The sequence below is a fragment of the Pseudolactococcus laudensis genome, assembly GCF_013449735.1.
In the GTDB taxonomy this organism is placed as follows: Bacteria; Bacillota; Bacilli; order Lactobacillales; family Streptococcaceae; genus Pseudolactococcus; species Pseudolactococcus laudensis.
Genome location: NZ_JACBNY010000004.1, coordinates 115344 through 161316, shown reverse-complemented (window position 1 = coordinate 161316; position 45973 = coordinate 115344). Strand labels below are relative to the sequence as shown.

General features: G+C 39.5%; 41 protein-coding genes and 1 tRNA gene (1 of these 42 running past the window's edge). 36 read left to right on the top strand and 6 right to left on the bottom strand.

The features are described from left to right. The 17 genes from HZR21_RS04255 to greA all read left to right on the top strand — a co-directional run. On the top strand, nt 1–1459 hold a 1459-nt coding region (locus HZR21_RS04255; protein ID WP_180746583.1), incomplete at its 5' end, for an ABC-2 family transporter permease. A gap of 112 nt (nt 1460–1571) precedes the next feature. Then, on the top strand, nt 1572–2630 hold the full coding sequence (locus tag HZR21_RS04250; protein WP_180746582.1) for a phage tail tip lysozyme: 1059 nt from the start codon (nt 1572–1574) through the stop codon (nt 2628–2630). A gap of 3 nt (nt 2631–2633) precedes the next feature. Beyond that, a complete protein-coding gene (locus HZR21_RS04245) occupies nt 2634–3149 on the top strand; it encodes a hypothetical protein (protein WP_167839571.1) in 516 nt (171 codons plus the stop codon). A 105-nt stretch (nt 3150–3254) separates the two neighbouring features. Next, on the top strand, nt 3255–3479 hold the full coding sequence (locus HZR21_RS04240; protein WP_061774851.1) for a hypothetical protein: 225 nt from the start codon (nt 3255–3257) through the stop codon (nt 3477–3479). A 68-nt stretch (nt 3480–3547) separates the two neighbouring features. Then, nucleotides 3548–4696 (top strand): tyrosine-type recombinase/integrase, encoded by a 1149-nt coding sequence (locus HZR21_RS04235; protein WP_180746581.1) that lies wholly within the window; start codon nt 3548–3550, stop codon nt 4694–4696. A 188-nt stretch (nt 4697–4884) separates the two neighbouring features. Continuing rightward, a complete protein-coding gene (gene miaA, locus HZR21_RS04230) occupies nt 4885–5778 on the top strand; it encodes a tRNA (adenosine(37)-N6)-dimethylallyltransferase MiaA (protein WP_180746580.1) in 894 nt (297 codons plus the stop codon). After that, nucleotides 5765–7018 (top strand): GTPase HflX, encoded by a 1254-nt coding sequence (hflX, locus tag HZR21_RS04225; protein ID WP_180746579.1) that lies wholly within the window; start codon nt 5765–5767, stop codon nt 7016–7018. The genes miaA and hflX overlap by 14 nt, the downstream gene beginning before the upstream one ends. After that, a complete protein-coding gene (locus tag HZR21_RS04220) occupies nt 7005–7679 on the top strand; it encodes an HIT family protein (RefSeq protein WP_180746578.1) in 675 nt (224 codons plus the stop codon). The genes hflX and HZR21_RS04220 overlap by 14 nt, the downstream gene beginning before the upstream one ends. Beyond that, nucleotides 7676–8572, top strand: coding sequence for an SPFH domain-containing protein (locus HZR21_RS04215; RefSeq protein ID WP_003140230.1), 897 nt, complete (start codon nt 7676–7678; stop codon nt 8570–8572). Before HZR21_RS04220 ends, HZR21_RS04215 begins: the two co-directional genes overlap by 4 nt. Nucleotides 8573–8704: 132 nt before the next feature. Next, a tRNA-Arg gene (locus HZR21_RS04210) sits at nt 8705–8776 on the top strand. Between the two features lie 95 nt (nt 8777–8871). Beyond that, nucleotides 8872–9813, top strand: coding sequence for a ribonuclease Z (gene rnz, locus HZR21_RS04205; RefSeq protein ID WP_180746577.1), 942 nt, complete (start codon nt 8872–8874; stop codon nt 9811–9813). Continuing rightward, nucleotides 9810–10541 (top strand): SDR family NAD(P)-dependent oxidoreductase, encoded by a 732-nt coding sequence (locus HZR21_RS04200; RefSeq protein WP_180746576.1) that lies wholly within the window; start codon nt 9810–9812, stop codon nt 10539–10541. The genes rnz and HZR21_RS04200 overlap by 4 nt, the downstream gene beginning before the upstream one ends. After that, on the top strand, nt 10538–12763 hold the full coding sequence (gene recJ, locus HZR21_RS04195) for a single-stranded-DNA-specific exonuclease RecJ (RefSeq protein WP_180746575.1): 2226 nt from the start codon (nt 10538–10540) through the stop codon (nt 12761–12763). The genes HZR21_RS04200 and recJ overlap by 4 nt, the downstream gene beginning before the upstream one ends. Before the next feature lies 1 nt (nt 12764). Further along, nucleotides 12765–13277, top strand: coding sequence for an adenine phosphoribosyltransferase (locus HZR21_RS04190; RefSeq protein WP_003140225.1), 513 nt, complete (start codon nt 12765–12767; stop codon nt 13275–13277). 221 nt (nt 13278–13498) lie between these two features. Continuing rightward, nucleotides 13499–14083 (top strand): DNA-directed RNA polymerase subunit delta, encoded by a 585-nt coding sequence (gene rpoE / locus HZR21_RS04185; RefSeq protein WP_180746574.1) that lies wholly within the window; start codon nt 13499–13501, stop codon nt 14081–14083. A gap of 133 nt (nt 14084–14216) precedes the next feature. Continuing rightward, a complete protein-coding gene (mltG, locus tag HZR21_RS04180; RefSeq protein ID WP_003140220.1) occupies nt 14217–15854 on the top strand; it encodes an endolytic transglycosylase MltG in 1638 nt (545 codons plus the stop codon). 110 nt (nt 15855–15964) lie between these two features. Next, on the top strand, nt 15965–16447 hold the full coding sequence (gene greA / locus HZR21_RS04175) for a transcription elongation factor GreA (RefSeq protein ID WP_003140218.1): 483 nt from the start codon (nt 15965–15967) through the stop codon (nt 16445–16447). A 94-nt stretch (nt 16448–16541) separates the two neighbouring features. Here the strand turns inward: greA and HZR21_RS04170 are convergent, their stop codons facing one another. From HZR21_RS04170 to HZR21_RS04150, 5 genes are read right to left on the bottom strand one after another with little or no spacing between them, the layout of a single operon-like run. Continuing rightward, nucleotides 16542–16904, bottom strand: coding sequence for a TIGR02328 family protein (locus tag HZR21_RS04170; protein ID WP_180746573.1), 363 nt, complete (start codon nt 16902–16904; stop codon nt 16542–16544). Beyond that, nucleotides 16901–17290, bottom strand: coding sequence for a YbgA family protein (locus tag HZR21_RS04165; RefSeq protein ID WP_180746572.1), 390 nt, complete (start codon nt 17288–17290; stop codon nt 16901–16903). The genes HZR21_RS04170 and HZR21_RS04165 overlap by 4 nt, the downstream gene beginning before the upstream one ends. A gap of 46 nt (nt 17291–17336) precedes the next feature. Next, the gene (locus tag HZR21_RS04160; RefSeq protein ID WP_180746571.1) at nt 17337–17507 is read right to left on the bottom strand and encodes a hypothetical protein; all 171 of its coding nucleotides are present in this window, start codon (nt 17505–17507) and stop codon (nt 17337–17339) included. Beyond that, nucleotides 17504–18949 (bottom strand): Y-family DNA polymerase, encoded by a 1446-nt coding sequence (locus HZR21_RS04155; RefSeq protein ID WP_180746570.1) that lies wholly within the window; start codon nt 18947–18949, stop codon nt 17504–17506. Before HZR21_RS04155 ends, HZR21_RS04160 begins: the two co-directional genes overlap by 4 nt. A gap of 46 nt (nt 18950–18995) precedes the next feature. Continuing rightward, nucleotides 18996–19697 carry an XRE family transcriptional regulator gene (locus HZR21_RS04150; RefSeq protein ID WP_180746569.1) on the bottom strand — a complete coding sequence of 234 codons (702 nt, stop codon included), beginning with the start codon at nt 19695–19697 and terminating at the stop codon, nt 18996–18998. Nucleotides 19698–20275: 578 nt separating this feature from the next. On the opposite strand from HZR21_RS04150, the gene HZR21_RS04145 reads away from it, so the two are divergent. The 14 genes from HZR21_RS04145 (at nt 20276) to gad (ending at nt 40318) form a co-directional block, all read left to right on the top strand. Next, nucleotides 20276–20698, top strand: a complete 423-nt coding sequence (locus tag HZR21_RS04145) for a CtsR family transcriptional regulator (protein ID WP_180746592.1) — start codon at nt 20276–20278, stop codon at nt 20696–20698. 54 nt (nt 20699–20752) lie between these two features. Then, a complete protein-coding gene (locus tag HZR21_RS04140; RefSeq protein WP_180746568.1) occupies nt 20753–23197 on the top strand; it encodes an ATP-dependent Clp protease ATP-binding subunit in 2445 nt (814 codons plus the stop codon). Nucleotides 23198–23278: 81 nt separating this feature from the next. Next, nucleotides 23279–23830, top strand: coding sequence for a ribosome hibernation-promoting factor, HPF/YfiA family (gene hpf / locus HZR21_RS04135; protein ID WP_180746567.1), 552 nt, complete (start codon nt 23279–23281; stop codon nt 23828–23830). A gap of 903 nt (nt 23831–24733) precedes the next feature. Continuing rightward, the gene (locus tag HZR21_RS04130) at nt 24734–26782 is read left to right on the top strand and encodes an InlB B-repeat-containing protein (protein WP_180746566.1); all 2049 of its coding nucleotides are present in this window, start codon (nt 24734–24736) and stop codon (nt 26780–26782) included. A gap of 386 nt (nt 26783–27168) precedes the next feature. Then, nucleotides 27169–28494: a phosphopyruvate hydratase gene (gene eno, locus HZR21_RS04125; protein ID WP_003140204.1), complete on the top strand. Its 1326-nt coding sequence runs from the start codon at nt 27169–27171 to the stop codon at nt 28492–28494. A gap of 97 nt (nt 28495–28591) precedes the next feature. Further along, nucleotides 28592–29716 carry a VanZ family protein gene (locus HZR21_RS04120; RefSeq protein ID WP_180746565.1) on the top strand — a complete coding sequence of 375 codons (1125 nt, stop codon included), beginning with the start codon at nt 28592–28594 and terminating at the stop codon, nt 29714–29716. 47 nt (nt 29717–29763) lie between these two features. After that, nucleotides 29764–30594 carry an alpha/beta hydrolase gene (locus tag HZR21_RS04115; protein ID WP_180746564.1) on the top strand — a complete coding sequence of 277 codons (831 nt, stop codon included), beginning with the start codon at nt 29764–29766 and terminating at the stop codon, nt 30592–30594. A 240-nt stretch (nt 30595–30834) separates the two neighbouring features. Next, complete coding sequence (locus tag HZR21_RS04110) at nt 30835–32805, top strand: MucBP domain-containing protein (protein WP_180746563.1); 1971 nt, start codon at nt 30835–30837, stop codon at nt 32803–32805. Nucleotides 32806–33148: 343 nt separating this feature from the next. Next, complete coding sequence (locus HZR21_RS04105; protein WP_180746562.1) at nt 33149–34063, top strand: magnesium transporter CorA family protein; 915 nt, start codon at nt 33149–33151, stop codon at nt 34061–34063. A gap of 202 nt (nt 34064–34265) precedes the next feature. After that, nucleotides 34266–36566 carry a formate C-acetyltransferase gene (gene pflB, locus HZR21_RS04100; protein WP_180746561.1) on the top strand — a complete coding sequence of 767 codons (2301 nt, stop codon included), beginning with the start codon at nt 34266–34268 and terminating at the stop codon, nt 36564–36566. Nucleotides 36567–36928: 362 nt separating this feature from the next. After that, nucleotides 36929–37603, top strand: coding sequence for a cell division ATP-binding protein FtsE (locus tag HZR21_RS04095; RefSeq protein WP_310592550.1), 675 nt, complete (start codon nt 36929–36931; stop codon nt 37601–37603). After that, nucleotides 37600–38061: a hypothetical protein gene (locus tag HZR21_RS04090; protein ID WP_180746559.1), complete on the top strand. Its 462-nt coding sequence runs from the start codon at nt 37600–37602 to the stop codon at nt 38059–38061. Before HZR21_RS04095 ends, HZR21_RS04090 begins: the two co-directional genes overlap by 4 nt. Nucleotides 38062–38363: 302 nt before the next feature. Then, entirely contained in the window at nt 38364–38906 is a 543-nt protein-coding gene (locus HZR21_RS04085; RefSeq protein WP_180746558.1) for an RpiB/LacA/LacB family sugar-phosphate isomerase, read from the top strand. 8 nt (nt 38907–38914) lie between these two features. Next, on the top strand, nt 38915–40318 hold the full coding sequence (gad, locus tag HZR21_RS04080) for a glutamate decarboxylase (protein WP_180746557.1): 1404 nt from the start codon (nt 38915–38917) through the stop codon (nt 40316–40318). A 58-nt stretch (nt 40319–40376) separates the two neighbouring features. Here gad and HZR21_RS04075 read toward each other — a convergent pair whose 3' ends face one another. Next, on the bottom strand, nt 40377–40682 hold the full coding sequence (locus tag HZR21_RS04075; protein WP_180746556.1) for a DUF1827 family protein: 306 nt from the start codon (nt 40680–40682) through the stop codon (nt 40377–40379). Between the two features lie 90 nt (nt 40683–40772). On the opposite strand from HZR21_RS04075, the gene coaE reads away from it, so the two are divergent. The 5 genes from coaE to HZR21_RS04050 all read left to right on the top strand — a co-directional run. Then, nucleotides 40773–41351 (top strand): dephospho-CoA kinase, encoded by a 579-nt coding sequence (gene coaE, locus HZR21_RS04070; protein WP_180746555.1) that lies wholly within the window; start codon nt 40773–40775, stop codon nt 41349–41351. Between the two features lie 143 nt (nt 41352–41494). After that, nucleotides 41495–42700 carry a multidrug efflux MFS transporter gene (locus HZR21_RS04065; RefSeq protein WP_040525543.1) on the top strand — a complete coding sequence of 402 codons (1206 nt, stop codon included), beginning with the start codon at nt 41495–41497 and terminating at the stop codon, nt 42698–42700. Beyond that, nucleotides 42690–42836 carry a 50S ribosomal protein L33 gene (gene rpmG / locus HZR21_RS04060; RefSeq protein WP_072353592.1) on the top strand — a complete coding sequence of 49 codons (147 nt, stop codon included), beginning with the start codon at nt 42690–42692 and terminating at the stop codon, nt 42834–42836. The genes HZR21_RS04065 and rpmG overlap by 11 nt, the downstream gene beginning before the upstream one ends. Before the next feature lie 340 nt (nt 42837–43176). Then, the gene (locus tag HZR21_RS04055; RefSeq protein ID WP_040525550.1) at nt 43177–44436 is read left to right on the top strand and encodes an FtsW/RodA/SpoVE family cell cycle protein; all 1260 of its coding nucleotides are present in this window, start codon (nt 43177–43179) and stop codon (nt 44434–44436) included. Between the two features lie 118 nt (nt 44437–44554). Further along, nucleotides 44555–45973, top strand: the 5' portion of a protein-coding gene (locus HZR21_RS04050) for a pyruvate carboxylase (RefSeq protein WP_180746554.1). The gene runs 1995 nt beyond the window's last position; the window shows 1419 of its 3414 coding nt (coding positions 1–1419); its start codon is at nt 44555–44557; its stop codon lies beyond the right edge, outside the window.

The window sequence follows — 45973 nt, the reverse complement described above, 5'->3', positions numbered from 1 at the left end:
AACAATCGCAAATGATACGACTGAAAAAACTTCTACAACCAATTTCACGGCTAATGTTTCAACGACAAATGATAAGGTGTCTGATAGTACAATTAATGCTTTGAAAACACAATTATTTAATGTCATTGTCAAAGAACCCTTTAAGGAAATGAACTTTGATACCAATAAGTTACCTGAAAATTCGGTACAAAGTGAACAAACGGCATTACTTGCAACAAAAGGCGATACTGATTCGGTTAGTAAATATGCTAAGAAAAATAAAGAAGCTGGCTTCACAAAATTAGGGTTTTCAAGTATAGCCGATAAATTTATGGTTGCATTAGCTTCTCTGTTTAAAGGTTTTGTTTTAACTGTGATTACAGTTGGTACATTAATGTACACGTGGGTGTTACAGTTAATTGTTGTTTTTGCGATATTTGTAGCACCTATTATATTAGTCTTGTCTATCTTACCTCAGTTTGAGCATATGGCTGGTAATTTAGCAAAAAGAATCGTCGTGTTTACGGCTTTATCAGTATCTGGTCTATTAGGTGTGCAAATGGGGCTTATCTTTAATAGCTTTGTGGAAATGGCATTTAGAAATGTGTCACATTCATATTATATTTCAATTTTCATACAGTTCGCTTTGTATTTCCTTTTGTGGAAACAAAGAAATAAATTGACTTCTCTATTTGATACAGCTAAGAAAAGTGTTTCTGAATTGGCAAAAGGTAGTCTTGATTCTGTCAAGTCATTACCAAGTCTGTCTAATGCCAAAAATCCATTTAACTTTAACAAAACACCTGCTCTCTCAACTTCTAGTGGTAGTCTATCAAGTAATGGTCTATCTACTCATAATCAAATGTCGAAAAGCAAAGTTGACGGTCTGAAAAAGGCAGGTACTGTTGGCAAAACGCTCACTAAAAAAGGTGTCAAAGGTGCTGTTAAAACAAGTGACAACCTGCGTTTCGGTCAAGATGAAAAAGCTAAACAACTTGCCATAGCTAAACGAAAAGAGACAATGAGCAACTTAAAAGGTAAGTGGGAAAATACAAAAGGTGCTTTTTCAGATACTAAACAAGCTCTGACTGATTCTAAAGATAAATTGAAAACTAAATTTTCAAGTTCTGTTGGTTTAATGCCTAAAAATGAAGCTGAAAAGAAAATTGCAAAATTTGATAGCAATAAAATACAGCGTTCTGAAAATAAGACTTTGAGAAATAAAACTTCACAAGCTATCAATTATCAGAAACGAAAAGATGAACTCAAAGGTAAATTTTCAGACGGCATTAAAAATGACCTTTCAACTAGAAAAGCTAGAAAGAAAGGTCAAGTCGATCGTTTGAGTAAAGAACTATTTACTGAAAAGCCTAAATTTCCGACTTCTGACAATAGTCAAAAACGTGATATTAAAATCAAAACCGCCAACGCAAAACGTGGTATTTTCGATAGCGGTATTATTGAAAGGAAAGGAAAATAATTATGAAAATCATCAAAACTATTTTTGTAGGGATAATCGCTATCCCTGTTTGGTTTGTGGCTAGTTTATTTAAGAAAAAGTGAGGTATCAACATACCTAGAAAGAAAATCAAATGAAAAAGAAAAAACATTTATTTCTGATAGGTATGTTTATACCTATTTTTTTTATATTTTTACTTGTCATTGTGGCAGGTGGCACTTCATCAAGTGCGGATAGTTTTTCGAGTTCTGCGGGTAGTCTAAACATCACATCAAAAGACCTAGCAAGTAAGGCTAATATCTCAGAAGAAAAGGCTCAAAATGTTATTGATATAGCTAACTATCTTATGAGTAAAGAACGCTTTAGCATTCAAGGTGCAAGTGGTGCTTTAGCAGTAGCTGAAAGGGAGTCAGGCTTTGACCCTAAAGCCGAAAATATCGGCGGTGGTGTGGCAGGTATCTTTCAATGGTCTGGTTGGTCTAATACGGTCAATGGCAATCGTTGGTCTAAGGCTGAAAGTAGAACACTGTCAATGGACGTTGAGTTAAAACTTATGTCTGCTGAACTAAACGGTGCATACAAGAGAACAAAAGACCTTGTAAGTGTCTCTACTGACCCTAGACAAGCGAGTTTAGACTGGTCACAATATTATGAGGGTGTCGCTTTAAGTGACGGTCAAACAAAGGCTGACAAGCTCCAAGATGATGCCCAAAAGTGGTATGACTTACTCAAAGATCATGTAGGCTTTAGTAGCGAAAATGGGCAGTCTGTCAATGGTGTGATGTACGCAAGTATTCCGAATGGATGGGAAGTAGAGACACCATTTAGCGGTCAAGCCTATAATGGCTCTGGTTCATATCCACAAGGACAATGTACGTGGTACGTCTATAACAGGGCTTATCAGTTAGGCATTAAGTTTGATAGTTTCATGGGCAATGGTGGCGATTGGGCAAGCAAGGCTGGCTATTCTGTGTCTCATGAGCCTAAACTCCATACTGCCCTAAGTTTTGTACAAGGTCAAGCAGGTTCTGACCCAACATATGGTCATGTGGCATTTGTAGAACAAGTCAAAGATGATGGCTCTATTTTAATTTCAGAAATGAATGTGACAGGTCTACCACCATTGACTGTTTCTTATCGTACATTTTCAGCTGATGAAGCTAAGCAATTTTGGTATGTGGAGGGGAAATAATCAATGAATTTAACAGAATTTAGAATGCGAGCGATGAATGATGAAGTCCAGATGATAGAGGACTTCAATTTTTTTGAGCAAAAAGTCGCAAGTTTTAAAAAAGACTTGTATCTATCGCCTTATGCCAAAATCAATGAAATTTTAGCATGGTGTGAGTTGCTCATCAAGTATGAAAAACAAATTGATTTATTGTGTCTTGAAGCAAAACAAGCGATACAAGATAAGTTGAATAAACTCAATCCTGATACAATTGAAAGCCACTCAAGTGTGGACGACAAGACAATCAGTGTCTGGTCTGACTATGTTTTAGAATTACTAGAATTAGATAGGCGCTATCAAGATGTTGTCTATAGTTTCTGTGTCTCTATTGATAATTGTGTCAGATATTTAGTGTCTTATACTGATGAATTGGCTGAGTTTGGCTTTAGCTTACCGCAAATTATGGTTAAAGTTCGAGACCTTGGCACATTTCATTGGTTAAACAAACAATCTAAAGCTCAATTATTGGGCTGTATTTAAATATTAGCGTACCTTTAGTTTAATTGTAGAACACTCACAATGTGGGCGGTGCATGTTCGTTATATGCAAGGTATATAAAATACAAAAGAAAGGAGCGAAAGAAATATGGATATAAACAATTTTCCAGATAAACTTTTTACAAAAAAACAGTTGTTAGAAAAGTTTTTTCCTGCTATTCATAAGAGTACTCTTGAAAGATATATGCGAGATATTAATAAAAATGATGATTTCAAAGAAATAATTTCAAGACCAACATCACAAATGACTTTAATTAACGCTAAAGGCTTTTTTTTATATTTGAAATACAAAGAAAGTCAGTTGCATAAATGAAATGGTATAATTAGTGTATTCAACTAATGATATACCAAGAAAGGTGGGGTATATTGTTTCTTAAAAGATTGGATAATGGTAAATATCGTTATTATGAAAAATTCTATGATGAGAGTGAGGGTAAGTGGAAGCAAGTAAGTGTTACTTTGGGTTCTAAAACTAGACAGGCACAAGGAGAAGCGAGACGAAGGCTTGGGGTTAAGATTGACAAAAAAATACTTGAACATGATGAAAGATATAAGCAAAAACAGAAATTTCAAAAATTGAAAGTCAGAGAAGTGTATGATGAGTACAAAATATTTAGGAAGCAGGAGTTAAAGGATAGTACATATGCTGTTCAATCTGTGATGTTAAATAGTGTTTTAAAAAACATTCTTGATGATTTGATAAATAATGTTTCTGCAAAATATTTTCAAAGATATTTTATGTCAAGTAATAATTCGTTGCGTTACAAAAAATCTCAAAAATCTTTGATTAATTTGTTTTTTAAATATGCTTTAAAGTTAGGTTATATTGAATATAATCCGCTTGAACGTGTAGAATTGCCAAAACAAAGAAAAACTATTGAAGATATTCAAAAAAAACGAGAAAAGTTTTTGTCAATTGATGAGATGAAAAAATTCAAACAGTCATTTGAAGTAACTCCTCGTGAAGTTAGAATGAATTGCTTGATAGAGTTTATGTATTTGACAGGCTTGAGAATTGGGGAAGCATTGGCTTTGATGTGGGAAAATATAAATTTAATTGATAGAAAGTTGTATATAAAATACACTTTAGATAAGAACTCAACAAGTATTATGGAATTTAAGCTAAATTCACCTAAAACGATTGATTCATATAGAGTTGTTTCAATTAATGATAGGTGTGTTGAAATTTTGATTACTATGAAGCAATTGAATACTGAGGTAAAAAGGAAAAATGAATTGTTTGTATTTTTGAGCTTAACAGGTACTTTGATTAATCCTGATACATTAAATATATATCTAAAAAGAATAGCTAAAAAAGCAAACATAAAAAATAAAAAACCTGAAATGTTTTCAAGTCATATGTTAAGACATTCTCATGTTAGTTTGTTGACTGAGTTAGGAGTTCCTATTAAGACAATTATGGAACGTGTAGGTCATAAAGATGAAAAAACGACATTACAAATTTACACTCATGTTACTAAAAAAATGAAAGAAGATGTAGATGAAAAACTGAATAATTTGGAGTTGTGATTACTAACCAAAAACTAACCAAAAAGCTTGGTTAGCGTTACGTATCTGTGAATATCTATGTACTACATCTCAATTTAAATAGTGGATAAACCCTTTTATATCAATGATTATGAGTATATATGGGTATCTATGAATACTTGTATATGATATAATTTAATCATAACAAAAAAATGAAAAAAGTGAAAAATTTGACAAAAAATAAAATTTTAATCATTGCAGGACCGACAGCAGTAGGTAAAACTGCTTTGTCAATCGATATTGCCCAAAAGTATAACGGCGAAATTATTAATGGCGATAGTCAACAAGTTTATCAAGAAGTTCATATTGGAACTGCAAAGGCGACAGAAAGTGAGCAAGCTGCTGTACGACATCATTTAATTGATGTGCGTGAGCTTACAGAAACATTTAGTGCGCATGATTTTGTAAGCCAAGCTAATACAGCAATTGCTGATATACTATCACGTGGCAAATTGCCGATTATTGTGGGTGGGACAGGTCTATACTTGCAAAGCCTGATAGAAGGTTATCATTTGGGTGGTGTGGGGCATCATGAGGAGATGCGAGCCTTGCGTGAAGAACTGGAGTTATTAACAGATGATCAACTGTTTGAAAGACTTGATGCACATCAGATTGAGATACCAGAATTGAATCGTCGTCGTGCGATTAGAGCTCTAGAAATTGCTCAATTTGGTGAGCAGCTAGAAAATAAAAAATCAGATTATGATTATCTAATTATCGGGTTAAACACGGAACGCCAAGTCTTATATGAGCGGATCAACCACCGTGTTGAACTGATGATGGCAGCAGGTCTGCTTGATGAGGCTAAAATGCTTTATGAGCACTTTAGAGAAGCACAGGTGGCGCGTGCTATCGGCTATAAGGAATTCTTTCCTTATTTTGATGGACAAATCACGTTACAGGCTGCGGTTGATGCTGTTAAGCAAAATTCGAGACGATACAGCAAGCGACAAATCACCTGGTTCAAAAATAGGATGGCTGTTGATTTTCAGGATATTTTGGCACCAGATTTTAAAGAACAGGTTGAGCGAAAAATAGAAAGGTTTTTAGATGATAAAAACTGAGAAAATGCAAGAAAAAGTTGTCCTAGTGGGTGTTGAAACGTTTGATAATAATCAAACCTTTGAAGCATCTATGACAGAATTAGCTAGTTTAGCAGCGACAGCTGGTGCGGTGGTGACGACAGTTTTCACGCAAAAGAAAGAACGACTAGACGGGAAATACTTAGTCGGGATTGGTAAACTCCAAGAAATCAAAGATAACTTAGAAGCTGATGAAGCTGACATGGTCATTTTTAACGAAAAATTGACACCGCGACAAAATGTTAATCTAGAAGGCTTTCTAGGTGTTAAAGTTATCGATAGGATGCAGTTGATTTTAGATATTTTTGCCCTTAGAGCGAGATCGCACGTCGGCATGTTGCAGGTCGAATTGGCACAGTTGAAATATTTACTGCCACGTTTGTCAGGGAGTAAGGGATTAGAACTCAGTCGTCAAGCGGGTGGTATTGGCTCGCGTGGTGCAGGTGAAAGTCAATTGGAAACAGACCGCAGACATATTCGTCACCGCCTTGAAATCATTGAGGCACAACTTAAAAAGGCTGAGAAAGTCCAAGAAAATAGCCGCCAAAAACGCAATCAATCAAGTGTCTTTAAATTGGGATTAATCGGTTATACCAATGCAGGAAAGTCCTCAGTCTTTAATGCCTTAACGCAAAAAATTCAGTATGAACAAGATGAATTATTTGCGACTTTGGATGCAACGACCAAGGACTTTTCACTACAAGATGAATTTACAGTCACATTGACCGATACGGTTGGGTTTATTCAGGATTTACCGACGGAGCTAGTGCAGGCCTTTAAATCGACCCTTGAGGAGTCGAAAAACGTGGATTTATTGCTACACGTGATTGATGCGTCAGATTCCAATCATAAGATTCATGAGGATGTTGTTGAAAGCATCATGAAAGATTTGGAAATGTCGGATATTCCGGTTTTGACTGTTTATAATAAATTGGATTTGGCAGATGATTTTGCGCCAACTATTTTGCCGAATGTTCAGATTTCAATTAAATCAGAGGTGGGAGTTCAGCAACTGCGTCAGGCTATTATTGCTAAAATTAAGGAACTGTTTGTACCTTTTGAATTGACGTTACCTTATGAGGCTGCGTATCGATTGCCAATGCTTAGAAAAATTGCTTTAATTGATACGGTTGTCGCAGAAGATGAGACTGAGACTTACCATGTGTCAGGTGGTATTACTGAGCGAGAAAAATGGAGGTTAGTAGAAGATGGATTATGTTGAGTTAGCGATTAAATCAGGCGGTTTTATGGCTATGGACCGTGTTTTGTTAACCAATCGGTTGGCAGCTTTAGAAACAGAGCAGGAGAAGTTAACTTATATTTGTCCGCCGGCAAGTGTGATTAATGCTTATTTTGCAGAATTGTATCAAAAACAAGGACCAGAAGTTGCGACAGACTACTTTTTAGAGCTGTCAACGACCTTTAAGAGTTTTTCGGCGACACCTAGTTTTGACTTAGAAGGTGCGAGCCATGCTCCGACTTTTCGCTTTATTCGTTTGAATTTATCGGGTAAATCTTTTGGTTTTGCCTATGAAAATGCTGATGGGCAAGCGATTGTCTTTAGTGAAAATCCTGACGAAGCAATGACAGATGAGCTGTTATTTGAAATTGCTCAGCTTTTCCCACAGTATGTCATTTGTTTAGAGCAAGACCGACTAACGATGGCGGCGCATGACTTTGGTAAGTTCGATGAGGCGATTGCTCTGGATGAACTGACAACTAAGTCTGAAAATGAATCGTATATTAAAATAACTACCTTGAATATTGCAGATGGCTTGGCACAGTACGATAAACTGGTAAATCATAGCATTAGTCAGCGAAAAATGGTACAATTCAGTCATAGAACATTTTCACTTTATATCCAGAAAGTAGGCTTAAAATGACAGCAGTATTCCTTATTTTTCTACTCATCATTATCATTGTGATTTTGGCGAGTCTTTCGAGCTTGTTTTATGTCGTGAAACAACAAAGTGTTGTCATTATTGAGCGCTTTGGTAAGTTTACGACGATTGCAAACTCAGGTTTCCACTTTAAATTACCTTTTGGCATTGACCGAATTGCAGCACGCGTACAACTCCGTTTACTCCAAAACGATATGAACGTTGAAACGAAAACACAAGATAACGTTTTCGTTCAAATGACGGTGGCGACGCAGTATCGGGTGAATGAACAGAACGTGACAGACGCTTATTACAAGCTGATGAATCCAGGTGAGCAAATTAAGTCTTACATTGAAGATGCTTTACGTTCTAGTGTACCCAAATTAACCTTGGATGAATTGTTCGAGAAAAAAGATGAAATCGCCCTCGAAGTCCAACGTCAAGTGGCTGAAGAAATGTCAACTTATGGCTATATCATCGTGAAAACTTTGATTACAAAAGTTGAACCAGACGCTGAAGTGAAACAATCCATGAATGAAATCAATGCGGCACAACGTAAACGTGTCGCAGCACAAGAGCTCGCAAATGCTGACAAGATAAAAATCGTGACAGCAGCTGAAGCTGATGCTGAAAAAGACCGCCTTCACGGGGTCGGGATTGCTGAGCAACGTAAAGCGATTGTTGATGGTTTAGCTCTTTCAATCAAGGAAATGAAAGAAACTGGCGTGGATATTTCAGAAGATCAAATCATGTCAATTCTTCTGACCAACCAATATTTGGATACCTTGAACCAATTTGCTAATAATGGTAACTCATCTGTCTTCTTACCAAGTCAACCTGATGGCATCGAAGATATTCGCACACAAATTTTGACAGCACTACAAGCTAAAGGTTAAGCCTGAAAGCGTAGAAGTATAGTTACAGTTTGTTATCAATTGTTAAATCAGAGAAACTTCTCCCAAACGGAGAAGTTTTTTTGCCTTTTAGCGGAAAATTTGTTAAACTATAGTAGTTGTCAAACAAAAATTCCGTCCTTAGTGTAATGGATATCACGTAAGATTCCGGTTCTTGAGATGGGGGTTCGATTCCCTCAGGACGGATTTTTTTCTTTTATAAAGGCATCTCTAGAAATAATTGCAAAGCGTTAAAGCTATATTTTTAAAGGTGTCATAAGCTTGAAGAGCGAAAGGAAACCATGGAAATACAATTTTTGGGAACGGGAGCTGGACAACCAGCCAAGCAACGGAATGTAACTTCAATTGCGCTGAAATTACTTGCTGAGCGTAATGAAATCTGGCTATTTGATTGTGGTGAAGCCACCCAACACCAGGTTTTAGAGACGAGTATTCGCCCGCGAAAAATTACTAAAATTTTTATCACGCATATGCATGGCGACCATATTTTTGGGTTGCCTGGTTTTTTGTCTAGTCGAAGCTTTCAGACCTCTTCCTCAGACGACCAACCGCAAAATTTAGATATTTACGGGCCAGTCGGCATCAAAAACTATGTCATGACCTCGCTCAGACTATCAGGCAGTAAACTCAGCTATCGGATTAATTTTCATGAGCTAGACGCCAGTCATGCTGGAAAAATCTACTCAGACGAAACCTTCGAAGTCCATATGGCGACACTCGACCACACAATTTATTGTATGGGTTACCGAATCGTCGAAAAAGACAAAAAAGGCGAGCTAGATGCGCAAGCGCTTAAAGCCGCAGGTGTTCCTTTTGGCCCACTTTTTGGCAAGGTAAAAAATGGTCAAGATATTGAAGTCAACGGTGAATTGATTAAAGCCGCAGACTTTATAGGCCCAGATAAAAAAGGCCGTGTGGTGACGATACTAGGGGATACACGCCAGACAGACCAAGCGATTCGTCTGGCAATTGGTAGTGATGTGCTCGTACATGAGGCGACTTACGAAGCTAGTGAGGCTAAAGTTGCTAGAAGTCATGGCCATTCGACGACACAACAAGCGGCTGAGGTTGCCAAACAAGCGCACGTCAAGCGCTTGTTACTGACACACATTTCAGCTCGTTATGTTGGTCCTTTAGTGACACAGCTTGTTAAAGAGGCAAAGCAGACTTTTGAGAATAGTTATGTTGTCAAAGACTTGTATGAAGAAGTGATTCAGCCATGAAAAATTTGCTGATAACAGGTGCGACAGGTGATATTGCACGTGAAATTTCCAAGCAGGTTCAGGACTATCGCTTAATTTTATTATCGCGAGATGTCAGCAGTCTAACAGATATTTCAGAGCACCTGTATCAAGTCGATTTATCAGATGAAACGGCTGTAAATGCGACGTGTCAACATATTTCAGAGCAGTTTGGGGCGATTGATGTTCTGATTAACAATGCGGGATATGGTTATTTTAAGCCATTTTTGTCCGACCATACTGATGATATGCGTCGAATGTTTGATATTAATGTCTTAGCTACGATGCACATCACACGTGCTTTTCTGCCAGATATGATAGCACAGAATTCGGGACAGATTATTAATATTGCCTCTATTGCAAGTTACATGGCGACAGCAAAAACGACCACTTATGCCGCAACGAAATTTGCTGTCCGTGGCTTTTCAAATGCGCTACGTCAAGAAGTCGCTGATGCTAATATTAAGGTCTTAGTTGTCAATACTGGTCCTGTCTTAACTAAGTTTCATGCCGCAAATCCTGAGTATTTGGAAAAAGTTGGGAAAAATGCGGTGACTGCAACATTTGTTGCAAAAAAAATTGTTCACCATCTCGAATCTAATAAGCGAGAATTAAATTTACCTTGGCAGCTAAACTTGGCTCGCATTTTTTCAATGAATTTTCCAAGTCTAGCAGATAAAATAACACGGAGGTTTTTTAATCTAAAATGATTACACCTACCTATGATTGGCAAATCAATACGGATGAACCGTCAGATGATTTTGTCAAGTTAGTCAAAAAACAAAAACTAGATGATCTTTCAGCTAGATTGCTTTGGAAACGTCAAGTTCGAACAGAAGAAGACTTAACAACCTTTTTAAATCCGTCACTTGAAAATTTGCATGACCCTTTCTTATTTTATAGCATGAGCCGAGCAGTCGAGCGTATCCGTCAGGCGGTTGCCAATCAAGAGATAATCTTAATTTATGGCGACTACGATGCGGATGGCATGACGAGTGCGAGTATTATGAAAACAGCACTAGATGAAATCGGTGCTGAAAGTCTGGTTTATTTACCTAATCGTTTTACCGATGGCTATGGCCCGAATTTAGATGTTTATAAGTATTTTATCGAAAATGAAGGGGTTGGCCTGATTATTACGGTGGACAATGGTGTTGCCGGTCATGAAGCGGTGGCTTACGCGCAGGAAAGTGGTTGTGATGTTATCATCACCGACCACCATTCACTACCAGAAACATTACCAGATGCCTACGCTATTATTCATCCGGAACATCCGGATGGACAGTATCCATTTAAAGAATTAGCAGGATGTGGTGTTGCTTTTAAGGTCGCTTGTGCTTTGTTAGAGTATGTCCCTTCAGAAATGCTCGACTTAGTTGCAATTGGCACGATTGCCGATATGATGTCACTCACTGATGAAAATCGAGTTTTAGTCAAATTTGGTTTAGAAATTCTGAAAAATACTGAGCGTATTGGTCTTGAAGCTTTGCTCAAAGTAGCAGGGATTGAATCAAGTGATATCACCGAAGAAACGATAGGCTTTCAAATTGCGCCAAGACTAAATGCCCTCGGTCGAATTGACGACCCAAATCCCGCTATCGAATTATTGACAGGTTGGGATGAAGATGAGACCCGTCAAATTGCTGAAATGATTGACCAGAAAAATGTTGAGCGTAAAACGATTGTGGCTGAGATGATGCAAGAGGCTGAAAGTCAGTTGGATGATAGTCCAGTTCAGTTTATTTATCAGACGGGTTGGAATCCTGGCGTGCTTGGCATTATCGCAGGACAATTACTGCAAAAAACAGGTAAGCCGATTGTCATGTTATCAGAAGAAAATGGCATTTTAAAAGGCTCAGCACGCTCAATTCCTGCCTTCAATATCTTTGAAGCTTTGACACATCATCGTGATTTATTACTTGCTTTTGGTGGACATGCCCAAGCAGCTGGCATGACCTTTGAGTTAGCAAAACTACCTGAAATTAAGGCTGTTATCGCTGATTTTATTAAGCAAAATAAAATCGATATGTCTGAGAAAAATACTTTGATTTTGGATGACGAAATTGCACTATCTGATATGACTTTGGAGACGATTAAATCATTGTCTCAGCTAGCGCCATTCGGTCAGGAAAATCCTAAACCTCAGTTTTTGGTGAGTGGTTATCAGGTGATTCAAAGTCGTGCAATGGGGCAACAAAATGCACATCTTAAATTAAAAATTCAACAAGACAAAACGCAGTTAGAAGCAATTTATTTCGGTCATGGTCAAGAAACACTTGACTTTGAGCAGACAGCACCAGACCTTGCAGTGACTTTATCAGTCAATACTTGGAACGGTAATACATCTGTTCAGTTGATGATTATAGATGCACGAGTTGAAGGTAGCCAGTTGATTGACCTGAGAAATCAGCAAAATCAGACACAAATTCCAGAAAATGCCTTTATTTTCACAAATGAACCGGAAAATCATGCTATAATGAGTGAGGTTCTGGTGATTGCGGAAACGCCTAATGATACTGATGCCTTAGCTAGGTTAGAAAAAATCGTTGCTGAACATGACTTTACAGCGATTTATTTCCAAAATCAAATCAAGCAAGCCTATTATCTAACGGGTGGCGGTACGCGTGACCAGTTTGCTAAGTTTTATAAGACGATTTATCAATATCCAGAGTTTGATGTGCGTTATAAACTTAAAAACTTAGCTGAGTTTCTGAATATCCCTGACATTTTACTAGTTAAAATGGTTCAGATTTTTGAAGAGTTGGCATTTGTAACGATTAAAGATGGTCTAATGACTGTCAATCAATCAGCAGCCAAACGTGAGATTTCAGAGAGTCAAATTTATCAAGCACTACAAGAATTAGTCAAACTACAAGCTTTCTTTGCATTATCGCCTGTAAGTGACATTTATCATAAATTGAAAGAGAACTAAAATGGATTTAAAAAACTACATCGCAACGATTCCTGATTACCCTGAAAAAGGGATTGAATTTCGTGACATCTCGCCTCTAATGGCTGATGGTAATGCTTATAGCTATGCGATTCGTGAAATTGTGCAATACGCGCAAGATAAACAAATTGATATGATTGTAGGACCTGAGGCGCGTGGCTTTATCGTTGGTTGTCCAGTTGCTTTTGAATTGGGGATAGGCTTTGCACCTGTTAGAAAACCAGGTAAATTGCCACGTGAAGTGATTGAAGCGCAGTACGAAAAAGAGTACGGCTTTGATACCTTAACGATGCATGCAGATGCCATTAAACCAGGGCAACGTGTTCTAATCGTAGATGACTTGTTGGCGACAGGCGGTACAGTTAAAGCAACGATTGAGTTGATTGAACAACTGGGTGGTATTGTCGCAGGTTGCGCTTTCCTTATCGAGCTAGATGACCTCAATGGTCGCGAAAAAATTGGCGATTATGCGTATAAAGTACTCATGCATTACTAAAATGCTTAATCTTATGGTAAAATAGTCTTATACGCAATTAACCAAAGAAAGCAAACATTTGGGGCTATTTCCCGCTACTTCATCATTGACCGAATTGGCAAAAAAATAGCTCAAAAATAATGTTTCCTTTCTTTAGTTAAATGAGTAAGATAAACTAGATAGCTTATCTTAGACATGATGTCGTGAGGTAACCCTATACTTTGTTTGATGGAGATAATAAATTGAAAATTAAAGCATTTGAAAATCAAGATTTGTCAGAACTTTCGATGATTGAAGTCGCACACGCGATGTTGGAAGAAAAAGGCAAGGAAATGGACTTTAACGTCCTTGTCAACGAAATCCAAGACTATCTTGGCAAATCAGACAGTGAAATTCGCGACCGCCTGTCACGCTTTTATACAGAATTAAATACAGATGGTAGTTTCATCCCGCTTGGTAATAACGTCTGGGCTTTACGTTCATGGTATGCCATTGATGAAATTGATGAAGAAGTTGTAGCGCTTGATGAGTTGGATGACGAAGGCGACCGCCCTAAGAAAAAACGTAAAAAAGTGAATGCTTTTGCAGTAGACGGTATTGACATTGACTATAGTGATGATGACCCAGAAGATGATGATAACATCACTGATGCGGATGTCACTTATGACGATGAAAATCCAGATGACGAAAAAGACGAAGTTGAAGCTTTTGATGTCGAACTTGAAGAAGTTGAGATTGATGATGCCGAAGTTGATGGTATCGAAGAAGTAGACGACGAAGATGACGATGAAGATGAAGAAGAAGACGATCTAGTCACTAAAAAATAATGGAGAAATCCATATTTTTTATTAAATTCTTGATTTTCAGGGATTTTCGTGTATAATCTAAAATGATAACTCATGACACCTCATCTAGTGGAATCTAGCCAAGTGTGTCTTACGAAAGTAGAAGATTGTTAATTTGGTAGAAAAAGATACGAAAAAATTTGAGCGGGAGACGTTTAAAGATAAAATTCTCCGCCAATTAGAAGAGGCTAGCCAATCTCTCGATGATGTCGCATCAGAGACTGGCTTTACTGCGCCTAAAAAAACGTCAGTTACGCCTAAGTCAACCAATCGTTCTCAGGATTCCGAGCATTTGTCTGATACGCCAACTCATGATGAGGCCTTTGGTAAAACTGATCGTCCGTTCAGGTCACGTTCGAGTGCAAGTCGTGCATCGAAAGACTGGCCGGCTGAGACGGAACCTGAGCTAGCGTTTCAAGATGCGCCTGATTCTTCAGAAGTATTTGGGACACCTAAGCGTCGAACTTCGAATGCGTCTTTTAATCATGGGGAAGAAGACTCACTAATAGAGGATACAGCAGAAATTAAAAATATTAAAAGGGTCTCGCGTCAATCGCAAGAAAGTTATACGCGTTCAGCTAAGAAAAAATCTAAAAAACTGGCAGGCAAGATTATTGCAATTGTCGTTCTCGTCCTATTTGTTGTTGGAGGGGCGACTGGCTTTTTAGGCTATAGATATGTTAAGAGCGAGATTCAACCTTATAGCTTGACGGATAAGTCTACAAAGGCAATCGAAATTCCTACCGGTGCTGCCAGCAAGGAAATTGGTCAAATTCTTGAAAAGAATCATGTTATCAAAAATGCGACTGCCTTTCAATACTATACGAAATTGAAAAGTTTAACTGGCTTTAAGTCAGGTTTTTATAACCTGTCACCAAGCATGACATTAACAGAGATTGCGAAAACTTTACAAGAAGGTGGGACAGAGAAACCTGTTGAACCCGTTTTAGGAAAAATAACGATTCCAGAAGGCTATACCATTGACCAGATGGCGGAGAAGATTTCGGATAATGTGTTGACGAAGTCAGAAAAAGATAAGACGCCGTTTACCAAAGACGAGTTTTTGAAAGTGGTGACGGATTCGGCCTTCATTGAGAAAATGAAGACGACTTATCCGGAACTTTTCGAGTCGTTGCCGGCTAGTGATTCTGGTGTGAAATATCAGTTAGAGGGTTATCTTTTCCCTGCGACTTATGAGTACACGAAGAAATCAACAATGGCATCTGTCGTTGAGCAGATGATTGCTGTGATGAATCAAAATCTACAGCCTTACTATGCAACGATTAAAACGGGTCCTAATCCTAAGACGGTTAATGAAGTATTGTCTATCGCAGCCTTGACTGAAAAAGAGGCCAATAATGACGCTGACCGACGTAATGTCGCGCAAGTGTTCTATAATCGGATAAATGTCGGCATGACTTTGGGCTCGAATATTTCGATTCTTTATGCAGAAGGTAAGTTGGGTCAAAAGACTACTTTGGCTGAGGATGCGGCTGTGAATACGTCGTTAGACTCACCGTTTAACTTGTATCTTCACCAAGGTTATGGTCCTGGTCCAGTGACTAACCCAAGTCTATCTGCGATTAAGGCGGCAGTTGAGCCGACAGACAACAATGACTTGTATTTCGTAGCAGATGTGACGACCGGTAAGGTTTACTTCTCAGAAACACAAGCCGAGCATGATGCGAATGTTCAAAAATATGTCAATGACAAACTAGAAAATAAAGCATCAGATACAGAAGAATCACAATAAGAAAAAATTTAAAAGAGGGAAAGGAGATGAGGTTCATTAATTGTGGCAAGGTTTAACGTGATTGGATCGGGTTAGACGTGTCTACAAGCAGTGACTCAACATCTTAGATTATGGCAGATACAAAAACCTATCAAATGACCCGTGAGGGCTTTGAAGAATTAGAAGCAGAATTAGACAATCTCAAACTTGTGAAACGCGCTGAAGTTGTTGAACGTATTAAAGTTGCACGTTCTTACGGCGACTTATCGGAAAACTCAGAGTACGAAGCAGCCAAAGATGAACAAGCATTCGTCGAAGGTCGCATCGCAACAGTAGAGACAATGATTCGTAACGCTGAAATCGTTGACAATGCAGGTGTGAAAAGCAATGAAGTAGCACTTGGTAAAACAGTCACTTTTGTTGAAGTTGGGGAAGACGAAAAAGAAACTTACAAAATCGTTGGTTCTGCTGAAGCAGACCCCTTCAACGGAAAAATCTCAAATGAATCACCAATCGCGGCAGCACTTATCGGCCGTAAAACTGGCGATACAGTCATGATTCCATTGCCTGTTGGCGAAATGGAAGTAAAAATTGTCAAAGTATCTTCTAAGTAAGCGTTAGGAGATAAGAACACATTAAAAGCCATCCGGATTAGCGGATGGCTTTTTGTATGTTTCGTTTGCGTGTACTAAGTTTAACCCCCAAGCACTATAATAGAATACCTTTACTCTCTAGATTTTCCAGACACTCCTTCAAATAGGCTTGATTGTGCTCAGGATAGATCGGAGTTGTTTGAGGACAAGGTGTGAGCGTCTCATATTTTGGGCATTTTAGCCCACGATAATCTGGTGCTAACCATTTTTCATCTGGATGGTAACCACGTGCTGTCATCTCAGCCATGACTAAGAGATGATATTGATAGAGCTTGTAAGGCGAATGCTCAAAGACATAATTGACTGTGGCGTGTTTCTTGCCCCAACCCTTACCCCTTAGTGCTGCCGTCTCGCGGTGTTGTCCTAGTAATTGCTGGCGTGGTAATTGGCTCAGCAACTTTTCGTGCCAAAGTCTCATTTTATTTCTCTCTTTTCCGGCATCTCACGAATCAATCGTGATTGCATCAAATATGTCACCTGATATTTTGATGTCAAGCCTTTTAAAAACGGCCCTAAATCATCGTTATCAACCTCTAATTCATCTAAGAAACGCAGATAAGTGCGCTTTTCTTCAGGTGTTGCTATCTTCTTGAAATATCCCCAAACGTGCTCATAGGCTGTTGTCAGCGTTTTACGCGTTGGGGCTTGTCGTGCAGCCTCATCTATTAATTTATCAAATATGAGCGTCGTCTCATCTGTCCACTCATTGTTTTTAGCGAGTGCTCTGATTTGATTGTAAAGCTGTTGTGAGTGGGCCATGACCCAATATTTATGTTCTGCCCACTTAACTTGCCAAGCTGTCATGATTTCTCCTTATACTATTTTTTTGCACCCTTTATCTTCTTATCACTCAGAGCAACTGCCCAATGACCTGATAAGCATAGTAAGTCTGTGGTGCCTGATCTTTTTTAATCTCACTCGTATGTTCGGACAAGAAAAATCCCTGCCACTTCATCATACCACGGTCTTGATACAGTCTGATTTCCTCAAACTGACTATAATGTCTATCTACTCTTGTCATGTTAAACCATCTACCCCCCCTGCAGAATGTCCACCAACGAGTTTACTCCGTGCAATGACACGTGAACCGCTGGCTAAACTATTGGCCTTTTGAACCGATAAAAAGCCGTATTTCTCTCGAATCATATCGATAACATCTTGGACTGTCTCTTGTTTACGTATGCTTTTAGGATCTTCAAACAAGGAAATCAACTCAAAATCAGCCTCACAGAGCTGACCATAAGACACACCAATCCGCCTAACCGTACCCGACTCATATTTCTCCCGAAAAAGCGATAAAACAGCCCGCGTCAATTTTTGCGTTGAATTTGTCGGCTCAACTGACATCTGTGCATGAATGGACGGCTTACCCTCAGAATAACCATAGCCCACATAGAGTGAAACCACCTGTGTTTTCTTCTTAGCTCGACGCGTGCGAATCGCCACCTGCTCCGCCAACTCAGAGATCACAAGCTCAATCTCGCCTTGCGTCGTATAATCCCGCGGCAAAGTCTGTGAGTTACCGATAGACTTAATTTTTGCCTCATATTTTTCAGAAACGTTGGATTCATCGATGCCATTAGCATGGCAAAATAGTTGCACACCCAGAACACCGAATTCTTTTTTTAAAACAGCAGGATGTGTATGCGCTAACTCGTAGATAGAGTTGACACCGATACGTCGTAAGCGTTTGGCGGTTCGTTTGCTAATCCCCAAAAAATCAGTCATGTCTGGAATTTTCCAAATCGTATCAGCAATCGTTTCATAGGTCCATAAAGCCCGCATATTTTTTGTATGCTTGGCAGCATTATCCAAGGCCAACTTAGCTAATAAAGGATTACCAATGCTCATGCCAACAGTTGCATAAAGGCCAGTCTGTTGATAAATAGCAGTTTGAATGTCGTGGCTAATAGTATCTAATTTTTGAGCGGGTTTAAGATTTTTGTCCGGATAAAAATAATTAAGGGATTCAGTCAAATCAACAAAGCCTTCATCGATAGAATACCAACAGATATCATCAACCGCAGCAAAATTTTGGATGATGTGTTGGATTTCCATATTTTTATCAATATAGGCTGACATTCTTGGTGGCGTCATGATCGTGCGTTTTGCCCAAGATTCAATGAATGCGACTTGTGAAGGTGTGGGTTCAGGTGCGCGATTGAGCCAATCCCTTGTGACTGTCTTGTAGTAATTTTGATAGTTAAATTTACGTGTCGTCACGTAAAAAGGTAAGTCACGACTGCGCCCAACATTAGACTTGCCAAAAACTTGTTTGAAGATAGGCGAGCTAGCTAAAATCAAACCAGCTGAATTATCCGCATGGCTCATGACACAAAGTGAGGTTGTCAAAGGGTCTAATCCACGCTCAACGCATTCGACACTGGCATAAAAAGATTTCATGTCAATGAAAGCAATTGCTCTGTGCTGTTCTTTGGTGTAATCGAAATCTGGTGTTATCATCCCCTGTCCTTTCTAAATGCTGCTGTACGCTCTCGGTGTCTGAGTCTTAGTCCCTTTTCTCTATCGGTATAAAATGTCCGATGATTTTGCCGATAATCCGTGGTGACTCGTCAAAAGGTGCGAATTTATCGGGATATTCTGGGTTTGTGGAGACTAGACGCAGACCGTCTTTTTCGCGGTAGACGTGTTTAATGTAGGTTTGACCGTCCCACTCAACGGCATAGACGGCACCGTCGTAGTCAAAGGTCGTTTGGCGGATGAGGGCAACGGAGCCGTTTTCAAATTCAGGAGTCATGGAGTCACCAAAGACCCAAGAGGCGAAATCGTAGTCGTAGGCTTTGTCGGAATAGGCAATGTCGTAGGTGCCGTCGTCGAAATAGCCGTAACCTGTTCCAGCGGATAGTTTCTCATAGACTTTGTTGGGGACGAGGTGTAGCAAGGGCTCTGTTGCATTTTCTTTATTTTGCTCTGCTTGCTGCTGTTTTGAGTAGGCTAAGACTTTATCTTGCCTTTGGTGGTTCAAGGTGTCGTAGATACTCAGTAAGTCTGATCTGCTATCTTGGGTGAGGTCTGCGACATCAACTTGGAAAAGCTTGGCTAATTTTTCAAGATTGTCTCTTTTGGGATGAGCAGTGCCCTTTTCCCAAAAGCCGTAGGCAGGTCTTGAAATGCCGAGTTGTCTAGCGACTTCCCCTTGGCTCAAGTGATGACTTAGTCTTAGTTTTTTTAGATTTTGACTTAAACTCATGGCGGAACCTTTCTTAAATTGTGGTAAGTTTTTTACTTACCACTAGGATAATCTATTTTTGAAATTTAGTCAATAAATATTTCAGAAATTATTATTTTTTAATTTTAGAACTAACTTGTACGTGTATTGGTGTGAGTTGATAGTCTATGGCATCCTAAATATATTTGGGATGACCAATTTCGTATTGTTTTGCCAAAACAATACCGATTTCGCATAAATTTACTGTTTTTTTTGACCAATTTCGCATTGTTTTGCCAAAAGAATGCGAATTTCGTCCAATCACGTTGCTGTTTTTCTAACAATTTTTTGCTAAGTATGACTCACTAAACAATGCAAGAGCGTGCGAGTTAAACGGTTGTTAAAAGCCTTTTAAGATAGGTTTTAAAGGACTTGAAAGTAGCAAAAAAAATTAAAAAATGATACAATGGTCAAACAAGGTCAGAAAAATATCAGACATGACATCACAGAAGGACTTCTAATGGACGAGCTCGCTAAGGCGGAGTGATAGTGTCGATTAAGTTTCAAGATTTTACGAAGTAAAATAGCAGAAAGGAGAAATTGTGAAAAACACATCAGATATGATAGAGAAGTATCTCAAGGAGCTACTTTCTCAGGCAGCAGAGATTGAAATTCGACGCTCAGAAATTGCGGAGCATTTTGGCGTTGTGCCGAGTCAGATTAACTATGTCATTAAGACGCGCTTTACCTTACCAAAAGGCTTTGAAGTTGAAAGTAAGCGTGGCGGTGGCGGTTATATTCGAATTGTCAGAATTCAATATTCGGATGCGCATGATTTCTTAATGGACATTTTGAATAAAATGCCAGAAAAAATGACCGTCAGCATGGCACAAGACCTCATGCAATTGATGTTTAACGAAAAAATCGTGACAGAGCACGAAGGCAATCTCTTGCTTGCAACGCTGAGTCACCCAGTCGTGACAGACTTACAACGCGCCATTTTATTAACCTCAATGATTCACCGACTGGATAAAATGGACTAAGGGAGTGGCAGAGCCAGTCTCTTGTGACCATAGAACTAAGGAAAATAACGATAAATGACACAAAATTATACACGCATACTTGAAGATATCCTCAAAACTGCTCGCATTTTTGCCGCGGGCAATGGTTATGATTACGCAGAAACGTCACACATCTTGGCGGGAATTCTATCAAGCAACGATAGCTTTGGCCAAAACATTCTAACAGACCACGATGTGACGATTGAGATGGCGCTTGATGAAATCGAACAGCATCAATTACCTGACACAACAAAATCAGTGCAAGCAATTCAGTTTTCACCTAAGGTAGAACAGCTTTTACTTGAAGCAGATGCACTTGCCGCACAAAATCACCTAGCAGAAACAGGTTCTGAGCATCTTCTCTATGTGATTTTGACAGATGATGACAATGTTGCCAAGAAAATCTTGGAGCTCCATAAAATCAAAATCGCTGAAATTCTCAAAGACTTGATTGAGCTTGGCAATATGAACGTTAAAAAAATAACGAAAAAAGCTGTCACACCAATGGGTAAACGTGATATCGCATCAGGTGTTTCGGCGACGAGTATCACACCGACCCTTGATTCAGTGGCGCGTGATGTGACAGAAGATGCCAGACAAGGTCGCATTGACCCGATGATTGGACGTGATAAGGAAATCGAGCGCGTGATTCATATTTTGAGTCGTCGTACGAAAAATAATCCTGTCCTTGTTGGTGAGCCTGGTGTTGGTAAATCAGCTATTATCGAGGGACTCGCACAGCGCATGATTGACGGTAATATTCCTGCCAATATGGAAGGCGTACGACTCATGTCACTCAATATCGCTAATGTCGTTGCTGGTACGAAATTCCGTGGGGAATTTGAGGACCGCATGACGGCTATTGTCGATGAAGTCAGTCAAGATGCAAAAACAATTGTTTTTGTTGACGAATTGCATACTATTGTTGGTGCTGGTGGCGGTACAGATTCCGTTACGGATGCCTCAAATATTATGAAACCTGCACTAGCGCGTGGCGAGTTTCAGCTAATTGGTGCGACAACTTTTAATGAATACCAAAAATACATCGAAAAAGATGCAGCTCTGGAACGTCGCTTTGCAAAAGTTACGGTCGAAGAACCGTCAGCAGATGAATCGATTGCTATTTTACAAGGCCTGCAAAGCAAATTTGAAGCCTATCATCAAGTCAAGTTTGATTCAGATGCTGTCAAGGCAGCTGTTCAGCTTAGCGTTCGCTATATGCCAAGTCGCAGACTCCCTGACAAAGCCATTGACTTACTTGATGAAGCAGCTGCAGCCGTTAAAATTTCGGCTAAAAACAATCTATCTGAGCAAAGCAAGCTAGATAAAAAAGCCGTACAACTTGATGAACAGCTACAAGAGGCGATTATCAATCAAGATTTTGTCCAAGCTAAAAGCATCAATCAAGACCTGCAAAAACTCGATTCTAAACGTGAAAAACTGACGGTTAAAAAACAGTCAGCGCGCGTGAGTGAATCAGATGTCTTTGCGGTCGTCTCTAACTTGACTGGTGTGCCAGTCACACAGATGAGTAAAAGCGAAATGACTCGCCTGGTTAATCTTGAAAAAGAACTCCACAAACGGGTTATCGGACAAAGCGAAGCCGTTACCGCTGTTGCAAGTGCCATTCGTCGCAGCCGTTCAGGCATCTCAGATGACAGACGTCCAATGGGCTCGTTCATGTTCTTAGGCCCTACCGGAGTCGGAAAAACAGAGCTTGCCAAAGCCTTGGCAGAGACCGTTTTCGGCGATGAAAACAGCATGATTCGCATTGACATGAGCGAATACATGGAAAAATTCAATACCAGCCGTTTAGTTGGGGCACCTCCTGGCTATGTCGGCTACGACGAGGGCGGTCAGCTAACCGAGCAGGTGCGCAACAAGCCTTATGCCGTCGTCTTATTTGACGAAGCGGAGAAAGCTCACCCAGATGTCTTTAATCTCTTGCTCCAAATCCTTGATGACGGCTTTATCACGGACGGTAAGGGGCGCAAGGTTGATTTCCGAAATACAATCATCATTATGACCAGTAACTTGGGGGCGACCTCTCTGCGTGATGATAAGACTGTCGGGTTTGGGGCAGCAAATGCCTCTACCGACTACGTCGCCATGAAGTCTAGAATTTTAGAAGAGTTGAAAAAACGGTATCGCCCAGAGTTTCTCAACCGTATCGATGAGAGCATCGTCTTCCACCCACTTTCTGAGCAGGAACTATCAGACATCGTGAAAATCATGGCTAAGCCTTTGATTAAACGCTTGGCAGCTCGTCATATCACTCTAAAATTATCAACGAATGCCTATCAGCTTATCGCTAAAAGTGGCTTTGAGCCAGAATATGGCGCTCGGCCAATTAGAAAAGCTTTAGAGAAGAAACTGGAAAACCCGCTTTCTGATAAAATTTTATCTGGTGATATTAAAGCTGGGAATACAGTCTCAGTCGGTGTTTACAAAGGCGAACTCACCTTTAAAGTGACCGATTAGTCAAAAAGGTATTGTAAAATATTTGTGAAAAAAACGTTTTCACGGTATAATAAGAGTATAAAAGATAAAGAGGTGACTATTATGATTAAATTTAACATTCGCGGTGAAAACATCGAAGTAACAGACAGCATCCGAAGCTACGTTGAAGAAAAAATCAGCAAACTTGAAAAATATTTTACTGAAAATCAAGAGCTGACTGCCTACGTTAATCTTAAAGTTTACGCTGAAAAAACGTCAAAAGTTGAAGTGACAATCCCAGCTAAAAACATTACACTTCGTGCGGAAGATACCTCTCAAGAGTTGTATGGCTCAGTTGATTTGGTTCAAGAAAAATTGGAACGCCAAATTCGCAAATACAAAACAAAAGTGCAAATGAAACGTAACCACATTGCAACTGGTAAAGTCTTTGAAACCTTTGTTGACTTGGCACCAGAAGAAGAAATCGAAGAATCAAACATCGAAATCGTTCGGACTAAGAACATCGATTTGAAACCTATGGACGCTGAAGAAGCAGTGCTTCAAATGGATTTAATCGACCATGACTTCTTCATCTTTACAGATGGTGAAACAGGTGCGACAAGCATCGTTTACCGTCGCGAAGATGGTAACATCGGTCTGATTGAAACCAACTAATATCTCCTCATTAGTATGATAAACTTAAAAGTCGACACGCCGTGTCGGATTTTTTGCGTCTATTAAGAATTAAATGATATTTTTCTTAATATCATTTGTGATTAAGTGGTGGTTGTGTTAAAATAAGGTTAAGGATACTTTAAGTTATATGAGAGTATTTCTATAAAAATAATAGTCTGATAAACGAGACAAAAGACTAAATAAGTCTAAAAAATCTCATAAAAAACTTGACAGAAGGTGGCGAATATGATAACACACACACACACACACACACACACACACACACACACACACACACACACAGGTATCTTTTGCCTTAATTTCGCATACACTTTTTTCAATGATACGTCAAAACTGAACCCTATTTGGGGTAGACTTTTAGTCTGCCACGAATAGGGTTCAGTTTTGTTTTCTAAGTAAATGATTAATTGAATCATGAGAAAGTACTAGAGGAGGGGAGTTCAATGAGAAGAAAAGGACGCAAGTTTCGCCCGCCATAATAGGCAGCCGCAACCTATCGCAATCGTTTACGACAATAAAAAATGGAGGAAACTACTATGACTAACGCAAACACCCAAAACAAAAGAAAAAGTCGGCTCATCCTAGCTGCACTTTTAGCCACAATCGCAATCATCACAGGTTAAATCTTCGCCTTCTTTAGTGATGTTGTCAACCATGATACAAACAATACAACGTCTACAAGCTGGACTGATGTTGTCTCAACTGAATATGGTGCGAAATAAGAGCTTAAAAAAGCAACACATTCGGAGGGCAAGTCCCTCCACTTATGACAAAGTTTGGTAACCAAGTCATGACTTGGAAGGGTTCAATTCCCGTCAATGCCACTAGAAATAACTAATACTAACTTAGAGAATAGATAAGAAAATACAGGAGGGGATAAACATGACACATCGAAATTATAGAAACTGGTTAGCACTGCTCGCTTTAGTCCTGATGTTGCCAGCTAGACCAGTACAAGCAGCTAATACTGACTATCGCATCGATATCCACGATAATGATGCGATGAGTCTACAAGAATTAGACATCACCGAACATGACGTGAGTGAAGGTGATATCATAACTCACCATATTTACGTGGATAACCATACAAGTAATGGTCACATCATTAAGCTTAAAAATATCGAAGTGGTTCAGGATAGTATCCTCTTGGATAAACTAAGTTTTGAGTTTATCAATGGTGCAGCGGTTGTTCCCTTTGACAGTGGTAATTTTAGCCAAGCCTATGACAAAAACCTCTTCGTAGTTGGCAGTCAAGGGACTGGCAATTTCACACTCAGGATGACAGTCAATGGTAACTTAGATAACAGCTACCAAGGGAGTGCTTGTACGCTACGTTATACCTTTGAGATTTTGAATCTTGAGGCAGGTGGTATTATGCCTGTTGATGGAGGAGTTACACCACCCCCTTCAAATCAGAACGGTGGTCAAAACACGCAAGGTAATCAAGGGCAGACGAACACGCAAGGTAATCAAGGACAGACGAATACGCAAGGGACACAAGCTCAAACAGACAAGCAAGGCGGCTTACCCACAACCCTTGGCAATGCCGTAAAAGCACTCTTACCCAATACAGGTGAAGGCAAGTTAGCTGTTACAGCTAAAACTTACGATATTACTTACAACTTAGATGGTGGGACTGGTACTGGTGGTAATCCAACAACTTATACCTATGATATCGGTGTGGCAAGTTTTGCGCCTGCGACAGGTAAGACAGGTCATACCTTTGTAGGGTGGGAAGATGAAAATGGTAATCCAGTCACCAGTATCTCAAAAACTGAGATGGGAAACAAAACACTTTATGCGCGTTGGACACCGAATGAATATGATATCACTTATGAGTTAGACGGTGGTGATAATGATAATAGCAATCCAGCTAAATATACCTACGATATCGGCGTGTCAAGCTTTGCGCCTGCGACAGGTAAAGTAGGTCATGTTTTTACAAGGTGGGAGGATGAAAACGGTAAGCCAGTCACCAGTATTTTAAAAACTGAGACAGGAAATAAAACGCTTTATGCGCGTTGGGCGCCGACTTATGAGATTACATACGTCTTAGACAGTGGCACTAACCCTCAAGACAATCCAACTCAATATGCTTATGGTATCGGTGTTGCAAGCTTTAAGTCAGCAACTAAGTCAGGTTATAAATTTCTAGGTTGGTTTACTGAATCATCGGCTGGTACTCAGATCGCAAATATCTCGACTACAGCTACAGGAAATAAAACACTTTATGCTCATTGGGAAGAACAGGTCACTTTAAAAGTGGGTAATACAGATCCAGGTACTGAGTTTGATTTTGCGGGTAGCAAGTGGCGAATTCTGGATACCGATATGGATAATACTACTTCGAATGGTTTACAAGCACTGGTTATCAAGGTTGATCCTATCAGCACCTCAAGTCAATATCTCGCCAGTGGTGAGTACTATTTTGAATCAACCGGTATTAGCAACGGTTATGAACGCAGTCGAAGTATTAATGGTATTGGAAAAGTGATTGACGACTGGTACAAGGACAATATTGCGGGAACAGCTGATGAAGCTGCTGTCCAAGCTGTTGCGCTGAATAACCCAACTTATACTGAGTTTACGAAAACACCTTTTACATTTAATTCTGGGAGTGGGATTACAAACTGGGAGTGGCACAACTGGTATCAAGATACCCGCTTTGCGACCAGCTTAACAGGAAGCGTCAGCAAACAAGCCTTTGCCTTGAGCTATGGGGATATCCATGGTCATATGGGCATCGGAACAACAGTAACGAGCACCGATCTCTTTAAGTTCAGTAGCACCGGTGCATTTAGGCTCCGCTCGGCCGCCTTCAGCTCTCAAAATGCGGGATTTGTCAGCGCGGGCAATTTCGCCCGCTACAATAGTATGGATTACAAACTCCCCGTCCGCCCTTCTTTGTCTCTCTTAATTGAAAAAATCTGACATCTAGCTGCTAATAAAGTAAAATAAAACGTGTGTGTCCAAACAGACTAATGCTTGTGGTATTGGCTGGTGTGTTAGTGATCTTATAAGCGGGTAGATGAGCGAAGATGCGTCTGGCTTTGTCTGCTCTGCTGGAAAAATCCCTGAATGGTTGTGTGGCTGTTCAGGGGTTTTGTTTTGCAGTCTTGTGTCAAATTGTTGTGGGTCTTGTGTGTACGCGCATGTGCCAAAAGAAGATGATGAGAGTTGAAAGGAGTGTGAATGAAAATTTTCTGTAAAAAAAGGACTAGGGCGGTATTTTTTCTTGAAATATCCGTAAAATAGTGGTAATATAAGGTGGTAATTAAAAAAATGCCATCGGGTGTTTAAAATTAAAGGAGACAAAAATGTCAATTATTACTGATGTTTACGCTCGCGAAGTCCTCGACTCACGCGGTAACCCAACAATCGAAGTAGAAGTTTACACTGAATCAGGTGCATTCGGCCGTGGAATGGTACCTTCAGGTGCTTCTACTGGTGAACACGAAGCTGTTGAGCTCCGTGATGGTGACAAATCTCGTTACCTTGGTAAAGGCGTACAAAAAGCTGTTGACAACGTAAACAACGTTATCGCTGAAGCTATCATTGGTTACGATGTTCGTGACCAACAAGCTATCGACCGTGCGATGATCGCTTTGGACGGAACACCTACTAAAGGTAAATTAGGCGCTAACGCTATTCTTGGTGTGTCTATCGCTGCTGCTCGTGCTGCTGCTGACTTCCTTGAAGTGCCACTTTACCACTACCTTGGTGGTTTCAATACTAAAGTATTGCCAACTCCTATGATGAACATCATCAATGGTGGTTCACATGCTGACAACTCTATTGACTTCCAAGAATTCATGATCATGCCAGTTGGCGCGCCTACTTTCAAAGAAGCGCTCCGTTACGGTGCAGAAGTATTCCACGCTTTGGCTTCAATCCTTAAAGCTAAAGGTTACTCTACTGCCGTTGGTGATGAAGGTGGTTTTGCACCTAACTTGAAATCAAACGATGAAGGTTTCGAAGTGATCATCGAAGCGATCGAAAAAGCTGGTTATGTACCAGGTAAAGATATCGTTCTTGCTATGGATGCTGCATCTTCTGAATTCTACAACAAAGAAAAAGGCGTTTACGAATTCGGTAAATTGGCTAACAAACCAGAAGAAGAGTGGGAACTTAAAACTGAGAAAGACATGATTGCTTACTACGAAGAACTCGTAGCTAAATTCCCAATCATCTCTATCGAAGATGGTCTTGACGAAAACGACTGGGAAGGTTGGAAAGAATTTACTAAAGTACTTGGTAAGAAAATCCAACTTGTTGGTGACGACTTCTTCGTTACAAACACTGACTACCTCAAACGTGGTATCGCTGAAGGTGCTTCAAACTCAATCCTTATCAAAGTTAACCAAATCGGTACTTTGACTGAAACTTTTGAAGCAATCGAAATGGCTAAAGAAGCTGGTTTCACTGCTGTTGTCTCTCACCGTTCAGGTGAAACTGAAGATTCTACAATCTCAGACATCGCTGTTGCAACTAACGCTGGTCAAATCAAAACTGGTTCATTGTCACGTACTGACCGTATCGCTAAATACAACCAATTACTTCGTATCGAAGATCAACTTGGTGAAGTTGCGGTTTACAAAGGCCTTGACTCATTCTACAACATCAAAGACAAATCTCGTTTCTAATCAGTTGATCTGATGTCAGAGACTTGACAATAGAAGAGAACCTCTAGGGGTTCTTTTTTTGGTATAATTAAAGTACTATATTTTACTGGAGATTCTTATGGCTAACTTAGCACCTTACATTTCGTCAATCCGTCTGATTGTCGTGATGTTTCCTTTTCTTGCAATTTTACTCTTGCTACCGTTTCTAATCCGACAGTACCACCGTTATGGTGCGATATCAGGTTGGATGGTTAGCGTCAACTACGCTTTCGTCTTTTACATCCTTTGCGCTTATGCCTTGACCATTTTGCCCCTGCCAACGATTGAGCAGGTTAAGCAAATGACAGGACCGGTCGAAAATTTTCATCTGTTTAACTTCGTTCGGGATTTCACCACGTATTCTGGCTTTGTCCTATCACAGCCTGATACTTGGTTGCACGCAGCCAAAACACCGCAGTTCACTCAGCCCTTTTTTAACCTACTTTTGACGCTGCCCTTCGGTATGTTTCTACGCTATCAGTATAAAAAAAGCTTTCTGACAAGTCTGGTGCTATCTTTTGGCTTGACCCTATCTTTCGAGCTGATTCAGCGCTCTGCCTTATTCGGCCTCTACCCGCGTCCTTATCGCCTCTTTGATGTTGATGATTTGTTCTTAAATACTTGTGGTGCCATGTTGGGTTGGCTGATTTCAGGCCCCCTTGGGAAAATGTTACCTAAAAAAGAAGACATCGTTGAAACATTAGAAGAGAGAAGTCATAAAGTCTCTGTCAGTCGTAAAAGTGTGGCTATCTTACTTGACTTGGCGATTATTATGGTTAGTGATATTGCCTATAACTTGATTGTGGGTCAGCCCAATCAGTATGTTATCATCCTGTTCTATATTTTCTGGGTTATCATACCAGAGCTTATCGGGTGGCCAACTCTTGGTCAAAGACTTATCCATTTACAGCTAGTTGATAAGTCGGGGAAAAAAGCAGGATTTGTCTGTGTGCTGCTAAGAAATTTATTCGGCTATGTTTTAGTTTACGGCTTGTTTGCGGGGGAGCTTTATGTGCTGAATCAGACGGGCTCGGTTGTGGCGTCTGAGTTGGGGACTTACTATTTCCTTTCTTTGTTTGGACTCTTTTTGATTCTTGTCTTTGTGTTGAGTTTGGCTGTCAGCTTGTTTACCAAGCAGTTTTTCCATGAAATTCTGTCTGGGACACGCTTGGCGTCGACTTACCAAAATAAATCAGAGGAGTAGGTTAATTGCCTTTTGATAAGTTGGGCTAGATTTAGGATAGGGATGCCATGAAGAAAAAGATAATCGCGCTATTGCTAACAATCTGGGTGCTTTCAATCGCTCTGGGTGTGATATTAAGTCGGACTGAGCCGAGTTTTTCGGATAGCAAGGAGGCTGGAGATTACCAGGCCCCCACTTTGTTTGTTCATGGTTATGGCGGTGGCTATGGCTCTGAAAAAAATATAATTGAGGCGCTTAGTGAAAAATCCGGATTTCGTCAGGTGCTGAGAATCAATATTAATCGTAAGGGTGACCTGTCGAGTACTGGTCGTTGGCAACCGGATGTCGAACATCCCCTGATTGCGGTGGTTTTTAATGATGGTAAGCCGAACGAAAAATATCTCAGGCGTGTTTTAGTGCAACTTAAAAGTCGTTATAAAATCAAGGCTTTTAATGCCGTTGGGCACTCTACGGGTGCCAATGCTTGGGTGAATTTGGCGGTGAGCGCTGATAAGCAGAAAATGCCTGAATTACAAGCGCTTATCACCATTGCAGGGCCTTTTAATGGGTTTATGGGGATGCCTAGCGAGACTGATGTCAAGAAGATAGAGCTTGATAAGGATGGCAAGCCTAATACCATGGTTGCGTCTTATAGCTATCTGGATGTCAACAAAGATAAGTTCCCCAAAAACACGCGTGTCTTAAATCTATTTGGTAATATTGGGGATGATACTGACGGTGTTGTCCCTGTTAGTTCTGCAAGGTCATTGCGATATATCGTTGAGGAAAATGCGAAAAGCTATACCGAGCAGGAGGTGACAAACGCTAAAGCCCAACACAGCGCGTTACATGACAACAATCAAGTCGTTAATCAATTTATTTATGATTTTTTGAAATGAAGGAGATAGATTTGAGTTGCTTTGAGGTGTTGCTTATTTTTTAGCCAGTTATTAAGGCATTCTTGCATGGGTCAATTAACACATGTGGGGGTGCTTTTTTAATTAAACATTCCTGCAATTTTGAAATTATAAAAAAATATAGTACAATTGATTTATGATAAAAACTAAATATTTAATTAAAACGATAACAATCTTAAGTATAGCGAGTCTTCTTTCAGTAAGTGCTGTACCAAGTATTTATTGGCAACAGAGACTACTCCTGAAATAGGTAATATAGAAGAGCAAGAGCCAAAGGAGTCCTCGGCAAATAGTGAGACACCTCATGAGTCTGATGCGATAAACGATAGTAAAGATACTGAAACTTCTGATACAACGGCAGATTCTCAAGTTACAAAAGATGATGATAAGACACCTAAAACTGCTGACACATTAAAAGCAACTGATACAGTGTATGATTCTTTAACTCCTAAAAGTGATGATAAAACAACTGTCTCAACTCAAACTGCTGATACGACTGAAAAGAGTTGGTTGGCAACAGAGCTAGAAGATAATCAACCCTTTATTACTGCGACTGTTACCGCTGTAAACAAATCAGAAAGTGAGATTCAAAAATCAGATTTAGAAAAACTGACAACCCTTCGTGTAAATGGTGCGTCTAGTATTCCAGAAAAAATATCTGATTATACTGCGCTAAGTAGTTTAAGTGTTAATAATGGAACAGTATCGCGTATTCCAGAAGGCTTATATGCGCTAAATCGAACACTGACAAGACTAGATATAAAGAATAACAAGTTTATTGTTTTACCAGACAAGTTATTTGATGATTCTCTTTGGACTGGACAAAGTACCGGTTTAATCGTACTTTGTGATAATAATCAAATCGTTTCTAATATTCCTCGCAATATAAAGGCAACTGGTATGCTAGACTATAACTCCAGAAATAATATGTTGGAGTATTATAACTTCACAGATTATCATAACAATCCGCAGGCCCAATTAATGTATAAAGGAGCGCCACCAGCCGTAACTGTTCCAGTTGGTTTTGATTTTAATACAGCGATTCCTGATACGACCAACCTATCTGTTTATGTAACAGATAAGGGGTATCAAGATTTATTCCCGGGGCATGAATTTGTTTATGATGATGATGGGACTAGTCCAGTCATTCAAAATGGTGTTGCAACGCGTGCAGGAACTGGCAAAATATGGGTTAAAAGTAAATTTTCAACTGCAAGTAATCCATTCGCAAAAACACAAATCAAAGTTACAGTGACTGCACCAGTAGTGGCTGGTGATGTGACGGTAAAATATGAGGATACGTCTGGTAATTCACTTTCAGAAGCTGTTGTGAAATCAGGCAATATCGGTGAAAGTTATACAACAAAGCAAGAAGATATAGAAGGTTATGTTTTCAAAGAAGTGAAGGGTGATGCAATAGGGAAATTTACAACTGCCCCTCAAACGGTTACTTATGTCTATGAACCAGCGGTAAATAAATCAACAGTCGTTGTCCGTGATTCAGAGTTAACGATTGGCGACACTTGGCAACCAGAGGATAACTTTGTAAGTGCAACAAATTATGATGGTGATTCAATACCATTATCGGCTATTCATGTTGAAGGAACTGTTGATACGTCAATAGCTGGTATCTATAAGGTTACCTATATGCAAGCAGTTCCTAGTTTCTTAAAGACAACTGAAAATGAGGGGGACTACTTTGCCACGGCGACAATTACGGTAAAAGAAGCTGAACCTGTAAAAGGTGGCGATATTACAACGACATATGTTGATGTAGACGGCAATCCAATCTCTGAAACTGCTGTCAAAACGGGTCTTATAGGCGAAACTTACACAACAGAACAAAAAGACATTAAAGGATATAGTTTCAAAGAAGTGCAGGGAGTTGCATCAGGAAAGTTTACGGATCAACCTCAAACAGTTGTTTATGTTTATACGAAGAACAAGTCTGATGTAGTAAACCCAGAGCCAAATCCAGATTCAAACTCTGATTCAAAAACTGGCAATCAACCAATTGGCAAATCTGATAATCAATATCAGAGTAAAGCGTCTGTATCTTCGAATCAAAAACAGACATTACCAGAAACAGGTGAAACTGATAGCATGACTCTGATGAGCGTTAGCTTGGGATTGCTGCTTTCAGCAGTCATTTTGCTTGCTTTAGCCCTTCGTCTGAAACAAACTCAAAAATAATTTCTAAAAGAAAATGGCTAGGACAAAAGTCCTCAGTCACCTAAAGAGAAAAGTAAACTAGGCAATCACATTAAATTTTTGCCAGTTTGCTTTTTTCTTTTTCATATTGTTTCGTAGAAATAATATGAGTCGACAACGACGGAATCAACATATTTTTACCAATTTCGTATTGTTTTGGCAAAACAATACCGATTTGGTATTTTTTCTTATAACATATTCCTACGAGTTTACGTTTTAATTTTTTTTTTACCCTGACCTCTCTTTTTTTGATTGGCACTAGATGAGACAAATGAAAAAACAGCAAAAATTTAAGATAAAGAAGGCTATGTGCTATAATTGTCCTATGATTACAAATTACAAGCTAGAACACAACACGCTCGTAGCGTCGGTTGACGGCATTGATTTTACGCTGGTAACCAAACCTACGAAAGAAGAAATCGGGCATCTTTCGAGTACTTATCACTTTCCCTTTGACTACATCGCGGGCATTTTGGATGATGATGAAAATGCGCGGTTTGAGATGGATAAACACCATAATCTCTTGCTACTCCTGCAATATCCTTGTATTGAGGACGAAGCAGCAGAGGTCTATCCTTTTTCTTTGATCGTGAATCCAAAGAAGAAAGCAGTGATCCTCTCTTTGAATCGTGATTATGATTTGTCACCGATTTTGACGCGTCATTATGATGCGTCACGCTATCATCATGAGCTGATTTTTCAGATTATGAGTACACTTGGACGCTCTTTTAATAATTATTTGTCTCAGCACAGAAAGCGAATGAAAGTTATCGAGAAAGATTTGGCACTCTCTCAGGAAAATGCGCAAATTATGGAAATCATTCGCTCTCAGAAAAGCTTGATTTACTTTGAGGCGGCGCTTGAAGATAACATTGAAGTGTATCAGACGTTGATGACCTACTTGCGAGATCATAATGAGCAAGAGTTTTCAGACCGAGTTTTTGATATCTATGTCGAGGCAGACCAGGCTTTGACGACGACAGAAATTCAGTTGAAACTACTAGAAAATTTGAGTGATCTTTTTTCGAATATTGTGTCCAATAATTTGAATATCATTATGAAGATTATGACAAGTGCAACATTTATCATGACAATTCCTGCAATTATTGCCGGTTTATATGGCATGAATGTTAAATTACCTTTTCAGAATATCCCCTATGCTTTTTGGCTGATTATGGTGGGAGCGACATTGATTTCGTGGCTTGTTTTTCGGATTATGTGGAGAAAACGGATGTTTTAATATCATTTTGTGAACTAACACACTTGTTGTCTTAAAATGGTACAGATTTAATATTTCCTTAATCTGTTACATAAGAGAAAGTCATAAAACCCTCGTTTTTTACTTGTGTAACCGTTTTCTGTATGATAGAATAGTGGTGTAGTATAAAACAGGTAACAAGGGAATGTTACCTTTCTCGTCAAATAATAGGAGATAATAAAACATGAAAACAGAAGTGACTGAAAACGTTTTTGAAGAAGCATGGGCAGGATTTAAGGGGACAGACTGGAAAGAAAAAGTCAGTGTTTCTCGTTTCGTAAAAGCTAACCACAAAAATTACGATGAGGATGAATCTTTCCTTGCGGGGCCGACAGAACGTTCTTTAAGAATCAAAGAAATCATCGAGTCAACGAAAGACCGTTATGAAGCGTCTCAGTTCCCTATGGATACTGACCGCGCAGCGTCAATCGCTGATATCCCAGCTGGTTACATTGACAAAGAAAACGAACTGATTTACGGTCTTCAAAACTCTGAGCTTTTCCGTCTTTCGTTTATGCCTAGAGGTGGTGCTCGGATGGCTGAAACTGCGCTTAAAGAGCATGGTTATACGCCTGACCCACTGATGCATGAGATTTATACAAAACATGTAACGACAGTAAATGACGGTATTTTCCGTGCTTATACTTCTAATATTCGTAGAGCACGTCATGCGCACACGGTAACTGGTTTGCCAGATGCTTATTCACGTGGTCGTATTATCGGGGTTTATGCACGTTTGGCGCTTTACGGTGCGGATTTCTTGATGAAAGAAAAATTCGCTGACTGGAATGCGATTAAAGAAATCAATGAAGAAACGATTCGTCTTCGTGAAGAGATCAACCTGCAATATCAAGCGCTTGGTGAAGTTGCGAAACTTGGTGATTTGTATGGTTTGGATGTTCGTAAACCTGCTAAAAACGTTAAAGAAGCTATCCAATGGGTGAATATTGCTTTCATGGCGGCTTGTCGTGTGATTAATGGTGCGGCAACATCTCTTGGTCGTGTGCCAATCGTTTTGGATATCTTTGCTGAACGTGATTTGGCTCGTGGTACGTTTACTGAGTCAGAAATCCAAGAATTTGTGGATGATTTCGTTTTGAAATTGCGTACTGTTAAGTTTGCACGTACAAAAGAATACGATGCGCTTTACTCAGGTGACCCAACTTTCATCACAACATCAATGGCTGGTGTAGGTAACGATGGTAAACACCGTGTGACAAAAATGGATTTCCGTTTCTTGAACACTTTGGATAACGTTGGTAACTCTCCTGAGCCAAACTTGACTGTACTTTGGGCTAAAGAATTGCCATATGCGTTCAAACGCTACTGTATGAGCATGAGCCACAAACATTCTTCTATCCAATATGAAGGTGTTAAGACAATGGCTGAAGAGGGCTATGGCGAAATGTCATGTATCTCTTGTTGTGTGTCACCACTTGACCCTGAAAATGAAGAAGGTCGTCACAACATTCAGTACTTTGGCGCACGCGTTAACGTACTGAAAGCTCTCTTGACTGGTATCAATGGTGGTTATGATGATGTGCATCGTGACTACAAAGTATTCGACATTGACCCAATCAAATCTGATGTTTTGGAATTTGACGAAGTTAAAGCCAACTTTGAAAAATCATTGGACTGGTTGACAGACACGTATGTGGATGCTTTGAATATCATTCACTACATGACTGACAAATATAACTATGAGGCAGTTCAAATGGCATTCTTGCCAAGTCACCAACGCGCTAACATGGGATTTGGTATTTGTGGTTTCGCAAACACTGTTGATACTTTGTCAGCGATCAAGTACGCAACTGTTAAACCAATCCGCGACGAAAATGGTTATATCTACGATTACGAAACAATTGGTGATTTCCCACGTTACGGTGAAGATGATGACCGTGCTGATGACATTGCAAAATGGTTGATGGCAGAATACCATAACCGTTTGGCTAGCCATAAATTGCACAAAGATGCAGAAGCAACTGTTTCATTGTTGACAATCACATCTAACGTGGCTTATTCTAAACAAACTGGTAACTCACCAGTTCACCGTGGTGTTTTCTTGAACGAAGATGGCACGTCAAACACAAGCGAAGTTGAATTCTTCTCGCCAGGTGCTAATCCTTCTAACAAAGCTAAGGGTGGTTGGTTGCAAAACCTTCGTACACTTGAAAAACTTGAGTTCAAACATGCCAATGATGGTATCTCTTTGACAACACAAGTGTCACCAAAAGCACTTGGTAAAACACGTGATGAACAAGTTGATAACTTAGTTGATGTCCTCGATGCTTACTTCGAAGATGGTGGTCAACACGTCAACTTGAACGTCATGGACTTGGCTGACGTTAAAGATAAAATCCTTAACGGCGAAGATGTTATCGTTCGTATCTCTGGCTACTGCGTTAACACAAAATACCTTACAAAAGAACAAAAACATGAATTGACACACCGTGTCTTCCACGAAGTTTTGTCAATGGACGTTTAAAATTTAAGATATAAAAATCTTGTCATTATTTTGGCAAGATTTTTTTGTTGAAAGCTTACTAAAAAATGGTAAAGATAGTTTAATATTGAACGAAGTTCATAACAATGTTATAATTTAATAAAAAAACGTGAGAGCGCTTGCTTTTTGGTGAATGGAGATAGGTGCGATATTGAGTAGGCAATATAAATCAATTTTATTTTAGTTGTGAATGTGATAATTTTTATTATGATATTTATGTCGCATATCAAGACATTTAGGATTCAACATCTTGTTGGAAAATCTAGGCGTCAAATGATACGAGAGCATTTGTTGCTTGACTTTTTTCTCAGCTAATTGTTTTTTTGTATATTTTGGCTTGGATCGTGCAAGTTTATTGGTATAGAAAGTGTAAGATATTCAAACTCAAAAAAAACAATGTTACCTACCAAGAAGATAAAATTTTACATGACTTATCGTTTCAAATTCAGTCTGGTGAGTTTGTTTATTTGACGGGTAAAAGCGGTGCTGGTAAATCTAGCTTACTACGACTACTGCATGGTGAGTTATCTTTTTCAGGTGACTTTATTTTTCGAGAACATGATGTTCAATTTGAAGTGCCAGACTATCGTCGACAATTTCAAAAAATGGTCAAGTATGTGTCACAGCAATTGATGTTTGACAGCAGTAAAACAGTTGTTGAAAATCTCGCTATATACGATCATTTTAAAAGGAAGGCTCAAAACAGTGTAGCTGAAAATGTTGCCAAATGGTTGTCAATATTTTCCTTGTCACATCTTCGTGAACATTATCCAGATGAAATTTCAGGCGGTGATCAATCGCGTTTAGCGTTAGCTATGGCATTAACAACGCAACCACGGATTTTACTTTTAGATGAGCCGACTGCAAACCTAGACCCTAAAATGAGTGCGAGAGTTTTAACCTATCTTGAGTCGCTTAATGCGCAAGGTGTAACCATTATTTTAGCAACGCACGATGCATCTATTTTAGAAAAATTCCCACATCGGTGTTTAGAACTGCGAGAGGGGGAGATTGTATGAGCTATCTTTTTAAAACGGCTTATCGTTATACATTGCGTCACTTTAGAGAAATTTCAATGCAAAGTCTTTCGCTGCTAATTGCAATGATTGTTTTGAATGTTCTAGTAGCGATAACATCTCTTTTCCCAAGAATTTTTCGTCAATTGACACGCCTTCAAGAAACAGAAACAGCGCAAAATCCTTTTTCGCAAGGGAGTGAGTCGATTAATATGTTGCGATTTTTCAATGGGTTTCTGTTATTGGTGTTTATTATCCTAAGTCTATCCGTATTTGTCTTTCTACTGATGCATACAGCTACTACTGTTAAACAGTTTCTAAGACTTGAAAAAGAAAGTTTGCAAACACGCTATCAACTTGTTTTAGATGAAAAATATGTTTTTGAAGAATTCTTCTTGAGTCGCTTTTTTATTTTACTAGTGTGTGCACCCGTGACTTACGCTATTTCAGTCCTCTTGTAACAACTCATATTAAGACGAGTCATGCTTTTTTATGGAATTAGTAACCCTAAATTTCTAGAAATATGGTTTATTCCAATCATAATGGGCGCTGTTTTCCTGGCTTATATCTGCTGGTTGATGCGGAAATATGCCAAGCGAATTTATGAAGGATCTGTTATATTATCCGAGTTCTAAACAAGCTGCACGAGTTTTTTATGTTAAAATAAGAACAAGAAGGGATAAAGTCGGAGATGTCGATAAGTTAGTTATAAAATGCCGATATAGGGTTAAATTAAAACAAAGTAAGAGGATTGGAGCATGGGATGAAAATCGGTTTTGCTGTCGCGAGTTATTTATCAGACAAGCGTGAAATGTTATTTAATATCATTCGAGATGTCGCCGTTGCACATGGTCACACTGCTGTTGCGTTGACAATGACAGAGCAAACAGTAGATTATATTGATGTTGCTGTAAGATGCGGCTATGCCTTAAACGAAAAAGAAGTTGATTTTATTTTAACTGGTTGCAGCTCTGGTCTGGGGATGCAACTTGCTTGTAACTATATCCCTAATGTCATTTGTGGCTATGGCACAAGTGAGATAGAGGCTAACTTATTTGCAAGTATTAATCAAGGTAATGCTTTTTCCTATCCGTTTTCTTTAAATTGGGGGTGGGCATCCGAGGAAAAGTACCGTTTTGTACTACATGCGCTTTTTAAGGGATTGAATGATTTGCCCTATCCAAAAGTGCCAAAAGAAACAGTACAAAGAAAAATCGCAGCAACTGACAAACTAAAAAAATTGAAAAAAACAACACAAATTGATTTTGAAGCGTTTATTAATGTCTATCAAGACATAAGAAATTGAGGTAATATATGTTATACGGAAAAAAAGATCAATCTAAAAAATCTACTTATTTGCAACCGATTTTCGGATCAACTGCATCAGATCGTGATGTTCCTAAGTATAAATTAGGCACACACCCGATTGAACCACGAATAGCTTATCAATTGGTTAAAGATGAACTTTTAGATGAAGGAGCAGCACGACAAAATTTGGCCACTTTTTGTCAAACTTATATGGAGCCTGAGGCAACACAGCTCATGGGCGAGACTTTAGAAAAAAATGCCATTGATAAAAGCGAATACCCCCGAACAGCAGAACTTGAAAACCGTTGTGTCAATATGATTGCAGACCTCTGGCACGCGCCTGAGCAAGAAACCTACATGGGTACCTCAACCGTAGGCAGCTCGGAAGCGTGCATGTTGGGTGGTATGGCCATGAAGTTACGCTGGCGAGCACGCGCTAAAGCAGCAGGCATTGATGTCTTAGGTAAACGCCCTAACCTAGTCATTTCATCTGGCTACCAAGTCTGCTGGGAAAAGTTCGCCGTATATTTCGATGTTGAGCTACGTGAAGTGCCAATGACAGCTGACAACATGAGCCTCGACATTTCTAACATTACCAGCTACTTTGACGAATACACAATTGGCGTCGTGGGTATTCTTGGCATCACTTATACCGGCTGTTATGACGACATCGCAGGCCTAGATGCCGTACTAAACGACTACAATAAAACCGCAAAAATCAGCATCCCGATTCATGTTGATGCCGCATCTGGTGGCATGTATACTCCTTTCATGTCACCCGAACTCAAGTGGGATTTTCAGCTTGATAATGTCGTTTCGATCAATACGTCTGGCCACAAGTACGGCCTTGTTTATCCAGGCATCGGTTGGGTAGTTTGGCGCGATAAAACATATTTGCCTGAGGAATTGATTTTCAGTGTGTCCTACTTGGGTGGCGATATGCCGACCATGGCAATTAATTTTTCTCGGAGTGCCAGCCCAATCATCGGACAATTCTATAATTTCATGCGCTTTGGTTTCAATGGATATAAAGCCATTCATCAACGTACGCATGATGTTGCCCGTTTCTTAGCAAAGACTGTCGCATCTACCGGTCGATTCACTCTTTATAATTCAGGAGAGCAACTACCGATTGTTTGCTACAAGTTAAAAGATGAATCAGAGCAAGAATGGACCCTATACGAATTAGCTGATATGCTACAAATGAAAGGGTGGCAAGTCCCAGCCTATCCCCTTCCAGATCATTTATCAGATATAGTGATTCAACGCTATGTTGTTCGTGCGGATTTAAGCATGAATGTAGCAGAAGAATTTGCCGAAGATTTCAAATGGGCCATTGCTAAATTAGATAACTCACGATTTTTGCGACAAAAAGATAAGGACAAGGGCGTTCAAGGGTTCACACACTAAAATAAAAAGACAATAGATTTTGAGCCAAATAAAAACTGCTAACTCATCAGCAGTTTTTTTATTTTTTGATAATCGGATAGGAAATTTCCAGTAGTCGTGGCTCATCAATGATTGAAATCTGATCATGGTCAATAATCGATTGATCCAACCGTTTTTTGAGGAAAAACTTTTGAATATCTTCACGCTCATCAGGTCGAATCGCACGGTGTTTATTCGTTACGATGAGTTCATAATGACTAGCAGCTCTCGTAAAGATAACAGTCGTGTTGCCGGCAGAGTAAACCTCAACCGTCAAAGCATCGGTGTTTCTAAGTTGCTCTCGGACAAGATCAGGGTAGTTGTTAGTGACATTGATGATTTTCATAGCTTTCCTCCATATTGTTCTTTAAATCTATTATAGCACTTTTAGTTTGAAAATTAAAAATATAGGAATAGAAAATGTTATAATAGTAACATGAAAAAAGTAATCGGGATAACAGGTGGCATAGCTACCGGCAAGTCTGTTGTTACTTCATATCTGCGGGCGCATGGTTATGAGGTGATTGATGCGGATGTTGTTGTAAGAGAGTTGCAAGAAGTAGGCGGTGCCTTATATATTGCTATTCGTGACACGTTTGGAGAGGCTTATTTTTTGGAAAATGGTGATTTGGATCGTGCCAAGTTTGGCGCTTTGATCTTCTCCGATGCAGAAGCGCGTGCCAAATTATCAGCTGTACAAGATGATATTATTCGTACAGAATTGTTTAAACGTTGTGCAAATAGTCGCTTAGAGCTTGTCTTTATGGATATTCCACTGTTATTTGAACGGGCATATACAGGATTTGATGAAACGTGGCTTGTCTATGCTCCCCAAGATGTCCAACTTAAACGCCTCATGAAACGTAATGATTTGTCTGAATCAGAGGCTCTGTTACGCATCAAAGCACAAATGCCTATTGATGAGAAACGCAGTTTAGCGACCCGAATTATCGAAAATTGTGATACAATAGAAGTACTGGAAAATCAATTAGCAAGTTTAATAAGCGAGATCTAGCGGGTACTGTCAACTGACGGTGTTCGTTTTTTGCAGCGCTTTGGACTTGGAAAGATTATCACTTTTGGGGTAATCGTATCATAATATATTTGAGTTGATGCATCAATTTCAATTGACATCAACTTTAGAAGGAAGTAAAGATTATAAAAATCAATTGGAAACGCAATTTATTTATTGCATGGTTAGGAACGTTTTTCACAGCGGCGAGCATTTCACTTGTCATGCCATTTATGCCTTTATATGTTGAAAAGCTGGGCGCAAGAGGCAGTGAGATTGCAATATTTGCAGGTCTTTCGGTGGCAGTAAGTGCTTTGGCGAGTGGACTTGTTGCCCCAATATGGGGACGCCTAGCTGACCAACGTGGTCGACGCGTGATGATGGTGCGAGCATCTGTTGTGATGACCTTCACCATGGGTGCCTTGGCTTTTGTACCAAATGTTTGGTGGCTCTTAGTCATGCGATTATTGAATGGTTTATTTGCAGGTTACATCCCAAATTCAACAGCCTTGATTGCCAGCCAAGTCCCCAGAGAAAAAAGTGGCTATGCCTTAGGTACTTTATCGACAGGTATGGTTGCAGGTGTCCTAATCGGACCTTCTATCGGTGGCTTTTTAGCCCAGGCAGTAGGCATGGAAAATGTTTTCTTGATTACAGGTGCTGTCTTATTACTTGTCACCTTGTTGACTATCTTTTTAGTGAAAGAAGATTTTACACCGATTGAAAAACATGAGTTGTTACCGACAAAAGAAGTTTTTGCGCGTGTGAGCAATCGTCAAATTTTACTTGGCTTATTCATTACAAGTTTTATCTTGCAATTGACAGTACAATCCGTTGCGCCAATCTTAACACTCTATATTCGAGAGCTCAATGGCCACTCTGGTAACGTGATGATGATTTCAGGATTTATCGTGTCTTCAGTTGGATTATCAGCCATGATGTCATCTGGATTCTTAGGTAGAATTGGAGATAGAATTGGCAGTCATCGCTTGATTATCATTGGCTTGATTTATAGCTTTTTGATTTATCTGCCAATGGCATTTGTTAAGACACCATTGCAACTTGGTATTTTACGTTTCATGCTAGGATTTGGCTCAGGTGCCTTGATGCCGTCAGTTAATTCCTTACTTTCAAAAATTACACCACCAGAAGGTATCTCAAGAATTTTTAGTTTTAACCAAATGTTTACAAACTTTGGTCAAGTAGCTGGCCCACTTTTAGGGAGTGCCGTTGCGGGCTATATCAGTTATCGCGCTGTTTTCTTGACGACGAGTTGCTTTGTTTTATTTAACCTTATCTGGTCGCTATTCAATTTTAGAAAATTACTAGGGGTAAGAGACATTGCGAGTTAAAATCAACCTCAAATGTACTAAATGCGGTCAGCAAAATTATATTTCATCCAAAAATAAAGCGACGCATCCAGATAAAGTTCAGGTATTAAAATATTGCCCAAAAGATCGTAAAGTGATCATGCATATCGAAACCTGAACGATATGACAAAATAAGTTTAAAAATTAGTTCGTGAAGAGATGTAAACCGAACATTAATAGAAAGTTGTTAGAAAATTTCAACTACTTTCTTTTTTTTATTTAAAAAAATGATATAATGTATCTTAATCACTATAAATAATAGTCTGTCCTGTTTTAAAACGCCTGTCGTTAAAAATAGGAGTCAACTGATGATTAAGGCAACCCGTCTCAAAGGCGATTAGCTTTAATGATTTGGTTAGTAGCTATTACCAAGCACTGCCTCGTAATTATCGAAGATAATCACCAGGCTCTGCCTCATTAAAGGATAACAGTTGAGTGAATAACTCAATAATATGACTATGAAAGAACTCAAAAAAAGACACTTTTTAAATTACTCAATACTTATTCCCTATTTAATTTTATCGGTGCTAGGCCTAATCATGGTTTTCTCAGCTACCGTTCCTCATCAGATAGAGCTTGGATTACCACCTTATCAGCTTTTTCGAAATCAAACCATTTTCTTTGCCTTTTCATTAATCATGATTGTGGTCATTTACCGCATCAAGGTTGATAAATTGAGAAGTCGCAACTGGTTTGGGGTTTTAATTCCCGTCATGCTTGTCTTGCTATTTATTGCTAGATTTTTGGTGCCAACTGTAAATGGCGCACATGGTTGGATTATTATTCCCGGTATCGGGAGTATCCAGCCGGCAGAATACTTAAAATTTGTATCTGTCTGGTTTCTATCGGCTACCTTTGCCAGTAAACAAGAAAAAATTCAGACCTATGACATCAATGCCCTTTTTGATAGAAATCAATTCTGGGTTAACTTCCTCAGTGGTTGGCGATTTTGGTTGTTGGTAATGATTGGTGCTGTTGCCATTATGCCAGATATGGGGAATGCCTTACTTGTTATGATTCCGTCAGCTGCGGTTATTATGGCTAGCGGTATTTCTTATCGTTGGGGGACCGGTTTTCTGAAGATTTTCGGCTCCTTAACACTTGGTATTTTAGCCTTGCTTAAAATCACAGGTGGTAATATTATTCCAAGTTTCTTTGGCTCGATTGCCTATGTGAACAAGCGGTTCATCGCCTTTGCCAATCCATTTCAGGATACGGGCGATTCAGGACACCAACTCATTAATGGCTATTATGCGATTTCAAATGGTGGGTGGTTCGGTCGTGGCTTAGGTAATTCAATTGAGAAGAAAGGCTATCTGCCAGAGGCGCATACTGACTTCATCTTTGCGATTGTGATTGAGGAGTTAGGCTTGATTGGTGGGATTATTATCCTAGGTATCATTTTCTTCTTGATTATGCGTATTTTTATGGTCGGTATTCGTGCCAAGGACCCGTTTAATAGCATGCTATCAATCGGTGTGGGAACCATTCTCTTTTCACAGGTTTTGGTTAATATCGGTGGGATTTCAGGTTTGATTCCTTCTACAGGTGTAACCTTCCCCTTCCTGAGTCAGGGTGGTAATTCTCTGCTAACCCTGTCAGTTGGGATAGGCTTTGTGCTCAATATTTCCGCAGATGAAAAACGGCGAGAGCTAGCGGAAATGACTGCTAAATACGATTTTTCTGAAATCTCGCCAAACGCTTTGCGTGATAACTAATCATGCAAGTGGCCATTCCAGGTATTCTTGAACTTTAATGCGACAACTTTTCTAGACCGTGAGCTCACAGTCTTTAAAGACAACTTTTGTTTCTGTAAAAAATTGAAAGGCTTTATATATGAAAAAACTACTAGTTGCTAACCGTGGCGAAATTGCTATCCGTGTCTTCCGTGCTTGTAACGAGTTGGGTATCTCAACCGTAGCGATTTATGCAAAAGAAGATGAGTATTCTGTTCACCGCTTTAAAGCCGATGAAGCTTACCAAGTGGGTGCCGGAAAGAAACCGATTGATGCTTACCTTGATATTGATGATATCGTGCGTATTGCACTTGAATCTGGTGCTGAGGCTGTTCACCCAGGTTATGGTTTGTTGTCAGAAAACATTGACTTTGCGCGTAAGGTTGAAGCAGCTGGTTTGATTTTTGTTGGACCAACTTTGCATCATCTGGATATTTTCGGAGATAAAATCAAGGCGAAAGAGGCTTCTATTGCAGCTGGTGTTGGTTCTATTCCAGGGACTGAAGGTCCAGTAGATTTGGAAGGCGCTCTTGAATTTGGCCGTACTTTTGGCTATCCAGTCATGATTAAAGCTGCCCTTGGTGGTGGCGGTCGTGGGATGCGTGTTGCGCATAATGAAGCTGAGGCGCGTGACGGTTATGCACGTGCCGCATCAGAAGCAAAATCAGCTTTTGGTTCTGATGAAATTTATGTCGAAAAATATATTACTAATCCGAAACATATCGAAGTTCAAATTCTTGGTGACTCTCATGGCAATGTGGTGCATTTATATGAGCGTGACTGTTCTGTTCAACGTCGGAATCAAAAGGTAATCGAAGTCGCACCAAGTGTTGGTATGGCTGATGAATTGCGCCAACGTATTTGTGATGCAGCAGTTAAACTCTGCAAACATGTCGGATATGTCAATGCCGGAACTGTTGAGTTTTTGGTGAAGGACAACAAATTTTATTTCATCGAAGTCAATCCACGTGTTCAGGTTGAGCACACGATTACAGAAGTTGTCACAGGTATTGACATCGTACAAGCTCAGATTTTAATTTCTGAGGGTGCTGACCTTCATAAAGATGTGAAGATTCCTGAACAAGATAAAATTCCATTGATAGGTTCTGCCATTCAATGTCGGATTACGACGGAAGACCCTGAAAATAATTTCTTACCTGATACAGGTAAAATTGATACGTATCGCTCACCAGGTGGTTTTGGTGTCCGTCTTGATGTCGGAAATGCTTATTCTGGTTACGAAGTAACACCCTACTTTGATAGTTTACTTGTTAAAGTGATTACGAATGCGACTGATTTCAAGGAAGCAGTTCGTAAGATGGATCGCTGTCTTCGTGAATTCCGAATTCGTGGTGTTAAAACGAATATTCCGTTCTTGCGAAATGTCCTCAATCACCCAGAATTTATTTCGGGAGATGCCAAGACAACCTTTATTGATAGTACACCCAAGCTCTTTAATTTACCACGTTTGAGAGACCGTGGTAACAAGACGATGAAATACATCGCTAATATCACAGTC

What these genes read in the sequence shown, in the direction of transcription:
- HZR21_RS04090 (WP_180746559.1), top strand. Translation starts at nt 37,600, where the DNA reads ATGAGCTATCTTTTTAAAACGGCTTATCGTTATACATTGCGTCACTTT.
- HZR21_RS04165 (WP_180746572.1), bottom strand. Translation starts at nt 17,290, where the DNA reads ATGACAGCTTGGCAAGTTAAGTGGGCAGAACATAAATATTGGGTCATG.
- greA (WP_003140218.1), top strand. Translation starts at nt 15,965, where the DNA reads ATGGCAGATACAAAAACCTATCAAATGACCCGTGAGGGCTTTGAAGAA.
- gad (WP_180746557.1), top strand. Translation starts at nt 38,915, where the DNA reads ATGTTATACGGAAAAAAAGATCAATCTAAAAAATCTACTTATTTGCAA.
- HZR21_RS04130 (WP_180746566.1), top strand. Translation starts at nt 24,734, where the DNA reads ATGACACATCGAAATTATAGAAACTGGTTAGCACTGCTCGCTTTAGTC.
- eno (WP_003140204.1), top strand. Translation starts at nt 27,169, where the DNA reads ATGTCAATTATTACTGATGTTTACGCTCGCGAAGTCCTCGACTCACGC.
- HZR21_RS04075 (WP_180746556.1), bottom strand. Translation starts at nt 40,682, where the DNA reads ATGAAAATCATCAATGTCACTAACAACTACCCTGATCTTGTCCGAGAG.
- HZR21_RS04105 (WP_180746562.1), top strand. Translation starts at nt 33,149, where the DNA reads ATGATTACAAATTACAAGCTAGAACACAACACGCTCGTAGCGTCGGTT.
- HZR21_RS04240 (WP_061774851.1), top strand. Translation starts at nt 3,255, where the DNA reads ATGGATATAAACAATTTTCCAGATAAACTTTTTACAAAAAAACAGTTG.
- HZR21_RS04250 (WP_180746582.1), top strand. Translation starts at nt 1,572, where the DNA reads ATGAAAAAGAAAAAACATTTATTTCTGATAGGTATGTTTATACCTATT.
- HZR21_RS04155 (WP_180746570.1), bottom strand. Translation starts at nt 18,949, where the DNA reads ATGATAACACCAGATTTCGATTACACCAAAGAACAGCACAGAGCAATT.
- HZR21_RS04170 (WP_180746573.1), bottom strand. Translation starts at nt 16,904, where the DNA reads ATGAGACTTTGGCACGAAAAGTTGCTGAGCCAATTACCACGCCAGCAA.
- HZR21_RS04160 (WP_180746571.1), bottom strand. Translation starts at nt 17,507, where the DNA reads ATGACAAGAGTAGATAGACATTATAGTCAGTTTGAGGAAATCAGACTG.
- hpf (WP_180746567.1), top strand. Translation starts at nt 23,279, where the DNA reads ATGATTAAATTTAACATTCGCGGTGAAAACATCGAAGTAACAGACAGC.
- HZR21_RS04055 (WP_040525550.1), top strand. Translation starts at nt 43,177, where the DNA reads ATGAAAGAACTCAAAAAAAGACACTTTTTAAATTACTCAATACTTATT.
- rnz (WP_180746577.1), top strand. Translation starts at nt 8,872, where the DNA reads ATGGAAATACAATTTTTGGGAACGGGAGCTGGACAACCAGCCAAGCAA.
- HZR21_RS04145 (WP_180746592.1), top strand. Translation starts at nt 20,276, where the DNA reads ATGATAGAGAAGTATCTCAAGGAGCTACTTTCTCAGGCAGCAGAGATT.
- hflX (WP_180746579.1), top strand. Translation starts at nt 5,765, where the DNA reads ATGATAAAAACTGAGAAAATGCAAGAAAAAGTTGTCCTAGTGGGTGTT.
- HZR21_RS04200 (WP_180746576.1), top strand. Translation starts at nt 9,810, where the DNA reads ATGAAAAATTTGCTGATAACAGGTGCGACAGGTGATATTGCACGTGAA.
- pflB (WP_180746561.1), top strand. Translation starts at nt 34,266, where the DNA reads ATGAAAACAGAAGTGACTGAAAACGTTTTTGAAGAAGCATGGGCAGGA.
- recJ (WP_180746575.1), top strand. Translation starts at nt 10,538, where the DNA reads ATGATTACACCTACCTATGATTGGCAAATCAATACGGATGAACCGTCA.
- HZR21_RS04120 (WP_180746565.1), top strand. Translation starts at nt 28,592, where the DNA reads ATGGCTAACTTAGCACCTTACATTTCGTCAATCCGTCTGATTGTCGTG.
- HZR21_RS04115 (WP_180746564.1), top strand. Translation starts at nt 29,764, where the DNA reads ATGAAGAAAAAGATAATCGCGCTATTGCTAACAATCTGGGTGCTTTCA.
- HZR21_RS04140 (WP_180746568.1), top strand. Translation starts at nt 20,753, where the DNA reads ATGACACAAAATTATACACGCATACTTGAAGATATCCTCAAAACTGCT.
- HZR21_RS04215 (WP_003140230.1), top strand. Translation starts at nt 7,676, where the DNA reads ATGACAGCAGTATTCCTTATTTTTCTACTCATCATTATCATTGTGATT.
- HZR21_RS04190 (WP_003140225.1), top strand. Translation starts at nt 12,765, where the DNA reads ATGGATTTAAAAAACTACATCGCAACGATTCCTGATTACCCTGAAAAA.
- HZR21_RS04220 (WP_180746578.1), top strand. Translation starts at nt 7,005, where the DNA reads ATGGATTATGTTGAGTTAGCGATTAAATCAGGCGGTTTTATGGCTATG.
- HZR21_RS04245 (WP_167839571.1), top strand. Translation starts at nt 2,634, where the DNA reads ATGAATTTAACAGAATTTAGAATGCGAGCGATGAATGATGAAGTCCAG.
- HZR21_RS04085 (WP_180746558.1), top strand. Translation starts at nt 38,364, where the DNA reads ATGAAAATCGGTTTTGCTGTCGCGAGTTATTTATCAGACAAGCGTGAA.
- coaE (WP_180746555.1), top strand. Translation starts at nt 40,773, where the DNA reads ATGAAAAAAGTAATCGGGATAACAGGTGGCATAGCTACCGGCAAGTCT.
- HZR21_RS04150 (WP_180746569.1), bottom strand. Translation starts at nt 19,697, where the DNA reads ATGAGTTTAAGTCAAAATCTAAAAAAACTAAGACTAAGTCATCACTTG.